The organism is Limosilactobacillus ingluviei str. Autruche 4 (assembly GCF_000312405.1).
Classification (GTDB): Bacteria; Bacillota; Bacilli; order Lactobacillales; family Lactobacillaceae; genus Limosilactobacillus; species Limosilactobacillus ingluviei.
The window spans coordinates 584,197-641,867 of the sequence record NZ_HE997173.1; the positions used below are offsets into that span (position 1 = coordinate 584,197).

General features: G+C 49.6%; 57 protein-coding genes and 1 tRNA gene (2 of these 58 only partly in view). 9 read left to right on the plus strand and 49 right to left on the minus strand.

The genetic code is table 11. The features are described 5' to 3' along the window. The 7 genes from pyrC to BN54_RS02870 all read right to left on the minus strand — a co-directional run. Positions 1-552 carry the 5' end (the start) of a dihydroorotase gene (gene pyrC / locus BN54_RS02840; protein ID WP_019205630.1) on the minus strand. The gene continues 741 nt to the left of window position 1, outside the view, so the window shows 552 of its 1,293 coding nt (coding positions 1-552); its start codon is at positions 550-552; the stop codon falls past the left edge of the window. Further along, positions 552-1,499 carry an aspartate carbamoyltransferase catalytic subunit gene (locus tag BN54_RS02845; protein WP_019205631.1) on the minus strand — a complete coding sequence of 316 codons (948 nt, stop codon included), beginning with the start codon at positions 1,497-1,499 and terminating at the stop codon, positions 552-554. The genes pyrC and BN54_RS02845 overlap by 1 nt, the downstream gene beginning before the upstream one ends. A gap of 373 nt (positions 1,500-1,872) precedes the next feature. Next, positions 1,873-4,323, minus strand: a complete 2,451-nt coding sequence (locus BN54_RS02850; protein WP_019205632.1) for an ATP-binding protein — start codon at positions 4,321-4,323, stop codon at positions 1,873-1,875. Continuing rightward, positions 4,320-5,396 (minus strand): carbamoyl phosphate synthase small subunit, encoded by a 1,077-nt coding sequence (locus BN54_RS02855; RefSeq protein ID WP_019205633.1) that lies wholly within the window; start codon positions 5,394-5,396, stop codon positions 4,320-4,322. Before BN54_RS02855 ends, BN54_RS02850 begins: the two co-directional genes overlap by 4 nt. Before the next feature lie 47 nt (positions 5,397-5,443). Further along, positions 5,444-6,364 carry an RluA family pseudouridine synthase gene (locus tag BN54_RS02860; RefSeq protein WP_019205634.1) on the minus strand — a complete coding sequence of 307 codons (921 nt, stop codon included), beginning with the start codon at positions 6,362-6,364 and terminating at the stop codon, positions 5,444-5,446. Further along, positions 6,365-6,817, minus strand: coding sequence for a signal peptidase II (lspA, locus tag BN54_RS02865; RefSeq protein WP_019205635.1), 453 nt, complete (start codon positions 6,815-6,817; stop codon positions 6,365-6,367). 2 nt (positions 6,818-6,819) lie between these two features. Beyond that, positions 6,820-7,215: an EbsA family protein gene (locus BN54_RS02870; RefSeq protein ID WP_019205636.1), complete on the minus strand. Its 396-nt coding sequence runs from the start codon at positions 7,213-7,215 to the stop codon at positions 6,820-6,822. 43 nt (positions 7,216-7,258) lie between these two features. On the opposite strand from BN54_RS02870, the gene BN54_RS02875 reads away from it, so the two are divergent. Beyond that, positions 7,259-7,657, plus strand: a complete 399-nt coding sequence (locus tag BN54_RS02875; RefSeq protein WP_019205637.1) for a ribonuclease HI family protein — start codon at positions 7,259-7,261, stop codon at positions 7,655-7,657. A gap of 89 nt (positions 7,658-7,746) precedes the next feature. Here BN54_RS02875 and BN54_RS02880 read toward each other — a convergent pair whose 3' ends face one another. From BN54_RS02880 to BN54_RS02910, 7 genes are all read right to left on the minus strand, one after another. After that, positions 7,747-8,349 (minus strand): nitroreductase family protein, encoded by a 603-nt coding sequence (locus tag BN54_RS02880; protein WP_019205638.1) that lies wholly within the window; start codon positions 8,347-8,349, stop codon positions 7,747-7,749. 216 nt (positions 8,350-8,565) lie between these two features. Further along, positions 8,566-12,885 carry a PolC-type DNA polymerase III gene (locus BN54_RS02885; protein WP_019205639.1) on the minus strand — a complete coding sequence of 1,440 codons (4,320 nt, stop codon included), beginning with the start codon at positions 12,883-12,885 and terminating at the stop codon, positions 8,566-8,568. A gap of 98 nt (positions 12,886-12,983) precedes the next feature. Further along, positions 12,984-14,711: a proline--tRNA ligase gene (locus BN54_RS02890; RefSeq protein ID WP_019205640.1), complete on the minus strand. Its 1,728-nt coding sequence runs from the start codon at positions 14,709-14,711 to the stop codon at positions 12,984-12,986. 31 nt (positions 14,712-14,742) lie between these two features. Next, a complete protein-coding gene (gene rseP / locus BN54_RS02895; RefSeq protein ID WP_019205641.1) occupies positions 14,743-16,014 on the minus strand; it encodes an RIP metalloprotease RseP in 1,272 nt (423 codons plus the stop codon). 12 nt (positions 16,015-16,026) lie between these two features. After that, positions 16,027-16,815 carry a phosphatidate cytidylyltransferase gene (locus BN54_RS02900; RefSeq protein WP_019205642.1) on the minus strand — a complete coding sequence of 263 codons (789 nt, stop codon included), beginning with the start codon at positions 16,813-16,815 and terminating at the stop codon, positions 16,027-16,029. 22 nt (positions 16,816-16,837) lie between these two features. Next, complete coding sequence (uppS, locus tag BN54_RS02905; protein ID WP_019205643.1) at positions 16,838-17,605, minus strand: undecaprenyl pyrophosphate synthase; 768 nt, start codon at positions 17,603-17,605, stop codon at positions 16,838-16,840. 141 nt (positions 17,606-17,746) lie between these two features. Next, positions 17,747-19,210: a sucrose-6-phosphate hydrolase gene (locus BN54_RS02910; RefSeq protein ID WP_019205644.1), complete on the minus strand. Its 1,464-nt coding sequence runs from the start codon at positions 19,208-19,210 to the stop codon at positions 17,747-17,749. Positions 19,211-19,450: 240 nt separating this feature from the next. Here BN54_RS02910 and BN54_RS02915 point away from each other — a divergent pair, with 240 nt between their 5' ends. Beyond that, a complete protein-coding gene (locus BN54_RS02915; RefSeq protein ID WP_019205645.1) occupies positions 19,451-21,367 on the plus strand; it encodes a sucrose-specific PTS transporter subunit IIBC in 1,917 nt (638 codons plus the stop codon). Positions 21,368-21,427: 60 nt separating this feature from the next. Here the strand turns inward: BN54_RS02915 and BN54_RS10660 are convergent, their stop codons facing one another. The 10 genes from BN54_RS10660 to BN54_RS02960 all read right to left on the minus strand — a co-directional run bounded on the left by BN54_RS10660 (position 21,428) and on the right by BN54_RS02960 (position 28,363). Continuing rightward, positions 21,428-21,922, minus strand: coding sequence for a linear amide C-N hydrolase (locus BN54_RS10660; RefSeq protein WP_367587262.1), 495 nt, complete (start codon positions 21,920-21,922; stop codon positions 21,428-21,430). Continuing rightward, entirely contained in the window at positions 21,913-22,377 is a 465-nt protein-coding gene (locus BN54_RS10665) for a linear amide C-N hydrolase (RefSeq protein ID WP_367587263.1), read from the minus strand. The genes BN54_RS10660 and BN54_RS10665 overlap by 10 nt, the downstream gene beginning before the upstream one ends. Positions 22,378-22,381: 4 nt before the next feature. Then, positions 22,382-22,756, minus strand: a complete 375-nt coding sequence (locus BN54_RS02925; RefSeq protein ID WP_019205646.1) for an iron chaperone — start codon at positions 22,754-22,756, stop codon at positions 22,382-22,384. 137 nt (positions 22,757-22,893) lie between these two features. Next, the gene (frr, locus tag BN54_RS02930; protein WP_019205647.1) at positions 22,894-23,454 is read right to left on the minus strand and encodes a ribosome recycling factor; all 561 of its coding nucleotides are present in this window, start codon (positions 23,452-23,454) and stop codon (positions 22,894-22,896) included. 1 nt (position 23,455) lies between these two features. Next, complete coding sequence (gene pyrH / locus BN54_RS02935) at positions 23,456-24,181, minus strand: UMP kinase (RefSeq protein WP_019205648.1); 726 nt, start codon at positions 24,179-24,181, stop codon at positions 23,456-23,458. 78 nt (positions 24,182-24,259) lie between these two features. Further along, positions 24,260-25,135 (minus strand): translation elongation factor Ts, encoded by an 876-nt coding sequence (gene tsf, locus BN54_RS02940; RefSeq protein WP_019205649.1) that lies wholly within the window; start codon positions 25,133-25,135, stop codon positions 24,260-24,262. A 98-nt stretch (positions 25,136-25,233) separates the two neighbouring features. Then, positions 25,234-26,013, minus strand: coding sequence for a 30S ribosomal protein S2 (rpsB, locus tag BN54_RS02945; protein ID WP_019205650.1), 780 nt, complete (start codon positions 26,011-26,013; stop codon positions 25,234-25,236). Between the two features lie 172 nt (positions 26,014-26,185). Next, complete coding sequence (locus BN54_RS02950) at positions 26,186-27,184, minus strand: D-2-hydroxyacid dehydrogenase (RefSeq protein ID WP_019205651.1); 999 nt, start codon at positions 27,182-27,184, stop codon at positions 26,186-26,188. A gap of 161 nt (positions 27,185-27,345) precedes the next feature. Beyond that, entirely contained in the window at positions 27,346-27,618 is a 273-nt protein-coding gene (locus BN54_RS02955; protein ID WP_019205652.1) for a GIY-YIG nuclease family protein, read from the minus strand. Further along, positions 27,608-28,363: a tRNA1(Val) (adenine(37)-N6)-methyltransferase gene (locus tag BN54_RS02960; RefSeq protein ID WP_019205653.1), complete on the minus strand. Its 756-nt coding sequence runs from the start codon at positions 28,361-28,363 to the stop codon at positions 27,608-27,610. Before BN54_RS02960 ends, BN54_RS02955 begins: the two co-directional genes overlap by 11 nt. 90 nt (positions 28,364-28,453) lie before the next feature. On the opposite strand from BN54_RS02960, the gene BN54_RS02965 reads away from it, so the two are divergent. Beyond that, positions 28,454-29,092: a lysophospholipid acyltransferase family protein gene (locus BN54_RS02965; protein ID WP_019205654.1), complete on the plus strand. Its 639-nt coding sequence runs from the start codon at positions 28,454-28,456 to the stop codon at positions 29,090-29,092. 35 nt (positions 29,093-29,127) lie between these two features. Here the strand turns inward: BN54_RS02965 and BN54_RS02970 are convergent, their stop codons facing one another. Together BN54_RS02970 and BN54_RS02975 are read right to left on the minus strand one after the other, a co-directional pair. Further along, positions 29,128-29,355: a YneF family protein gene (locus BN54_RS02970; RefSeq protein ID WP_019205655.1), complete on the minus strand. Its 228-nt coding sequence runs from the start codon at positions 29,353-29,355 to the stop codon at positions 29,128-29,130. 73 nt (positions 29,356-29,428) lie between these two features. After that, entirely contained in the window at positions 29,429-29,680 is a 252-nt protein-coding gene (locus tag BN54_RS02975; protein WP_019205656.1) for a DUF896 domain-containing protein, read from the minus strand. A gap of 135 nt (positions 29,681-29,815) precedes the next feature. On the opposite strand from BN54_RS02975, the gene lexA reads away from it, so the two are divergent. After that, complete coding sequence (gene lexA, locus BN54_RS02980) at positions 29,816-30,442, plus strand: transcriptional repressor LexA (RefSeq protein WP_019205657.1); 627 nt, start codon at positions 29,816-29,818, stop codon at positions 30,440-30,442. 127 nt (positions 30,443-30,569) lie between these two features. On the opposite strand, the gene BN54_RS02985 is transcribed toward lexA, so the two are convergent. Beyond that, positions 30,570-31,727 (minus strand): hydroxymethylglutaryl-CoA synthase, encoded by a 1,158-nt coding sequence (locus BN54_RS02985; RefSeq protein WP_019205658.1) that lies wholly within the window; start codon positions 31,725-31,727, stop codon positions 30,570-30,572. 159 nt (positions 31,728-31,886) lie between these two features. Between BN54_RS02985 and BN54_RS02990 the strand changes: the two genes are divergently transcribed. Continuing rightward, complete coding sequence (locus BN54_RS02990; protein WP_019205659.1) at positions 31,887-33,362, plus strand: hypothetical protein; 1,476 nt, start codon at positions 31,887-31,889, stop codon at positions 33,360-33,362. Between the two features lie 118 nt (positions 33,363-33,480). Beyond that, a complete protein-coding gene (locus BN54_RS02995) occupies positions 33,481-34,737 on the plus strand; it encodes a chloride channel protein (protein WP_019205660.1) in 1,257 nt (418 codons plus the stop codon). A 72-nt stretch (positions 34,738-34,809) separates the two neighbouring features. On the opposite strand, the gene lplA is transcribed toward BN54_RS02995, so the two are convergent. The 9 genes from lplA to BN54_RS03040 form a co-directional block, all read right to left on the minus strand. Then, a complete protein-coding gene (gene lplA / locus BN54_RS03000) occupies positions 34,810-35,838 on the minus strand; it encodes a lipoate--protein ligase (protein ID WP_040469880.1) in 1,029 nt (342 codons plus the stop codon). 209 nt (positions 35,839-36,047) lie between these two features. Next, a tRNA-Ser gene (locus tag BN54_RS03005) sits at positions 36,048-36,136 on the minus strand. A gap of 49 nt (positions 36,137-36,185) precedes the next feature. Next, positions 36,186-36,746: an RBBP9/YdeN family alpha/beta hydrolase gene (locus tag BN54_RS03010; protein ID WP_019205662.1), complete on the minus strand. Its 561-nt coding sequence runs from the start codon at positions 36,744-36,746 to the stop codon at positions 36,186-36,188. 3 nt (positions 36,747-36,749) lie between these two features. Beyond that, positions 36,750-37,220, minus strand: a complete 471-nt coding sequence (locus BN54_RS03015; RefSeq protein ID WP_019205663.1) for a GAF domain-containing protein — start codon at positions 37,218-37,220, stop codon at positions 36,750-36,752. A 162-nt stretch (positions 37,221-37,382) separates the two neighbouring features. Continuing rightward, a complete protein-coding gene (locus tag BN54_RS03020; protein WP_019205664.1) occupies positions 37,383-39,023 on the minus strand; it encodes an FAD-dependent oxidoreductase in 1,641 nt (546 codons plus the stop codon). A gap of 14 nt (positions 39,024-39,037) precedes the next feature. Next, positions 39,038-39,601 (minus strand): alkyl hydroperoxide reductase subunit C, encoded by a 564-nt coding sequence (gene ahpC, locus BN54_RS03025; RefSeq protein WP_019205665.1) that lies wholly within the window; start codon positions 39,599-39,601, stop codon positions 39,038-39,040. Between the two features lie 121 nt (positions 39,602-39,722). Further along, positions 39,723-40,241, minus strand: a complete 519-nt coding sequence (locus tag BN54_RS03030) for a hypothetical protein (RefSeq protein ID WP_019205666.1) — start codon at positions 40,239-40,241, stop codon at positions 39,723-39,725. After that, on the minus strand, positions 40,231-41,265 hold the full coding sequence (locus tag BN54_RS03035; protein ID WP_019205667.1) for a hypothetical protein: 1,035 nt from the start codon (positions 41,263-41,265) through the stop codon (positions 40,231-40,233). The genes BN54_RS03030 and BN54_RS03035 overlap by 11 nt, the downstream gene beginning before the upstream one ends. Then, on the minus strand, positions 41,258-42,142 hold the full coding sequence (locus BN54_RS03040; RefSeq protein ID WP_019205668.1) for a hypothetical protein: 885 nt from the start codon (positions 42,140-42,142) through the stop codon (positions 41,258-41,260). The genes BN54_RS03035 and BN54_RS03040 overlap by 8 nt, the downstream gene beginning before the upstream one ends. Before the next feature lie 194 nt (positions 42,143-42,336). Here BN54_RS03040 and BN54_RS10460 point away from each other — a divergent pair, with 194 nt between their 5' ends. Further along, on the plus strand, positions 42,337-42,465 hold the full coding sequence (locus BN54_RS10460; RefSeq protein ID WP_019205669.1) for a hypothetical protein: 129 nt from the start codon (positions 42,337-42,339) through the stop codon (positions 42,463-42,465). Positions 42,466-42,581: 116 nt separating this feature from the next. Here the strand turns inward: BN54_RS10460 and glnA are convergent, their stop codons facing one another. Both glnA and miaA read right to left on the minus strand, forming a co-directional pair. Then, positions 42,582-43,922 carry a type I glutamate--ammonia ligase gene (gene glnA, locus BN54_RS03045; RefSeq protein ID WP_019205670.1) on the minus strand — a complete coding sequence of 447 codons (1,341 nt, stop codon included), beginning with the start codon at positions 43,920-43,922 and terminating at the stop codon, positions 42,582-42,584. Between the two features lie 141 nt (positions 43,923-44,063). After that, entirely contained in the window at positions 44,064-44,987 is a 924-nt protein-coding gene (gene miaA / locus BN54_RS03050) for a tRNA (adenosine(37)-N6)-dimethylallyltransferase MiaA (protein ID WP_019205671.1), read from the minus strand. 92 nt (positions 44,988-45,079) lie between these two features. On the opposite strand from miaA, the gene BN54_RS10000 reads away from it, so the two are divergent. Next, positions 45,080-45,256, plus strand: a complete 177-nt coding sequence (locus tag BN54_RS10000; protein WP_019205672.1) for a DUF3042 family protein — start codon at positions 45,080-45,082, stop codon at positions 45,254-45,256. Positions 45,257-45,395: 139 nt separating this feature from the next. On the opposite strand, the gene BN54_RS03060 is transcribed toward BN54_RS10000, so the two are convergent. The 7 genes from BN54_RS03060 to BN54_RS03085 all read right to left on the minus strand — a co-directional run bounded on the left by BN54_RS03060 (position 45,396) and on the right by BN54_RS03085 (position 50,758). Then, positions 45,396-45,812, minus strand: a complete 417-nt coding sequence (locus tag BN54_RS03060; protein WP_019205673.1) for a rhodanese-like domain-containing protein — start codon at positions 45,810-45,812, stop codon at positions 45,396-45,398. Positions 45,813-45,835: 23 nt separating this feature from the next. Continuing rightward, positions 45,836-46,801, minus strand: a complete 966-nt coding sequence (locus BN54_RS03065) for an ROK family glucokinase (RefSeq protein ID WP_019205674.1) — start codon at positions 46,799-46,801, stop codon at positions 45,836-45,838. 6 nt (positions 46,802-46,807) lie between these two features. Further along, the gene (locus tag BN54_RS03070; RefSeq protein ID WP_019205675.1) at positions 46,808-47,035 is read right to left on the minus strand and encodes a YqgQ family protein; all 228 of its coding nucleotides are present in this window, start codon (positions 47,033-47,035) and stop codon (positions 46,808-46,810) included. A 1-nt stretch (position 47,036) separates the two neighbouring features. Beyond that, the gene (locus tag BN54_RS03075; RefSeq protein ID WP_019205676.1) at positions 47,037-47,681 is read right to left on the minus strand and encodes a rhomboid family intramembrane serine protease; all 645 of its coding nucleotides are present in this window, start codon (positions 47,679-47,681) and stop codon (positions 47,037-47,039) included. Positions 47,682-47,708: 27 nt separating this feature from the next. Beyond that, the gene (locus BN54_RS03080; protein WP_019205677.1) at positions 47,709-48,260 is read right to left on the minus strand and encodes a 5-formyltetrahydrofolate cyclo-ligase; all 552 of its coding nucleotides are present in this window, start codon (positions 48,258-48,260) and stop codon (positions 47,709-47,711) included. A 150-nt stretch (positions 48,261-48,410) separates the two neighbouring features. Beyond that, positions 48,411-48,560 (minus strand): 50S ribosomal protein L33, encoded by a 150-nt coding sequence (gene rpmG, locus BN54_RS10005; protein ID WP_056953498.1) that lies wholly within the window; start codon positions 48,558-48,560, stop codon positions 48,411-48,413. 137 nt (positions 48,561-48,697) lie between these two features. Next, on the minus strand, positions 48,698-50,758 hold the full coding sequence (locus BN54_RS03085) for a peptidoglycan D,D-transpeptidase FtsI family protein (RefSeq protein WP_019205678.1): 2,061 nt from the start codon (positions 50,756-50,758) through the stop codon (positions 48,698-48,700). A gap of 216 nt (positions 50,759-50,974) precedes the next feature. Between BN54_RS03085 and BN54_RS03090 the strand changes: the two genes are divergently transcribed. Then, entirely contained in the window at positions 50,975-53,569 is a 2,595-nt protein-coding gene (locus BN54_RS03090; RefSeq protein ID WP_019205679.1) for a YfhO family protein, read from the plus strand. 54 nt (positions 53,570-53,623) lie between these two features. On the opposite strand, the gene greA is transcribed toward BN54_RS03090, so the two are convergent. The 4 genes from greA to BN54_RS03110 all read right to left on the minus strand — a co-directional run. After that, positions 53,624-54,100: a transcription elongation factor GreA gene (greA, locus tag BN54_RS03095; RefSeq protein ID WP_019205680.1), complete on the minus strand. Its 477-nt coding sequence runs from the start codon at positions 54,098-54,100 to the stop codon at positions 53,624-53,626. A 93-nt stretch (positions 54,101-54,193) separates the two neighbouring features. Next, positions 54,194-54,844: a uridine kinase gene (gene udk, locus BN54_RS03100; RefSeq protein WP_019205681.1), complete on the minus strand. Its 651-nt coding sequence runs from the start codon at positions 54,842-54,844 to the stop codon at positions 54,194-54,196. A 17-nt stretch (positions 54,845-54,861) separates the two neighbouring features. Then, positions 54,862-57,288: a phenylalanine--tRNA ligase subunit beta gene (gene pheT / locus BN54_RS03105; RefSeq protein WP_019205682.1), complete on the minus strand. Its 2,427-nt coding sequence runs from the start codon at positions 57,286-57,288 to the stop codon at positions 54,862-54,864. A gap of 4 nt (positions 57,289-57,292) precedes the next feature. Further along, a protein-coding gene (locus BN54_RS03110; protein WP_019205683.1) for a phenylalanine--tRNA ligase subunit alpha crosses the window boundary here: on the minus strand, positions 57,293-57,671 show its end. 668 nt of this gene lie beyond the right edge of the window; the window shows 379 of its 1,047 coding nt (coding positions 669-1,047); its start codon lies off the right edge, out of view; the stop codon is at positions 57,293-57,295.

Consider the following 57,671-nt stretch of genomic DNA (forward strand, 5'->3'; position numbering starts at 1 on the left):
AAACAACAGCGAATCATCTTCCACGTGGGCGGCAAGGGGCAAACCCGCGGCTTGGGCAGCTTGCATCGCTTGGTACATCGTGCCAGCGGTTTGTACACCAGAGCCATCATTGGTTACGGCAAAGGCCCCGGCTGCTTTGACCCCGGCCATATCAACCAACTGATCGCCGGTCCGCCCCGTTGTAATCGTCGCATACTGAGCCACGTGGACCTTGGCTTGGGCTTGGTTCGCCTGGATTTGCGTGGCCACGCGCGCCGGGGTATCCGGGGCGGGAACCACATTGGGCATTGCCCCAACCGTCGTAAAACCACCGTGGGCGGCCGCCAGCGTACCAGTAGCGATCGTTTCCTTTTGGCTTTCGCCTGGTTCGCGTAAATGCACGTGCACATCGACTAAACCGGGTGTTACTAATTTTCCTTGGGCATCAATTACCACCTCTGCTGCTGGCAAGTTCGTCCCCAGTGCTTGGATTTTGCCCTCCTCAATTAACAACTCTGCGGGTTGCAACTCCCCCGCCAAAAAGACGGTTCCGTTGATAATTTTCGTTGCCATTAGGCCAGGCCCCCTAACTTCCGCCCCCGCAAGACGGCTTCCAGCATTGCCATGCGCATGAAGACCCCATTGGTCATTTGTTCAACAAAGGCCGATTGCGGGGCTTCCACCAGCTCACTGGCCAATTCGACCCCCCGGTTGATCGGGCCCGGGTGCATAATAATGGCTGACTTCTTCATTGCTTGGTAGCGGGCTTGATTAATCCCAAATTGTTGGTGGTATTGAGCGGCGTCAAAGCTGGCTTCATTTGCATCCCCAGCATGCCGTTCATGTTGAACCCGCAACAGCATCAACACATCAACTTGGCCAATCAATTCGTCAACTGGCAAGTACGTCCCGTATTGATCAAAGGCGTGGTCATACCAGTATTCTGGCCCCGAGAAAAAGACTTCGGCCCCCAGTTTATTTAAAATTTCCATGTTGGATTTGGCGACCCGGGAATTGGTAATATCGCCAACAATCGCCACCTTCAACCCAGTGAAATGGCCAAAGTGTTCATGGATCGTCATAATATCCAACATGCATTGGGATGGGTGTTGACCACTGCCGTCACCCCCGTTAATTACCCCAATGGACAGGTGTTCATCGGCTTGCGGGTTAATCAAGGCTTGGTAATACTCATTTTCACTGGCCCGAATAACCGTTAAATCCACGCCTAAAGCGTCCATGGTCAGGCAGGTATCATACAGGGTTTCGCCTTTTTTAATCGATGAATGGCTGGCATCAAAGGGAATCTCCGTCAGGCCCAGCTTTTTTTCGGCCATGGCAAAACTGGTATGGGTCCGGGTTGAATTTTCAAAGAACATGTTCGTCACGTAAACAGGTTCACGCAATTCGGGAGCGGGGGTGCCCGCCTTAAATTCTTCCGCCCGCTTGATCAGCGCCAAGGTTTGATCCACCGTGAGGTTTTCAACGGAAACAAAGTGGGGTAAACGAACTATCGTCATCTTTTTCCTCCTTTACCGGTTCACCGGCATTCACCCGGAGGCCCCATGTTGGCCACGTGCGGCTTTCATCGGGCTCTCACGGGAGCGCGTTAATGAAATCCACCAAGTCCATTAAGAAAACCCGCTTGCCCTGGACGGCAAGCGGGTAGTCGGAAGTTATTTTTAACGATCAGACTGCACCTTACTAGCCTCTCTGGACTAACTTAAAGGACTTTGATTGTCTATTATCATACGTGATCGCCGGAAAATGTCAAGAGCGGTGGGTTAATTTTTTGCTCGCTCATCAAAAACCAAGTGCAAAGCTTAAACCTAAACTACTCAGCCATAAAAAGCACTGGTGCCAAAATCCTTGGCATACCAGTTGCTAATTTTCTTACTCAATTTCCAACCGGGCCCCCATCATCTCACTCAAACGAGTGGACCGGTTTAAATGCAAGGCTGCATACGGAAACAGCGCTTCTAACCGGGTGGCTTGTCGGCGTTGCCCCTGCATGGCGGCCGTTAACAGGCGGCCACTAAATTTTTGCAGAGCTAACCGGACCCACACGGCCGCTAAGTCCAAACCAGTGACCTGGCTCAAAAAGACCAGCATCCAAGGCGCTGGTTGGTGAATCGGCTGGATCGCCAATTGGCCATCAATCAATTGGCCTTCCACTTGATAAAGGCCTGGAGCAAGCTCGGGACTGACCGCCGCTTCTCCCGCTTGAGCCAGCGTCTGACCTAAGCCGGCCGGCAAATCCGGGGCAAACTCGGTTTTTATCCCGGCTGGGGTCAATAGCAACCGGGTAATCCCCAGCGGATAAGTGTAGTGACCATCAAAAAAGACGTTATATTGGTAACGCACTTCGTGGGCCACCGGGGCAGTCAAGCTCGCAGGCGGTAACGCCAAGGCCCGGGTTGTCCCCGCCTTGACCAAGGGAAGTTCCGCAGTAAACGGACAGGCCAAACTAACCAAGTAATCCGGCCGTTCTAGGGCCATAATTGCTGCTACCCGTTCATAGTCGCGGGGTTCCAGGTAGCATTTCGTCGCCACCGCACGGTTGAGTAAAGCACTGTTCGGATTATCCTCAACCACGACGACTGCATAGCCCTGGCGCTTAAATTCCGCGGCCACCCGCGTCAACAGGTAGTCATTGGCCACTCCATTGCCTAAGGTCCGGGGGCCCGCCCCTAACAGCAGCACCCGGGGCTTAGCGACCGGTTGGCTTTCATTTTCCATTTCAAAGGTGGCATAATACGTCCCCGGATGTTGCGCCAACTCACCGGCCGACGGATCAACTTCCTTAAAGGTGCGGTGAATTTGCCACTCTTGGCGCAAAGCACGCAGCTCAGTCACTGAGCACTGCCACAGTTGACCGATTAAGCGATCTGAAAAGCCCCAATACTTAGCTGCCGTCAAGGCCGCCCGATCCTTGGGGGCTTGCAAAAGCCGGTTTTCTAATTCAACCAAGCGTTTAAATTGGTCCAAGTAGTACTGGTCCAGCTTGGTCAATTCACTCAATTCGCTGGTTGAATAGCCACGGCGAATCGCTTCAAACACGGGTAGGAGACGGTTGGGCCGCGGATGGATCAAAAGTTGATCCAATTCTTCATCCCCCAGGTCGGCCAAAGCGTAAAAATCCGGGTGCAATTCACCCAAGGCTTTGAGGAGGGCCTCAAGTAAACTGCGACCCAAGCCTAGCACGCTCCCAACTGATTGCTTTTCCGTTGTTAATTCTTTATTTTGGACCCCCAGTTGATCGTTGGCAAAGACTGGCAAGCGAATCGCCGTCCGATCTAAGACCGGTTCCATCGCCGCAGTATGCTTGGCCAAGCCATGGTCCAAGCGAATATCACGTAATAATTTGCCGGCCACCAAATGCCCATAAACCCGGGCAACCGGATAACCCGTCGCTTGCTCCACAAAGGTCGCCAACCGGTCAAAATACGGGCTGTTTTTAATCACGTAAAACTGCCCCGTAAGTTGATTGAGGGCAAATTGAACATGATTAATCCCCACCACGCGCAACTTCCTGGTAATTTTAAAGGCCACATCCCGCATATCTTGAATTTGGCGATCCAGTAACGTTTGCGTGGGCAAGACCGCCACTGAATCCCCCGCGTGAATCCCAATCGGATCTAGATCTTCGACCATTGCCAATTGCATCATCATCCCCGATTGGTCGCGCGCCACCACCACCTCGATTTCCTTCAAACCCGCTAAGCTTTGTTGAACCATCGCTTGGTGGCTAGGTGAGTGTTGGATCGCAGTACTGACCGCTAATTGGAGCTCATGATAATCGTGGACAATCCGTCGCAAACTCCCGGCTTGCGGAACAACCGACCGCACCACGACCGGAAACCCAATCTCATCAACCAAATCACGGGCATCAGCATAAGTTGTGACCGGGGCAATTTTTTTCGTGGTCGCCCCAATCTGTTTGAGCGTCTGATTTAAGACCGACGGATTGTTCACCTGCCGAATCGTGGCGACCGGCATTCCCATAATTTTAACGCCATACTTGTTTAAAATCCCACTGGTAGCTAAGCGTTCCGTTACTTGTAAAGCGGCCCGGCCGCCCAAAGTTGGCAACAAAGCCGCTGGCTGAAGCTGTTCAATTGCCCGGGTTAAATTCGCTACCGTTGGCGCAGCTACACTATAATGGTCAATTACCGCCGGCAATTCTGGCGCGACATTGAAGGGATTATTGTCAATCAAGTGGGTCTGATAACCACTTTTTTTTAGGGCCTGGGCCACCTTGACCAAAGCGGCATTTAGCTCCCCTTCGTGCTGAAGGTTATCGGCCCCCGCCCCAATAATTAAAACTACTGGTTCCGCCGTCACAGGTGTTCCTCCTTCATCATTTCCATAAATTCATCAAACAAGGCATTCGTTTCATCCGGGCCCGGCGCCCCGTCCGGGAAGAATTGCACGGAAAAGGCCGGATATTGCCGGTGGCGCAAGCCTTGGACTGAATTGTCCAGTAAGTCAACATACGTGACGTACAGGGCCTGCCGATCAACACTATCGCGTTCAACTAAAAAGCCTTCCGCTTGACTAGCGTAGACAATTTGATCCGTAATAATTTCTTTAATCGGGTGATTTTGGCCGTGGTGTTCAACCGGCAAGCGGCGAATTTTGGCGCCGTTGGCCAACGCAAATAATTCATGGCCCAAGCCAATGCCAAAGAGGGGCACCCGCTTTTGTACCGTCTGAATCATCGTCAAGACACTGCTACGGACGTTTTGGGGATTTCCCGGCCCACTTGACAGGACCACCCCATCAGGGTCCAAGCGCAAAATTTCTTCCGCGCTGGCGGAAAAAGGCAACACTGTCACGTTACACTTCCGGCGGGACAGCTCCCGTAAAATCCCGTTTTTCAGACCAAAGTCGATGACCACCACGGTCTGACCGACATCAGGATTCGGGAAGGGCTTGGGAGTTGCCACCTGGGCAACTTGTTGGTTAGTCAAAACGGTGGCGTGCAGTTGGTCAAAGGCATGGTCATCCGCTACGGGCACAATACTGCCCCGCAAGGGCCGCCCGGCCGCATTCAAGCGGTGAATCAAAGCCCGCGTATCAATATTAGTAACGCCCGGAATATTCATTTGCAGAAGGTACTGATCTAAACTGACCTGCCGGGGGCCCTGGCGGTTAAACGCCGCTAAATCACGCACGACCACCCCCTTAATCGGGGGCGTAATCGTTTCATAGATATTCCGATGCAGGGGCAAATTCCCGACATTTGGCTGAGCAAAGACCACAATTTGGTTAAAATAAACGGGATTGGTAATAATTTCTTGGTATCCCGCCATCGCAGTATTAAAGACGACCTCACCAAAAGTTACCGCCGGGGCCCCGAAGCCCTCGCCGCTAAAGACCGTGCCATCCTCTAAGATTAAATAGCGTTCTGCCACAATTCTCACCCCAACTCTGCATATTCAAGTTTTATTCTAACACAATGCTAATCTTGCTTGGGGGCCGTTTTTCGCAACTTCTCAATCATGGCCTGAAAGGCGGCTGGCAAGGGCGCTGTAACCGTAACACGCCGTCCTTGCTTCGGGTGCTGAAAGCCTAACAAGCGGGCATGAAGGTATTGCCCTGCCCCCGGTAACGTTTTGCGGGGGCCGTAAAGTGGATCCCCGGCCAAGGGATGATTAATGTATTTCATATGAACCCGAATTTGGTGGGTCCGGCCCGTTTCCAATCGACACGCTACCAAGGTATAGGCCGCAAACCGTTCCAACACCCGAAAATGGGTAACGGCCGCGCGGCCATCAGCCACCACCGCCTGTTTTTTCCGGTCCTTGGGTGAGCGGGCCAAGGGGGCATTAATTGTTCCCTGCTGTTCTTGGATTACCCCGTGGACTAAGGCCACGTATTCCCGCGTCGTTGTCTTGGCCTTGAGTTGGGCCGCCAAAGACTGGTGCGCAACGTCATTTTTGGCGACCATCAACAGCCCCGAAGTATCCTTATCAATCCGGTGGACAATCCCCGGCCGAAATTCGCCATTAATTGTCGATAATGGACTATGGTATAACAAGCCATTCACCAGGGTATGATTGGGATGGCCGGCGGCTGGGTGGACGACCATCCCCTGGGGTTTATTGACCACCAAGACGTCTTCATCTTCGTAAACGATCTCCAGGGGCATTTTTTCCGGCGCCAGGTCAATCGTCTGCGGCGCCGGTTCATCCACCTGGATCACGTCGCCAACTTTAACCTTAAATTTCGCCTTGACCGCTTGCCCATTCACTAAAACCTGACCGTCATCAATCCATTTTTGTAATTGAGAACGCGAAACCGTTGGCAACAACTGGGCCAATTGTTTGTCCAAGCGGCCACTCTGGCCTGGGGCCACCGTAATTGTCGTTTGTAAGGTCATTTATTCTTCATCCTTCTCTGTTAATACCAAATAAATCATTAACCCGACGCCAAGGGTCAGGCAGATATCAGCCACGTTGAAAACGGGAAAATTGATAAATTGTAGCTCAAACATATCAACAACATAGCCGTGTGCCAGCCGGTCAATCAAGTTCCCCACGGCGCCCGCCAAAATCAAGGTGAGACTCAAGCGTAACCACCCCTGTTGCCAATAACGCCACAGCAAATACCCCAAGAGCACCACGGCCACTAGGGTCAAACCAATAAAGAAAACCTGTTGACCGGCTAAAATTGACCAGGCCGCGCCGTCATTATGCAGGTTGGTCAAGGCCACCACCCCCGGGATGATCGTTTTGACCCGGCCTAAGGGCAGCCAAGTCTGCGTAGCCCATTTGACCAGTTGATCACTCCCAACTAAGCCGATCAATAAAAGCAATTGTCTCAGCCACACCATGATTATGCCTCCTGAGCGGCCCGCAAAAAGGCTTTTAGGGAAGCAAGGGAGCGGCGCGAAAAGGAGAATGTCATTACTTCACCGTGAACCGTAATCGTCATCGTATGGTTAGTAAACACCGGTTGCCGGATATCCTTAATGGGAATCGTCATAAATTGCCCCTGCAAAACCCGCGAAAAGACCAGTTTGGTCGGGGTAACCACCAGCGTCCGCCGAAAAATCGACAGGCCCGCAATGATCAAGAAGACGCCAATAAAGGTTGCCGTCACCCACTGAAAATAGGTATATTCAAAGGCAATAATAATGCCGACCACCAGAATCAGCAAGACCCAGCACCAATTAATAATGGCGGTCGTCATATCCGGTTGATAAAAATATTGTTTTCGTTCTTCTTCCATGTTAGACTCCTGTAAATTATTCTTTTATTAGTGGTGATGAAACATGATTAAACTTTATACCGATGCGGCAACCAAGGGCAATCCAGGGCCAACCGGACTGGGGGCCCTAGTCGTTGCGCACCAGCAGCAATTCCAATTGCACCAAAGCGCCGGGGTATTGTCAAACCACGCCGGTGAATTTGCGGCAGCCCAATTTGGCTTTGCTTATTTATTGGACCACTTTGCGCCCACGGAAGCCGTCTATTTCTATACTGACAGTCGCTTATTGGCCGACGCCTTACAAAAAAACTACGCCAAACATTTTGCCCCGGAACTGGCCGCCTTACAAAGGCAAATGGCGCAATTCAACCTGGTGATTTCCCAATGGATTCCAGAAAAGCAAAATCACGGCGCCCATCATCTCGCAACCCAAGCCCTCCATGAAGCCCTAGCCGTTCACTAATCATGTCAAGAAAAGTATACCAAAAAGGCGGAAGCGACTAAAGCGATCTTTAGTCCTTCCGCCTTTTTCTTACCAAATTTTAGGGTTCCTTAGTCCACAACCTTAAAACGGTCGTCATCGGCCATAAATTCCTTGTCGCCAGCTGGGGCTTCAATCGAGCCAAATGGCATTTCTGCCCGCAGCTTCCAGGAAGCCGGAACGTCAAATTCAGCCGCAATTGCTTCATCAATCAGCGGGTTGTAGTGTTGGAGACTTGCCCCCAGCCCGTTTTCCGCTAAAGCCGTCCAAACCGCAAAGTTCGTATTCCCCATTGCTTGTTCTGACCAGTCGTAGAAGTTGTCAGCGTAAGCTGGGAATTGCTTTTCCAAATTGTGAACCACGTCCATGTCAGTAAAGTAAAGGACCGTCCCGTATGCGGCCTTAAAACTGTCAATCTTAGCGGAAGTTTGGGCAAAGGCATCGTCATCTTTAACGACCTTTCGCAAACTTTCGCGAACGATTTCCCAAACCTTGTCGTGCGCTTGCCCAAAGGCAATCACGGCCCGGGTGGATTGGGAGTTGAAGGCCGTTGGGGCCAACTTAACAGCTTCCTTGATCAAGTCAGCCAATTCCGCGTTTGAGAAATCAACCTGCTTGCCCAAAGCATAGATCGTGCGGCGTTGCTTGGCTAAGTTTAAAAATTCCTGCTTCATAAGTAATTTGCTCCTTTTTGCTAGTCATTTGTTTTGATGGTTTTATTATAGCTTACTAATAGTTAGTGTTCAAGTAGAAAAGTAACTTTTTTTATTACAACTTTTGCAAAGCAAGTAAAAAGTGGTGCCCGCTAAGCGATTGCTTAACTGACACCACTTCCGTACGGCCACCGCAAATCCCCTCGCGGCAGCTGGTTTTTTATTTTGTTAATACCATTAAAAGTCACCAAACAGGTCCAATTGATTGGAATCTGGCAGATCGTCTAAGACGTGGTTAGCCGTCATGAACTCAATTAAGGTCTTAGAAACCTTCCCCCGCTCTGCCAAGTCTTCCTTGGACAAGAAGGGCCGTTCTTCGCGCGCCGCAACAATCTGCTTGGCCACGTTCAGCCCCAACCCCGGGATCGCCCGGAACGGAGCAATCAGGGTGTTGCCGTCAATCAACCAATCGCTGGCGTCGGAACGTTCCAAGTCGACCATTTTGAATTCAAAGCCGCGTTCCAGCATTTCGTTGGCCAATTCGAGGATCGTCATCAGGTTCTTTTCCTTGGCCGAGGCCTCGTTGCCCTTGTCGTTGATTTCCTTAATCGCGGCTTTGACGGCGTTTTTGCCGTGGGCCATGGCAACGACATCGAAATCGTCGGCCCGGACCGAGAAGAAGGCCGCGTAGTAGGTCAGCGGGAAATAAACCTTAAAGTAAGCAATCCGCAACGCCATTAAGACATAGGCCGCGGCGTGGGCCCGCGGGAACATGTACTTAATCTTTAAACATGAATCCAAGTACCATTGGGGCACGCCGACTTCTAACATCTTGGATTGCCACTCATCAGGAATCCCCCGCCCTTTACGCACGTGTTCCATCACTTGGAACGAGGTTTCCGAATCTAACCCGTAGTGAATCAAGTCGGTCATGATGTTGTCCCGGCACCCAATCACGTTGGCAATTGTCGCCGTGCCTTGCTTAATCAGCTCTTGGGCGTTATCCAACCACACCCCGGTCCCGTGGGAAAGCCCCGAAATTTGCAACAATTGGGAATAATTCTTCGGGTGGGTATCTTCTAACATTCCCCGTACAAAGCGGGTCCCGAATTCAGGCAGGCCCAGGGTCCCGGTCTTCGAATTGATCTGTTCTTCGGTTACCCCAAGGGCTTCGGGACTGGAGAACAGACTCATCACCCCTTCATCATCCATTGGTATCGTCGTTGGGTCAATCCCCGACAAATCTTGTAACGCCCGAATCATCGTTGGGTCATCATGCCCCAAAATGTCCATTTTCAAAAGGTTATCGTGAATGGAGTGGAAATCAAAGTGGGTCGTTTCCCACGCCGCCGTTTGGTCATCAGCCGGGTATTGAATCGGGGTAAAGTCATAAATTTCCTTGTCATCAGGGACGATAATAATCCCGGCTGGGTGTTGCCCCGTTGTCCGTTTGACCCCGGTTGCGCCTTTGGCCAACCGGTCCTCTTCCGCCCCGCGGAACTGCTGATCAGTATCGCGTTCATAAGCTTTAACGTACCCATAGGCCGTTTTATCGGCGACCGTCCCGATCGTCCCGGCCCGGAAAACGTTTTTCTCCCCAAACAAGACCTTCATGTAGTTGTGGGCGATTGGTTGGTAGTCCCCAGAGAAATTCAAGTCAATATCCGGGACCTTGTTACCCTTAAACCCTAAGAACGTTTGGAAGGGAATATCGTGACCATCCTTGACCATCAACGTGCCACACTCGGGACACGGCTTATCTGGCAAGTCAAAGCCTGAACTGTATTCCCCCTTCGTGTAGAAGTGGCTGTACTGGCAGTTGGGGCAACGATAGTGCGGCGGCAACGGATTAACTTCCGTAATCCCCGACAATGTCGCCACCACACTGGAGCCCACCGAGCCCCGGGACCCCACTAAATAGCCATCCTTATTAGATTTAGCCACTAACCGTTGCGCGATCAAGTAGTGCACGGCAAACCCGTTCGAAACAATACTGTTCAATTCCAAGTTCACCCGGTCCTTGACCAGTTCCGGCAGTGGATCACCGTACCAAGCTTTGGCCGTGGCCCAGGTCCGATCCTGAATTTCTTGGTCCGCCCCCGCCATGTGCGGCGCATACAGCTTATCTTGGACCGGATGCAAGTCGCCAATTTGATCAGCAATCAAGTGGGTATTGGTAACCACGATTTGCTTGGCCACTTCCGGCCCCAAGAAGGCAAATTCCGCCAACATTTCGTCCGTCGTCCGGAAGTGCACGTCCGGCCGCTCAGTCTTATTTAAGAAGTTCGCGCCCCCCTGGGAGTTAATCAAAATCTTGCGGTAAATCTTATCCTCCGGATTTAAGTAGTGCACATCCCCGGTTGCCACCACGGGCTTGTTTACTTTTTCCCCCAACTTAACCATATTTTTAATGATTGATTCCAAATGGGCTTGGTCTTGGATCACCCCTTGCTCTAGCAAAGGCGCATAATTTGGCTTGGGTTGAACCTCAATAAAATCGTAAAAATCAACCAACCGCTTAGCTTCAGCGTAACCCTTTTGCATCATCGCGGTAAAGACTTCACCACTGGCACAGGCCGTTCCCAGCAGTAACCCTTCCCGGTAATGCGCCAAAACGCTCCGCGGAATCCGCGGGACCCGCGCAAAGTACTTAACGTTACTCAACGAAACCAACTTATACAGGTTCTTCATTCCCGCTTGGGTTTGGGCCAAAATCGTCACGTGGAAGGGCCGGGCATGCCGGTAAGCCCCATTGTCGGTCATATGTTGATTTAAATCATCAACGTATTTGATGGCATAACGTTGCTCAGCCTCTTTCAAGAACAAGTGCAGTAACTTCCCCGTTGCTTCCGAGTCAAAGTTGGCCAGGTGGTGGTGTTCCAAGGCAATTTTAAACTTTTTGCTCAGGGTATTTAACCGGTAACCGCGCAAATTAGGGTACAAGAAGCGCGCCAAGGGCAAAGTATCAATGACCGGTGCTTCAATCGGGGCCTTGCCATGACGTTCGTAACCTGCGTTCATAAAGCCCAAGTCAAAGGAAACATTGTGACCGGCAATAATTGCATCGGCACAAAAATCACGGAACAATTGGAAGACTTCTTCTTCCGACTTGGACCCGCGGACCATATCGTCCGTGATACTGGTTAATTCCGTGGTTTGTTGGGACAACGGGAAGCCCGGATCGATGAATTCGTCAAACCGGTCCAGTACTTCGCCATCTTTCATTTTTACCGCGGACAGCTGAATGACCTTGTCATAAACGGCTGACAGACCCGTGGTTTCTACGTCGAAAATCACGTAAGTTTGTCCTTGCAGAGGCTGGTGATTTTCGTTGTACACCAGTGGCACCCCATCGTCGACTACGTTGGCTTCGACCCCGTACAGCATTTTAATTTTGCCCGCGGCTTTAAAGGCTTCGGGAAAGGCCTGGACATCGGCATGATCCGTAATGGCCAGTGCCGGCATTCCCCACTTAACGGCTTGCTTGGCGTAGTCCGTAATGGAATTAGTAGCATCCATCTGGCTCATTGTCGAGTGAACGTGGAGTTCAATTCGTTTTTCATCCGCGGGCGCTTGATCCTGGCGGGCGGGGTGCGAAATTTGATTGATGTCATACGCATTCAGCGTCAGATCTTTCATGTAATTGTCCTCTTGGACTGACCCCCGAACCCGGATCCAATCGCCTTCATTTAAGCCTTCAAATTGCGCTTCTTCCTCTTGGTTGCGGGAGAATTTTTTAACCACGATCGACGAAGTGTAATCCGTGACTTCCAGCACCATCAGCTGGCGGCCAGAACGCAAGTCACGAATTTCCTTGGAAAAGACATACCCTTCCACGACCACACTGCGCTCTTCTTCCACAATCTCTTGCATCGCGATCACTTCAGCTTGCGGATTGATTGATTTGCCAATTACGACTGGTCCGTCTTGCGGCGCCGCAGCTTGGGCAGCAGCCTGCTTGGCTTGGTTGGCTTGCAGTTGCGCCAACGCTTTTTTCACCAGCGCAGCATCCTGAGCTTCTTGTTTTTGCTTTACTAAATCAATTTGGGCTTGGGATTTGGCTTCGTCAACCACACCGCGGAAAGTAAACGTCGGAAACCCAACCCGTTGGTAGGCCCTTGCTAACGGTCCAAAGAATTTGTTTTCCATGAAAACTTTAATCTGTTCGTTTTCCAGCGGTACTTGAACTTGCTGGCCCACCAACTGGGGTTCCGTCTGTTCAGCTAATTCAACCGCCATTCCAGCTTGGCCAAAGGTTTGTTGCACCAAGGGGCGCCAGTAGGCAACTAACAAGTCCTGCGTTAAGGGCACTTCATCAGCAGTAATTTGTAGGACCACTTGTGCTTGCGCCAATTGATAAAATGAAACCCGTAACGCTTGAAACAATCCCTGGTATACTTCCGCCGGCAAGAGGTGCGGAAAATGCAAGGTTAACTCCCAGACCCGCGATTGTTGGTGCACAATCACTGCCGCGACTTGCCCCTTCATCAGGGCCGGAGCGGAATAATTAATCTGTTCAAGTAATTTGGTAAATTTTTCTTGCGGACTTAATGCCACGTTGTTCCCTCCTTAAACGAAAAGAAAACGACGCCAACAAATCATTTGCGGCCGCCCACCGGCAGCTGCTGGATTTATCAGCGACGTTTCAACTGCAATTAAGCTTGTTGCAAGTTGTTTTGCAACAAAATTTGAATGGTATTGACTAATTCTTCAACCTTGACTTCGATGGTTTCACCAGTCTTGCGAATTTTAACTTCCACAATTCCTTCCGTGGCCTTCTTCCCAACCGTCACCCGAATTGGCAGACCAATCAAGTCGGAATCGGCAAACTTGACCCCCGGCCGTTCCTTGCGGTCATCCAATAAGACTTCCAAGTTGGCCGCTTCCAGTTGCGCCGTCACTTCATCCGCGACCCGCATTTGATCCGCATTCTTAGCGTTAATTGGAATCACATGGACGTCAAACGGGGCAATGCTGTCCGGCCAAACCAACCCGTTTTCATCGGCTTGTTGTTCAGCTACCGCCGACAGCAACCGCGTGATCCCGATCCCGTAGGACCCCATGATCACATCAACCAGGCGACCGTTTTGATCCAGAACTTGGGCGCCCATCTGCTTGGAGTAGTGCGTCCCCAGTTTAAAGATATGGCCAATTTCAATCCCCTTGGTAAACTTTAGTGGCAAACCATCCGGGGCAATTTCGCCTTCTTGGACCAAGCGGAAATCGCCAAATGCATCCACCCGGAAATCCCGGTCTAAATTGGCATTAATGTAGTGGTAGCCGTCGTCATTGGCACCACAGGCCATGTTTACCAAAACCTTGACGTATTCGTCAGCCAAGATCTTAACTTCTTGGCCCACTCCCACCGGTCCTAAAGAACCCGGGTGAGCCCCTAAGTATTGTTCGGTTTCTTCTTCAGTTGCAAGGGTTAATTCCAAACAATCCAGGGCATTCTTCAACTTCGTTTCGTTGACTTCATCGTTGCCCCGCATCAAGACCATCACTGGTTGAACCGTCTCATCAGCCATTTTGGCCATAAACAACATCGACTTCAGAATCTGACTGCTTGGCATCCCCAGGCTTTCACCAGCTTCATCCACTGAGTGTGCCCCGGGGGTGGCCACCTTCGTCAATTCGGCCGGGGTCCCTTCTTGTTGCACCCCGGTAAATTGACTCGTCGCCTTTTCAATGTTGGCCGCATAATCACCATCCGTATAAACGATGATATCTTCACCAACGGCCGCTGGCGCAGAAAATTCCTGTGAATTTTTGCCCCCCATGGTCCCGGAATCCGCCAAGATGACCTTGTAGTCCAAGCCAATCCGGTCAAAAATGTTGCGGTAAGCAACTGCTTGCTTATCGTAGGCGGCATCTAATCCCGCCTGGTCGGCTGAGAAGGAGTACCCGTCTAACATTTCGAATTCCTTCCCGCGCAACACTCCAAACCGCGGCCGGTCTTCATCCCGGTACTTATCTTGCATTTGGTATAAGACCAATGGCAACTTCTTGTACGATTTGATCGAATCCCGCATCAAGGCCGTAAACGTTTCTTCGTGGGTCGGGCCCATGATAAAGTCCCGGTCCCGCCGGTCCTTTAATTTGTATAAGTTGGCCCCATAGCTTTCGTAACGACCAGATTCTTTCCAAAGGTCCGCCGGTAAGAGGCCCGGCATCATCATTTCAACTGCACCGGCATTGGCCATTTCTTCGCGAATAATGTTTTCGATTTTGCGAATCACGCGGTAAGCCAGGGGCAAGTATGACCACACCCCCGCGGAAACCTGGTAAACATACCCCGCCCGCACCATCATCTGATGACTGAGCGCTTCTGCATCGCTTGGCGCTTCCTTTTTAGTTGGAATTAAAATTTGTGATTGTTTCATGCGTAAAGTACTCCTTTGTACCAATTAATTTTTAGTGAATGAAGTAGCGTTGAATATCGTTAAAAGTTACCAGGATCATCAACAACAACAGGAAGAAAAAGCCCGCCATTGAAACAATGGCCTCAGCTTTTTCGGGAATCGGCCGGCGAATGATTGCTTCAATGATATTGAGCAACAACTTTCCCCCATCAAGAGCGGGAATCGGTAATAAGTTTACAATCCCCAGGTTAATTGACAACAGGGCCAAGAAATTCAAGACCCCATTGAACCCCAAGGCCGTGGCTTGTGAAGTTCCTGCATAAATTGCCACGGGACCACCCAAATCGTTTAACGAAAAGCCATGGGTTACCATATGCCCGAGGATCGTAAAAATCAACGTTCCCGCAGCGATAAACTGGTGCCACCCGTAATTTAGCCGTGCGGCAATGGAGTGATCCAGTCGTTCGCTGATGCCAATTTGGCCAACCGTCTGCTTGCCTTGCTGAACCTTTTTAGGCGTTGCCGTAGTTGTTTTAAGCTTGCCTTGATGGCGATATTGCAAGGTCACCTTTTGCCCCGGATGGTTGGCAATTTGCGTTGCCAACGCCTCCCAGTCTTTCGTGGGGTGACCATTCACCGCGACAATCCGATCCCCGGCGACCAGACCCGCACGCGCTGCCGGCGAACCAGCCGCAACTTGCCCTAACTGGTTGCTGTTGGTGGGAATTCCGGCCAGGGTAAACCCGAGCACCACAAAGGCCACCAACGACAATAAAAAGTTATTAAAGGCCCCGGCAAAGTTGGTCATCATCCGCGCAGGCAAAGGCGCAGAATTTACCCAGGTGTCCCGCGGGGCGATTCGGACCGTGGTCCCCCCTTTTTCGACCAATTCGGCATCGTGATCAACCGCATAAGTTTGTTCAGTTGTTTCGTCACCGTTAACATAGCCTTTAATCGTTAAAGTATCCACCAAATCAAAGGCCGTCACTTGCAGCGGCAAACCGGTAAATAAGCCGGGCTGTTGGCTGGTATTAATCTTAACCACTTGACCGGCCTCGTTTAATTCCAAGGTCACCGGCATACCAACCCGCAAGTCTTCTTCATCTTCCTCACTGCCAGCCAGTCGTACGTATCCCCCTAAGGGTAAGCAACGAAGCGTATAGGTCGTGCCATTTACTTGGCGCCACCATAGCTTGGGCCCCATCCCAATTGCAAATTCACGCACCAAAATGCCGGCCCGCTTAGCAAAAAAGTAGTGACCAAATTCATGGACCAACACCAACAACCCAAAAACAATAATGAAGACGATAATTGTTAAAAGCAAAGTGTCACCCCTTTAGATAATCCCCAAAAGGTATAAAGCTGGCATGACTACCAACATGCTGTCAAAGCGATCCAAGATCCCCCCATGACCTGGCAAAATCTTGCCGGAATCCTTAACGCCATAGTAGCGCTTCAACGCCGATTCAATTAAATCACCCAACTGGCCAAACACTGACAAGACAACTGTCACCAGCAACATCAACCAGAAATTAAGGTGTCCGACGGGGAAGAAGTGCAAGTAAACCGCTAAAATAACGGTCGCAGCCACCGTCCCTAAAATGGAACCTTCCCAAGTCTTATTGGGACTTACCTTTGGCGCCAACTTGTGTTTACCAAACTGGCGGCCAAATAAATACGCCCCGGAATCAGTCAGCCACACGATCAGCATCCCATACAGCAAGGTCCAAAAGCCCGCGGCCCGGGCGGTAATAAAGGCATTAAAGCCCATCCCAATGTAGATAATGGCCAGGGTTAACACCCCTGCATCATCAAAACTAAAGCGGGTCTTATGAAAGACCGTGTGCAACAACAATAACATCAATAAAATGTAAACCGTCGTTAACCGGTTTAATTGGCTCGGCAAAAAGGCCAAGTAGCCAGCCGGCACAATCATCAAAATGACCGCCAAATACGACACAATCGCCGCAAACGAGGTCACAAAGATTTTTTTCATAATCAAGACTTCACTGACTGCGACTACCCCTAACACCATTGCCGCAAAGGTCAATGGCAAGTGGCCAATAATAATCAGTGGAATAAAGATTGCCAATGCAATCACCGCGGTTATTACCCGTGTCTTCATTCTTCAAATTCTCCCATCTACGTTATTTATTCACCAAACCCCCGAAACGGCGGTGACGGTGTTGAAATACTTCAATTGCGTGGCGTAAACTAGCGCCATCAAAATCCGGCCAGTGCTCGTCTAAAAAGACAAATTCACTGTAGGCAACCTGCCAAAGCATAAAATTGCTCAACCGCTCTTCACCGCTAGTGCGAATCAAAAGATCCGGTGCGGCCAGCTCACCCAACGGCGCCGTCATCAACGCTTGCTCAAAGTGCGCTTCGTCAATTGCCTCCGCTGCCAGGGCGCCTTGTTCAACCTGCCGGGCTAGCGCTTGGGCCGCCCGAACCAATTCGGCTCGTCCCCCATAATTCAAGGCAAAGTTTAAGACCATCCCCGTACAAGCCGCCGTTTGGGCCATGGCTTTTTTCACCACCGCCTGGGTAGGAGCAGGTAACGCGGCTAAGTCCCCCATGACCATTACCCGAACGTTATTTTCAATCAATTCCGGGACAAAGGTATCAAAGAACTTAATTGGTAATTGCATCAAAAAGTTGACTTCGCTACTGGGCCGCTTCCAATTTTCGGTTGAAAAAGCGTATAGCGTTAAGACCTTCACGCCTAACCGACTCGCCTCAATGGTAACTTTTTTTACCGTCTGCATTCCTTGTTGGTGGCCAGCAACCCGTGGCAAATGGCGAGCCTTGGCCCACCGCCCGTTTCCATCCATAATAATCGCAATGTGGGCGGGAATGTTTGCCAAATCGAGGGCCGGCTGATCAGCCACAGTTTCTTTTGGTTTGGAAAACACGATGTTCCTCCGTTCCTTCCCAAGTGGGAAATTTTGCAACACTTTTCATTTTAGCAGATTTAAGACGCCATAAAAAGAATTTTCATCGAGAAGACACGCAAAAAGCCAGCGCTGCTTGGGGCAACGCTGGCTCACTTGAATTTACAGTTGTAACGACCACCACTTTCCCGTAACTTGGGTTGGCTGCGCAAAGGCAATTTTCCCCCACGATTGATCGTTAAAGTAACGCAAGGTGACCACTTCGGCGCCGTGATTGACAAAAATTTCGGCCAGGGAATGATCCAAGAAAATTCTCAATTGCAAAGGTTGATGTGCCGGCACGGCCACCGACCGCGTCGTGCCATATTCGGGCGCCGGCACTTGCGCCGTTTGCCCCCGGTCAACTTCCAACTGGCCGTTTCGGGTATCAAAGTTTAGCCGCAAGCCATGCGTTAGGGTGTCATCAGCAGCTAAGTAAAGTGTGCCAGTTTGATCCGCCGCAATGGTCAGTTGTAATTCCAATTGCTGTCCCGCGGCCGTGGCAACCGTCGTCACCGAACCAGCAAAGCCATGCTCAGTTTGCCGTAAGGTCTTCATCGCTGCCACTGGCTGTTGATACAAATGCCCAGCGTGAAAATGTAATTCCTTGACTTGACTAAGGCAGTTGGCCCAATTTTCCTGATCGGTTGGGTAAGTCAGCTCTGGCAGCCCCACCCAAGAAATCAGGTAAGCCTTTCCATCTGGGGCATTAAAAGCCTGGCTGGCATAAACATCAAAACCAGCATCCAAATTGTTCAGGGCACTCGGGTGGCGTAATTGGGCCGTTTGGTAATCAAAGGCGGTGCCACTAACGTACATATTGGGATAGATATTTTGATAAGCGGCGACTTGTTTGGGCAGACCTTGGGGGCAAAAGATCATTACCGGAGTGCCATCAACCTCAACCAGGTTGGGGCATTCAACCATGTATCCCAACGCCGGCTCCCCTAGGTCAACGGGGCCAACTGCTTGCCAAGGTCCCACTGCCGCTGGGGCTTGGTAGAGCCAGATCGCCCCATGCTGATCGGACGCCGTTTGTGCCCCAATCAGCGCATAGTAAGTCGAACCAACTTGCAATAATTGCGGATCGCGGAAGTGTTCACTGACCGCGGCGGGCGGTTCAATCAATGGCTTGGCCAGTTTAGTGACCTGGCCTTTTTGATCCAACCACGCTCCCAGTTGATAGGGTTGCCGTTGCCAGGTAGCAGTGCGGTGGTTACCGGTATACATTAAAAACAAGCGGTCACCAACGGCCCTGGCCGAACCAGAATAAGCCCCGTGACTGTCAAACTTGGTATCGGGTTGCAAGGCTAAGCCGTGCTCATACCAATGGACCAAATCAGGCGACGTCAAACGCATCCAAGCCTTCAAGCCATGGGTGGCCCCAAACGGGAACGACTGGTAAAAAACATTCCATTCCCCGTTAAAGTAGGAAAAACCATTCGGATCGTTCAACAACCCTGAACGGGGGCGAATATGATAACGCAATTGGGCGGGCGAATCAGCTGCTTGCTGTTGCAGCGCCAACAGTGTTGCCGCCGAATAGGCAGTATATGGTTGATACCGTTTTGCGCGTGTCCATTCCATTTTCTTTCCTCACCTTCTCAAAAACTCCACCAAGCTAATCACCGTTATTGTGCCCGATCGCCCCCTTTTTGTCAATCGGTTAGTAATCACCTTGAGCAGACAAACCGCTTAGTAGAGCTGATTTGATGAACTAATTTTAAAATCTTATTGACTATCGGTTGACATTGACGGGATTTAGCGTATTATATAACTCGAATAAAGCGTTTTCAACCAAGCGTAACCTAAAGGAGGGTTCAGCTTATGAATCACAAACAAGTGGCCACCGACGTTATTAACGCCGTGGGTCGAGAAAACTTAGTGGCAGCTGCGCACTGCGCAACCCGCCTCCGCCTGGTTTTAAAGGATGATGAAAAAATCAATCAAGCGGCGCTTGACGCGAATGATGGTGTCAAGGGGACCTTTAAAACCAATGGCCAATACCAAATTATTATTGGCCCTGGTGATGTCAACAACGTTTACGATGAATTGATCAAGCAAACCGGCTTACAAGAAGTCTCAACTGACGACCTTAAGCAAATCGCCGCCAAGAACCAAAAGTTCAACCCGGTGATGGCCTTTATCAAGTTGTTATCAGATATCTTCGTGCCATTAATTCCGGCCCTGGTCGCGGGTGGTTTGTTAATGGCTTTAAACAACGTCCTGACCGCAACGGATCTCTTTGGCCCGAAGTCGGTCATTCAAATGTACCCGGCCCTCAAGGGACTGGAACAAATGGTGGCCGTCATGTCAGCGGCTCCATACGTCTTCTTGCCAATTCTCGTCGGAATTTCTGGGGCCAAACGGTTTGGAGCTAACCAATTCTTAGGGGCTGTAGTCGGAATGATGATGACTGCCCCGGCGCTCGCTAATGGTGGGACTTGGCATGCCTTTGGGTTAAGCATCGCCATTCAATCCTACACTGGCCAAGTAATCCCGGCTTTGGCAGCCGTTTACTTACTGTCAATCTTTGAAAAATGGTTACACAAAAAGTTGCCGGCCGCCGTTGACTTTACTTTTACCCCATTAATTTCCGTCCTTTTAACGGGGTTCTTGACCTTTATTGTGGTCGGACCAGTCATGAAGGAATTATCCGATTGGTTGACTAATGGGATCGTTTGGGTATACAGCACCTTGGGCTTTATCGGGACCGGGATTTTCGGGGCCGTCTACTCCCCGATCGTATTAACCGGGTTACACCAAAGCTTCCCGGCCATCGAAACCCAATTGATCACCGCCTTTAAGGATGGTCATGGTGCTGGTGACTTTATCTTTGTCGTTGCTTCCATGGCTAATGTCGCTCAAGGGGCCGCTACTACGGCCGTATACTTCTTGACCAAGGATCAAAAGATGAAGGGCTTATCCAGTTCGGCGGCCATTTCGGCCTTGCTGGGGATTACCGAACCGGCTTTGTTTGGGGTCAACTTAAAGCTCAAGTTCCCATTCTTCTGTGCCTTAATTGGTTCTTGCGTTGCGGCAACCTTAGCGGGACTCTTCCACGTCATTGCGGTTTCCATGGGTTCAGCTGGGTTCATTGGTTTTCTATCCATCGACGCCCACTCCATTCCCCTGTACTTACTGTGTGAAGTAGTCAGCTTTGCCATCGCCTTTGCCGTTACTTTCCTTTATGGTAAGACGCACCACCAGCTGGTTAACCCCGCACCGGCTGCGCCAGCGACTGCCCCTGCGGAACCTGTTACTGCCGCAGCTGCGCCAACTGCAACCACTGCCAGTGAAATTTTGAGTCCCGTTAGTGGAACGGTAGAAGCACTGAGTCAGGTTAACGATGCGGTCTTTTCACAAAAAATGATGGGCGACGGGGCAGCAGTGATCCCAACCGACGGGACCATCCATGCTCCCGTCACGGGAACCATCACCGTTGCCTACGAAACCAAGCATGCCTATGGGTTAACCGCCGACGATGGCACAGAAGTCTTAATCCACGTCGGTTTGGATACCGTAAACTTAAAGGGTCAACACTTTACGACCCAAGTTGCCCAAGGCCAACACGTGAAAGCGGGTGAGATCCTGGGGACCGCCGACTTAGCAGCCATCAAAGCCGCAGGTTATGATCCAACCGTAATGGTCGTCATCACCAACTCCAACCAATACCAAGCCATCGAACCCCTAACAAGCGGTACGGTGAACGCAGGTGATCAGTTGTTGGCGGCCCAAGCCTAAATAACTTAAAAGCGAACGAGAAGCAACTTGTCTTTCTCGTTCGCTTTTATTGTTGATTAGTTAATCATTGCGATACAATTGCGGCGTTGGCTGGGCTGCTAATTCCGGCGTTAGCGTTAGCGCCGTCATCCCCAATTGGGCGTAAGCTTGAAAGTAATAGGTGCAAGTCTCCGCCACGGCAATTGAACGGTAGACTGAAAACGTCGGTCGGTGCCCCTTGCTTTGCGGGACCGTAACCGTATCCAACAGGTGACTGGTCGTGGCGACGCCCATGGTCAGGTCCACCGGTTGATCTGCCAGCTCTTTCATATACGCGGCCCGCATAAAGCGCGCACTCGGCGAGTACGCCCCCGGCGGCGTCTTCTTGCCACTCAACTCCCCGGTCGTCACGTGGTAGGTATTTAAGGGGACGGTCCCCTGTTCAAAAGCGGGACTAAAAGTTACATAATCGTGCAAACGCCGAATTTGGGAATCAAAGTTGGGGTGATTGGTCAATACGCCCAGCGGATTCTCGCGTAAGCGTAACGGGGCTTGACTGGGTTCAATTACGACCATGCGCCCCGTCGCATCCATACCGCATAGTGTTGCTCCGCGTGCCCATATTTAACATCACTATTGGTATCACTCATCAATTCAATCTCAGACAAGTGGGCTTCAATTTCGGCAATCGAGGCAAACCGCCCCAACAAATACAGCGCTAACTCACGGGCTGCCAACTGCACTTTATCCGCATGGCGAGCTTCGGTTAATTGTCCACCATGATCAAACGTCAGCTTTTGGACCATCAGCCCCTTCTCATTGACCCCATCACTCACGTCAACCAACTTAGCATTAGCTAAACCGCCTCCCACCAAAGCATAACGGTTTTGGTAGGTACGATGGTCAAAAACGGTTTGCCATTGATACCCACGCGGCAAAAACAGGGGCCCGACCCGCAAAGTATCCCAATCCATCGTCCGTCCCAACAAATGATAACCATCCTGCGTGACAATTCCAATACTCGTACACATAATCTTACCCCCGCCACCAAAAACTAGTCGTCGTCGCTTTCAAGGTTAAGGTTGCTTGGAGCAACTGCCCCAATAAATCATACGGTACCGGCTGATCGAAGGGAATTTGAAAGGTTTTCTTCCCGTGCTTTAGGCTTTGCGCCTTAATTTGAGGCAGGAATTGATCAAAAATAACTTGTTCGGGTCCAACCGTAAAGTGGTGTTGAGCAGCAAAAAAACCGAGAATAAAAGTACCGTGGGCCGTGAACATCGGTTGATTCCACTTAATAACGCCGGTCAGTTGCGGATCTTGTTGGGCTACCCACTGTAATACAGCGGCAAATTGATCCCGGTGAGTCGGCGAATCAATTTGGGCGAGGTATTGGGCAAAAGTTGTCATTATTGTCGCTCCCATTAACTATTTTCTTTTTAATATACCGGTTTTACTCACCAACCACAAGCGAAGTGCCCCCCACCACCATAACGGTTTAAAAAAAGACTGGTGAGCATTGCTCCCAGCCTTTCTTTGGCCACGACTTAGTTGGCCATTAATTCTTTTTCTTTTTCGGCCGCGATGGCTTCCAGGTTCTTAATCCCTGCATCTGTTTCCTCTTGGACCTTCTTTTCCAAGTCATGGAACTCATCATCGTTAAAGTCGCCAGCCTTGTTCCCCTTCTTCAAAGCGTCCATTGCTTCGCGCCGGACATTGCGCACGGCAACTTTCGCCTTTTCGGTTTCCGCTTTCACGTCCTTGACCAATTCCTTACGCCGTTCTTCCGTCAGTTGCGGAATAATTAAGCGAATGGCAGTCCCATCGTTTTGCGGGGTTAACCCCAAGTTGGATTGGTAAATGGCCCGTTCGATTTCTTCCAATAAAGTCTTATCGTACGGCGTCACCAATAATTGCCGGGCTTCCGGAATTGAAATGGAGGCCACTTGGTTTAACGGCGTCATTGCCCCGTAATATTCGACTTGAACTGGGTTTAACAGGCTGGCGTTGGCCCGCCCAGCCCGAATATCTGCCAAGGTCCGCTTTAAAGCTTCCCCGGATTTCGTCATTTTATCTTTAGCTTCAACTAAAATTTCTTTTCCAGTCATCTTAATCCCCCTCAATCGTTGTGCCGATAGCTTCGCCCTTGACCACCTTCAAAATATTTCCTGGGGTATTCAAGTTAAAGACCACCAGCGGAATATCATTATCCATTGACAAAGAACTTGCCGTCGAATCCATGACGTGTAATTGCTTATTGATAATATCCATGTGGGTCAACCGGTCAAACTTAACCGCGGAAGCATCCTTATTCGGATCCGCTGAGTAAACCCCATCAACCCCATTTTTCGCCATTAAAATGGCATCTGCATTGATTTCAGCGGCCCGCAAAGCAGCTGTGGTATCCGTGGAGAAGTATGGACTACCCGTGCCACCAGCAAAGATAACTACCCGGCCTTTTTCAAAGTGACGAATGGCTTTGCGCCGAATATATGGTTCAGCAATTTGGCGCATTTCGATTGAAGTTTGGACCCGGGTCGGAACCCCTAAGGCTTCCAAGGCATCTTGTAAGGAGAGGGCGTTCATGATGGTGGCCAACATTCCAATGTAATCAGCTTGGGCCCGTTCCATGCCGAGCTTTTCGCCCGTCACACCGCGCCACATGTTGCCACCACCAACAACAATCCCGACTTGCACACCTAAGTCGTGAACTTCTTTTAATTCCTTGGCAACGGTCTTTAATTCGGGCGGATTAATCCCAAAGCCTTGGTCCCCAGCTAATGCTTCTCCGCTTAACTTCAGAATAATTCGTTGGTATTTGACTGCTTCTGTCATCTTCACCCTCCTGATTCTCATTTCAAAAAAGGACGCACCGCCCCAAAAAGTACAGTACGTCCTGAGCTTAATCAGTAATTACTTGTTTAATTGTTCACTGATTTCTTGGGCCAGGTTCGTTTCCTTCTTTTCGATCCCTTCCCCAACTTCGTAACGGATGAAGGACTTCAGCTTACCACCCTTAGAAGCAACGTATTCTGCAACCGTTTGGTCAGAATCCTTAACAAAGGCTTGGTCGGCCAACGTAATTTGCGCCAAGAACTTGTTCAAACGCCCTTCAACAATCTTGCCAACGATCTTTTCTGGCTTCCCTTCGTTCAAGGTTTCTTCCGTAAAGATCTTCTTTTCGTGTTCAAGGCGTTCAGCAGGAACGTCTTCCCGGGTCATAAATTCAGGGTTAACGGCCGCCACGTGCATTGCAACGTCCTTAGCAGTAGTTTCGTCGGCCCCTTCCAAAACAACCAAGGCCGCAATCCGACCACCTTGGTGCAGGTAAGCCCCAAAGGAGTCACCGTCTGCCTTTTCAACTAAAGTAAACCGCCGTAAGGAAACCTTTTCCCCCGTCTTTTGGGTCGTAGCAATCAGGTCATCGTTTAACGTCCCGTTAGCCGTTTCTAAAGCCAAGGCCGCTTCAACGTCAGCCGGCTTCTTTTCTACCAACAGGCTGGCGATGCTCTTCAAAGCATCCTTAAATGGATCGGAAGCAGCCACAAAGTCCGTTTCGGAGTTTAATTCCACGATGGCAGCCGTGTTGCCTTCAACCTTGATGTCCGTCAACCCTTCGGCCGCAATCCGGTCACTCTTCTTTGCCGCCTTAGCAATCCCTTTTTCACGCAAAAAGTCCATTGCCTTGTCCATGTCACCATCACTGGCAACTAAGGCCTTCTTGGCATCCATAATTCCGGCCCCTGACTTCTTCCGTAATTCCATAACTTGCTTTGCGCTAATTGCCATGAGTATCTCTCCTTAATCAAAGTAAATTTTCAAAAAAGGCTGTTTTGCACTCAGGCCTTCCTGGTCTAACTGCAAAACAGCCTAAGCATTAACTATTTTTAGTTGTTGCCTTCAACGCTGTCCTTCAGATCCTTTAAAGCATCTGCCGTAACTTCAGCGTCTTGTTCTGCTTCTTCAGCAACTTGTTGGTCGTCTTGACCTTGCTTTCCTTCGATCACTGCATCAGCCATCGTAGAAGTGATCAGACGAACGGCCCGGATTGCGTCATCGTTAGATGGGATGATCACATCAATGTCATCTGGGTCCGTGTTAGTGTCAACCATTGCAACAATCGGAATGTTCAACTTTTGAGCTTCCTTAACTGCAATTTGTTCCTTGTGTGGGTCAACAATGTACAATACATCTGGGATGCGTGGCATGTCTTCGATCCCACCCAAGAAGCGTTCCAACTTTTCACGTTGCTTCGTCAACACAGCAACTTCCTTCTTTGGCAGCCGGTCAAACGTGCCATCTTCTGCCATCTTCTTGAGTTGCTTCAAGCGGTTGATCCGGGATTGGATCGTCTTCCAGTTGGTCAAGGTCCCACCAAGCCAACGGTGGTTAACAAAGTATTGACCTGCCCGAACGGCTTCTTCTTCAATTGAGTCTTGGGCTTGCTTCTTGGTCCCAACAAACAGAACCACCCCGCCATCAGCGGCAATGTCCTTCACGTAGTTGTAAGCGTGATCGATCATCTTAACCGTCTTTTGCAGGTCAATGATGTAAATCCCGTTCCGTTCCGTGAAGATGAATGGCTTCATCTTTGGGTTCCAACGACGCGTTTGGTGACCAAAGTGGACACCGGCTTCAAGCAATTGCTTCATGCTAACTACAGACATGAATATACCTCCAAAAAAATAGTTTTTTCCTCCCCGCCCCTCACTTGACTGGGGTACGAAAACGCACTTCCTCAGTCATCAAGACGGGTGTGAATTGGGCTTTCTGCACCGTTGACTAGTATACAAAAAACGGACTGAAAAGACAAGTCTTTCAGCCCGAGAAAATTGATTTTTAGTTAAATTTAACTTCGTGGTCAGAAGCACCGGTTTGAATCAGACTCAGGTTAGCGTCCAAACTTTGCTTAACCATGTTTTCAACCGCGACATTGGTGTAGAAGGCGGTGTGTGGGGAAATTAAAACGTTGCCCCGGCTTTCCAAGTTCCAGAATTCTGGGTAATCCATGTTCTTACCAGCCATGTTGTGGTTAAAGACCTTGGTTTCATCAACTAAGACATCCAAGGCAGCCCCGGCAACCTTACCAGAATCAAGGGCATCGATCAAAGCCTTTTCATCAATCAGTGGCCCCCGCGAAGCATTAACGATGAAGACCCCATCGTTCATCTTGTCGAAGGCTTCCTTGTTTAACATGTTTTCTGTTTCAGGGAACAACGGAATGTGCAAAGTAACCACCGTTGCTTGCGCAAACAGTTCGTCTAAACTGTCAACATACAAACCTTCTTTTTCCAATTCAGGGTTGTGGAACTTGTCATAAGCAATTACCTTCGCCCCAAAGCCCTTGTAGATGTCAATGGCAACTTGCCCAATGTGGCCCGTCCCAATGACCCCAACCACTTGTTGGTTTAATTCTTGAGAAATTTCTGGTGCCCACCGGTAATCACGACGGTCAAACTTCCGGAAGTATTCCTTAGTCCGACGCAACAGATTCATTAATTGAGTGACAGAAAATTCAGCGATGGCCGCTGGTGAATAAACTGGAACGTTGGTAATCTTAAAGTCATTTTCCTTTACGGCTACCGGGTTCAAATTATCAACCCCGACATTACGCAAGGACAGGTAGTGAATTCCGTAGCCTGCCAGCGTCTTTAAAACGTTATCCGTGTATGGAGCTTGTTGATAGGCTACCACCCCATCAAACCCTTCAGCTTGATCGACCGTGCTGTCAAGTAATAATTCTTCAACAATCTTGACTTGAACGTCTGGGTGTTGTTCTTGCCATTCAGCAACGTATGGCTTTTCGTCTTCGCGAATCCCGTAAGCAATAATCTTCATTACTTTAGCCTCCAAATCTTTGTCTCTAAGGAAAATAGCGGTTCTACCCAAATGTGAATCGAATCACATTACCTTGTCAGAACCTTTATTTTTCGACAAATTCATTATAGCACAGTTTGTGAAAAAGTGTGCTATTTTTAAGCTAAAATCTTATGAAACCGCTACCATTTCACGCCACGCATGTGAAGAAATTTTTCCTTGGCCTGCCGGGACTGATGCTTAAAGCGGTACTCAGCCGCCAAGGCCGCTGACTTATCCGCAAACGCCTCTTGATAAAGCAACCGTAACGGGTGCCGCGCTTTGACCCGGGTATATTTTGCCCCTTTAAACCGTTGGTGCGTCCGAAATCGCCGTTGCACGTCATCAGTAAAACCACAGTAAAAACTACCGTCAGCACATAACAAAACATACATGTAATACAGCTTAGTGGGCATGCAACATCGCCTGCACTTCCGGTCGGTAATTCCCGGCTTGATCGGCAACCACTAAGGGTGGCACCACTTTTAAGCCCCCCGCTTTACCATCTTTAATGGCCTCGATCAAAACCATATTCGCATCCCGGCCCGCCTTGGGATACACTAAGCGCAAACGCTTAGGGGCCAAGCGGTATTGTGAAAAGGTCGTTAAGATTTCCGCCAAGCGTTCGGGGCGGTGCACCAGATAAGCTTTCCCATTCATTTTTAACAGCCCACTCATTTTCGCTACGATACCAGCTAAATCAATGGCAATTTCGTGCCGGGCCAAAGCCAAGTGGGGATTCGGATTTTTTTCGCTGGTGGGTAAATCCTTAAAGTACGGCGGATTGCATACAACAATGTCCGCTGAATCCTTTGACAGATATTCGTAAATGTCCTTTACATCCGCATTAATGACGGTGTAGCGTTCCGTCAGCTGATTTAAAGCCACGCTGCGTTCGGCCATGTCCGCTAAGCGCGTTTGCAACTCGACTTCTGTAATGTGCCCGCCTAACTTTCGATTTAAAAAGAGGCCAATCGCCCCATTCCCCGCACAAAGATCTACGGTTTGCAGCTTACTTTTGCGATTAGGACGCACAAAATCAGCTAACAACACCGCATCCAGAGAAAAGGCAAACACTTCCGGACTCTGAATAATTCGAATGCCTTGGGCACTTAGCGCATCAATGCGCTCGTTGGCTTTGAGTAATGCTTCCTCGTTCATTTTTCCTCCGCTTGCTTGCATAATCGACTGTGATTCTTCATACTAGACTAAGAATATTCCAAGATAAAAAATTATTGGTGAGGTTTATCAATGCTATACAGTTTTTTAGTTCATTTGGTCCAACCCTTCTTAAATTTGATCAACGGGCGACCAATTATTACCGGTAAGGAGCATTTACCGGCCGGAAATTACATTTTAATTGCTCCCCATCGCTCATGGATGGATCCCGTGCTATTGGCGCTGGCCATTTTTCCTAAAAAATTTGCCTTTATGGCCAAAGAAGAACTTTTCCAAAAGCCGCTGGCTAATTGGTTTTTACGGAAATTAAACGCTTTTCCCGTCAACCGAGCTAACCCTGGTCCGTCGGCCGTTAAAACCCCGGTCCGCATTCTGAAGCAAACCGACTTGGCGACCATTATCTTCCCAACCGGTTCTCGTTATTCCGCGAAGCTAAAGGGCGGGGCGCTTGTAATCGCAAAGTTGGCCGGTGTACCTTTGGTGCCAGCAGTCTATCAAGGGCCGTTGTCATTTAAACAACTCTTTGCGCGTCATCCACGCAAAATTGCGATCGGGGAACCAATCACAATCGACCGCAAAATGAAATTAAATGACGAAAAGCTCGCCGAAATGGAGCAGACGATTCAAGCCGCTTTTGACCAGTTAGACCAACAATTGGACCCGACCTTTAAATACCAGATGCCACCAAAACCATCTGATGATCAATTTTAGTAATAAAAAAGGCGGCGGAAACGCCGCTTTTTTTATTACTTTTTATTAGCTTTCTTAGCTTGGCTCTTCATCGTTTGCATCATTTGGTGCAACTTCTTGTCCGATGGCTTTTGGCCCATTTGCAACATCATCGTCCGCAACATGTCAGCCGAAATTGGCGGATTGTTCCGCAAGTAGTTTTCCATGTAGCGCCGTGCCCCAAAGAAACCAATGGCAATCCCAACCAGTAAAGCCAAAATTACTAAAGCAATTGTCAGACCCACTGTCTTTTCCCCCTTTGTTTAAATCATATCTATGTTACACAATTCGGGAGAATTTTAAAAGCCTAATTTTAATTTAATCATCCCGCAACCCCTTTTTACGTTGAATGGCTTTCACCTTTTCTGGGGTCACCTCTTTACCATTTTTATCAAAGATTTGCATCATTTCGATGTTGGAACGGAACGCCGCCCGAAAATTCTTTAAATACTGATCCCGCAATTTTTTGCGTTCTGCTTTTTCAGCCGGAGTCAAGCCCTCCGTTTTGTTTTTATGGGCCAATTCGTTAATTCGTTTTAATAATTGGTCTTGTTCTTTTGATTCCGTCATGCTCATCAACTCCCTTACGAATCAATTTTAGCATACCCAAAATTACCATTAAATACAAGCAGCCAAACTTGCGAACGCATGTTTTACAAATCAATTCTTATATGGTAAGATAATTAAAAAAAGGAGCGAAGTACTATGCCACGAAATTCCGAACCCAAGCAATTAGAAGTGCTAGCGTTTATCCATCAACAAGTTACCAATCAGGGCTATCCGCCGACCATCCGTGAAATTTGCGATGCAGTTGGTTTGTCATCAACTTCTACGGTTCACGGCCACATTAACCGCTTAATCAAACGGGGCTACTTACAAAAAGACCCGGCTAAACCCCGGGCCTTAGAAATTACCCAAGAAGGCCTTAGCGCCATCGGCATTAAGCCGCACCAACACGAAATTCCTCTTTTAGGGGTCGTAGCGGCCGGCCAGCCGATTTTGGCAATTGAAGATGCCACTGACTACTACCCCGTTCCACCAACGATCCAAGACAATGATGATTTGTTCATGTTGACGATTAAGGGAAACAGTATGATCAACATGGGCATTTTAAACGGCGATAAGGTCATTGTTCGTCAGCAAGAAACTGCCAATAACGGGGATGTAGTCATCGCCATGACCACGGAAAACGAAGTTACTTGCAAGCGGTTCTACAAAGAAGCTCACTACTACCGCTTAGAACCAGAAAACGACCAAATGGACCCGATCATTTTAGACGATGTTCGGATTTTGGGGCGGGTGATTGGTTTATTCCGAGACAGTATTTTTTAGAGAACTAGCTTTTCGGCTAGCGTCTAGAAAGTAACAACAAAGCGCTAGAAATCAACGTTTTCAGGAACGTGATTTCTAGCGCTTTTTGAAATTTTAAGACTTTTTTCCAGCCGCTTTTTCTAGTTTTCTAGCCCCGCCGTTGATATTGACGTTGGTGGTTTTGTTGGCCTGCCAGGACAAACGGGGCTTGGCTGTCTGACAAATCAAAGGTACAATCCTGACTTTGCAAGCCTAAGTGCTGATTGAATAAGGTTTCATATTCTGCAACACTGACTTGCCGCCGTTGATCAAGCATTGCATCGGGCCGTTCCAGGGCCGCCGCAAAGCCATCAACAAGCCGGCCCGTCAAAAATTCTCCTTCAGCACCCGAGCCATAGCTAAACAGGCCCAAACGATTACCCGCTTGCAACTGACCGTGATTAAGCGCCGAAAGCAAGCTTAGGTACAACGACCCCGTGTAAAGATTACCGACCCGGCGGCTATAAACCTGGCTGGCTTGCAACACCGCCCAAAAACGCTGGGCAACTTGATCATCACGATCGCCTAACTCACTAGCCAAGGCCTTCTTGCCCATCTTAGTAAACGGCAAGTGGAATAAGAAGCCAGCAAAATCATCAAGCGTCACCCCAGTCAATTGCCGGTACCGTTGCCAACAAGCTTGGAAGAAATCAATGTAGACTTGGGTCGAATATTTCCCATCAACCAGTGCTTCTGACCGATACAGCGGCCGCCAAAAGTCCATCACATCTTGGGAAAAAGCAACACTGGTCGATTCTAATTCCAACACGCGGGGGTCTTTTGCCACCACCATGGCGACCGCGCCCCCACCTTGTGTAACTTCACCACCAGTTTGCAACCCGTAACGAGCAATATCGCTAGCAATTACCAAGATTTTTTCGGTCGGGTGCAATGCCACCAACCCTTTCGCAAATTGCAAGCCGGCGGTGGCTGAGTAACAAGCTTCCTTTAATTCGATCGTGCGGACAAAATCGCTTAGCCCCAATAGTTGCTTTACGTACAAAGCCGCGGCCTTTGAATTATCGACGCCAGATTCCGTGGCCACAATTACGGTGCTGACCTGCGCTAATTCAGCGGCCGGAATTTTGGCGGCTGCTTGTGCGGCCAAGGTCACCGCATCCTGGGTTGGCGGAATCACGGCCTGTTGGCTTTGGCCAATCCCCATTAAATATTTATCCGGGTCAACGTGGCGTGCCGCCGCTAAGTCGCGTAAATCTAAATACAACTCGGTCGTTGCAAAGGTGAGCCGATCAATCCCAATCTTCAAAATAATCCCTCCGTCTTCAGCATGATGGTTTAATTTTAGCGGTTCCGAGGTTCCTTGTAAAATAATCACTGCTTTTCGCCCGTTGAATTAATTAAAAATGAAAATTAGATGAGAAAAAGGTATAATGATCTTACTTATCACGTTAGGGAGGCGAAATTAATGGCAGATATTTGGTCATTTCTCCAGTCGCAACACTTAGTTCCGCATTTACTAAAGGGCTATTTCGGCTTAGAAAGCGAACAACACCGGCTAACCGCAACCGGCCAGCTAAGTCGGGCCCCGTACCCCTCGACCTTTTCTTCCCGGCAGACGAATCCATATTTAAAAACTGACTTTGCTGACAATATGCTTGAAATGGTTGCACCTCCTAGTCAAGGCAGTCGTTTAGCGGTCCGCAACCTAACCATGATTCAAGAAGTTGAGCTTGCTCACCTTAAGAATCACGACTTTTTATGGCCCCTATCCGTGCCACCCGTTTTTTCAGCGACAGACCTCCACTTTGCAGGTCAATTTAACAGTCGCGCATGGGTGGCCCGATACCATGACTACTTACAAGCAAAATACGGCACCAGCCGGGAATTGCTGACGGGAATTCACATTAATTTTTCGTTTGATCGCCACCTCCTAACCCAATTAAGCGCCCATCTGACTTCAACTACTGAGTCGGCAATCGCTTGGCAAAACCAGCTTTACTTCCAATGTGCCCAAGCCTTCGTGGCCTACCGGTGGTTATTTACCTACTTATTCGGGTCCAGCCCGGTCGCTGGCAATCAACTCAGTGGCGCCCCCGTCTCCTTTTCGGCTCCCGTTCGCAGTTTACGCAACAGTAATTTTGGCTATACCAATTTTGCAGAGGAAACGATCACCTATGCCAGCTTAGCAGCCCAAGTACGCCAATTAAACGCGATGCTAGTCAACCAGCGCTTCTTTTCCCTCCATGAATTTTATGGCCCCGTTCGGCTAAAAGGACGCGCAACGGACCTGGCCGACCTTTTGGCAAACGGCGTCGAGCGGCTTGAATTCCGGGCCTTTGACCTGGATCCTTTTACGGCCAGCGGCATTGCACCAGCAACCCTTGATTTCCTGGAACTTTGCTTGGCTTACTGGCTGGTGACCCGCCCAACGCTGGACCTGACCACCTCTCGCGAACGCAACCATGCCGTTGCCATGCAAGCCCCCACGGAAGTCTTCGCGTGGGTCCAACGCGAAGGCAGCCAGTTGGTGGCACAGTTACACGAGTTTGCCCAAACCATTAAGGCCCCGGCTGCTTACTTTCATGCGCTTGCCACCGTCCAGCAACGGCTTCAAGCCCCTACCAAAACCCCGAGTGGCCGGTTGGTTGAATTTATCACTTCAGATCACCAATTGCTTAACTTCGGCATCACCACAGGGCAACGGCGGTATCAACTTTTCGCCCAAAACCCGGCCCCGGTGCCGGTTTTAGCAGAGACCTATTCCGTCCAAGAACAGCAATTGCTCCAAGCTGCCATTGAACTTGGCCTTTCCATTTCATTTACCCCGGTGTTGCAAATCAGCCACCACCACCAAAGTTTATCCCTCACCCCAACCGAACCGCTCATCCCAAGCAACATCACAGCCCGCCAATTCCTTTGCCGTTATTTTGCCCTGGAGTAAAACTTACTAAAATTTTAAATTGGCGGGTTAAATTCGCAGTGCTACAATGGTGAACGGAATATTTTTAGTAGAAAGTCATTTGGCATTTTAAGCGGCCAAATGAAATGAGGAATTGAGAATGGTTAGGAACACCAGTCGTCGGGAAGATCTGCACCTGGCCGTGCTAACGGTTGGGTTAGGACTAATCGTGGGAAGTTCATCGCTTTTATTAGGGCTCTTATTGGACCACGTTGAACACTTATTTTTGGGCTTCATTGAAAACAACCAGGTCCCCGTTGCGATCCATACCCCACCAGTCCAACGCTTCCTCGCACTAGTGCTTGGTGGAATTATTAGCGCTTTGAGTTGGTACTGGCTACAACGCAATTGGCGCCCCGTCGGCATCAAGGCCGCCATGCAGGGCACCCGGATGCCGGTTGGCCGAACGATCGGGCATGTCGTCACCCAAATCTTTTACGTCAGTACCGGGGGGTCGATCGGGCGTGAATTAGCACCGCGGCAAGCCGGGGCAATGATTGCCGACAATTTAAGTCGGTGGAGCCAGCAACACGGTTGGCAAATCACGCCGGAAGACCGCCGCCTGTTGATTGCAGCGGCAGCCGGGGCTGGGTTTGCCGGCGTTTATATCTCGCCTTTAACGGGAACCATGTTTTGTCTGGAACTGCTATACAAAAAAATCACCCCGCGCTCCGTGGCCGTCAGCGTTACCATGTCGGCCATTGCCACTATGGTGGGCGCATTAACGAAGGGCTTTGTCCCGTACTATCTGACTGGCAACCATCACTATGCTTTGACCATCATCCCGCTCGCGATAATCTTAGGGGTGGTTAACGGTGCCCTCGGCGCGGGGTTTAAGGCAATCATTAACCGAGCCAGTCAGCACCGGGCTTATGGCCGGCAATTGCTGTGGCAGTTCCCACTTGTTGCGGCCTTGACCGGCTTAATTGCCATGTTCTTTCCAGCGGTTTGTGGTAATGGCCGGGGCCTGGCCCAATTAGCCATGAATACCCATCCCGCGACCTTGCTGGCCATCAGCTGGCTTGGCTTCGGTTTCTTGGCGAAAGCCAGCGCAACGCTATTAACCATTAAGGGGGGCGGTTACGGTGGTACTTTAACCCCCTCAATTGCCTTGGGGGCGTGCAGCGGCTTAATGATCGGCGCCTTATACGTTCCCCTGGTCAGTGGTGTAACTCTAAGCCAAACGGCCGTCCTCGGGGCCGCCGGACTGTTGGCCGCATCGCAAAGTGCGCCATTAATGGCCTTATTCATGATTTACGAAGTTTGTCATATGAACCATACGGCCTTGCTGCCTTTGGCCTTAGTGGTTGCGATTGCCACTTGGACCGCGCAACAATTTCAAAAACAAAAAGATTAAACAAAACCGCGCGTTTGTTAGGCTTTACTCCCCAACAAACGCGCGGCTTTCTTTTATAATCAAGGCAACGTTTTACAGCATCCGCATTATCAAAGCGGTTAAGTCATCAACACTGACTGAACTTAAATTACGTTCAATATCGACCGTTGACAATGCCGCCCTGATGGCTTCGGCGTGGTATTCAACTCCCTGTAAGGCCGCTTCAATCACGGCCGGGTTGCCGGTGGTAAAAAAGTCCCCAAACAGCTTAATTTCACTGATGTGGCGGTCAACCACATTGAAATTGAAGGCCACCGTCCCAATCGGAAAATGGTGGGAAACATAGTGTTCATAACCCGGATTTTGCCCAAAGTTCCATTCATCAGTAGCAAACCGGCTGGCTTGCCGAGCGTCAATTACCGCCCAATCTGCTTCCGTAAGGTGATAGGTCGGAATGTCAGCTAATTTTTCAACCCCAAACATGTGACAAAGCAAGTAATTCTTAAAATCCTCGCTGGTCCAAGCTTGGTACTTGGCCGGCAAATGCGGCTTGACGTTCGTAATCCGGGCGTCAACCGATTTAATCCCCTTGGATTCTAATTTACCAATATCGGGCGTCAAAACCGTGCGGGCCACAGTTTCATCCAAATCAAACATAATCGTGCCACCGGCGGCATAGGCATTATTGGCTTTAACCATGGCCATCCCTGAAAATTTTTTACCGTCAATGGCCATATCATTGCGCCCACGTACTTCAGCGCCGGCCACTCCCAAATCGTGCAAGGCCGCCACAATCGGCGCGCCGATTTTTTGAAAATCTCGGAAATCAGTGGTGTCTCCCACCACAATGTTTTCAAAGATAATATTACCCCGGTCATGATAAACCGCCCCGCCACCGCTGGTCCGGCGCACCAACTGGATATCATGCCGTTTTAGATACGGCAGGTTAACTTCGGCATAGGCATTTTGGTGCCGACCGATAATGACCGCCGGATCGTTAATGTAGCAGATCAAGCCATGCCCCTCTAACCGCAAATCGTTAATCAAGTATGCATCTAATGATTGATTGATCATGGCATTGTAAACGGGTTTGCCATGCCGACTGGTGTCAATTAAGAACAAACTGGCCACTTCCTTCCTTTTTTAAAATTCAAAAAAGATCTTCCTTTTACCGAGAACTTAAAGAGCTCCCTTTTATCTTAGTCCTTACATTAGCCCCTGCCAACGAAAAATTGGCAAAGCGACTGACTTTTTCACCGTAACGATAACCTAACAAAAGAACCGCTAAATACTGACTTAACAGCATCTAGCGGTTTTAAAACTTAAAAATAAGGAGAGTACAGGATTTGAACCTGCGCGCCCATTCAACATGGGTTCGCCGGATTTCGAGTCCGGTGCATTACCACTCTGCCAACTCTCCGTGACAACTATTATAGTTTAGCATGGAGAATTAGCTTTGGCAAGGGTATTTAGTTAATTGATAGACCATTTTTTAATAAGAATTCGAGTAATGGCAGTCGATCGCCACCTGTTTGGGTAATAAAGTGGTCGCCAGTTGGCAAAAGAATAAACGGCGCCGCCAAATTAGTAGCCAGTCGTTGGGTAAACTGGTATGGAACAATATGATCATCCCGCGCCGAAATTACGACCGCGGCTTTTAATTTGGCCCGAATCGCAGCATAATCGAGCGATTCAGCGGTAAATGGTGCCAGTTCTGTCAGGCCAGGGACGAGGTCATCAAAACCAGAAACGAGAATTAAGTTGACATTCTGTACATCAGCTTGCGCCAAAAAGCGTAGGGTGGTAATACAACCAAGCGAATGGCCGATTAACGTCACCCCATCGGTCTGCGAGATTTGCGACTGACAAGCCGCCAACCAGTCAGCCAAACGAGGATTATCAGGTTCCGGGAGCGTTACGACGTGAACCGGTCGGTGCAGCTGGGTCGCCCCAAGCTGTTTAAGCCAAGGAAACCAGTTGGCCTCGGGGTTGGCACAATAACCGTGTACAACGTAAATTGGATCAGTCATCAATTAATCCTCCGTTAGTGATGTTGGGGCGGGGAATAATAACGCGACTAAAGCTTCAAGTCCCGCTTGATCAGCCGCAGAAAAACGCGCTAATTCAGGACTATCAATATCTAAAACGCCCCATAGTTGCCCCGCTTTAAAAACCGGAACGACAATTTCAGAATTTGAGGCACTATCGCAAGCAATGTGGCCAGCAAATTGATGGACGTTTGGAACAATGACGGTCGTTTGACGTTGAGCTGCGGTCCCACAGACCCCGTTTCCTAAAGTAATATGCATACAAGCTACTCGCCCTTGAAAGGGACCGAGTAATAGCTCCCCTGCCTTCAAGCGATAGAAGCCAGCAAAATTAACCGCCGGTAAACTATGAAACAGTAATGATGAAAGATTAGCCGTCATAGCGACCCAATCAGTTTCACCAGCTAATAGCGCTGCTGCTTGTTCTTGTAGTAATTGATAATCGGTTTCTGGCATGCTAACACCTCACATTTTCTAATCATTTTATCATAAAAACAAACAGTCGCAAACGGAAACTGGTCCTTATATCTTAACTAAGCTCATTGAGGGCATTTTCATTTAACAGCAAAAATGGTCACCAATGCCGCAAGCAACTGGTGACCATTCTTTATTTGCAATTTAATCGGCTGCTTCTACTGCCGCTACCAAGGCTGCCAAACTTTGACTGCCAAAGATTACCGGCCCACCATTAATCATGGTCGCTGGCACGCTCATAATCTGCCGGGCTTCCCGCAGATCTTTAAATTGGGCCAAATCAATCATGGTAGCCTCAATTCCCGGATTTAACGCCGCCATGTGCTGGCAGGCGGCCACAACATCGGGACAGAAATGACACGTCAACGAAACACCAATTTCCAGCTTCGTTGGTGGCAGCGCTTGGATCCGCTCCTTTAAGGCAGGTTCAAGCGTTTGGCCTGACCCGGCCACATTGTATAAGCCCAACACCAACGAATTCAATTCATGACCGGTCGGCACGCCGGCATAATGCAGGCCCGTATCCTGACCATCACAAACCAAGCGTAATTGCGGCAGTAACGTAGCTTGGGCAGGAGCGGTTTGTTCAGCCATTTCTAAGTGCGCATCCAGGGTAACCAATTCACTGACAAACGACCGCAGTTCCTGACTGACTTGATTGTCAGTCAGCCACAACTGCAAGGTTACCGGCCGGGTAAGTTTGGATAAAACCGGCTGCAATTGGGCTACTAAGTCCGGCGTAAACCACTTGCCCGTGTGCTGACTGGTCGACGCAGTTGGCAGTTTGCTGGTTGGGCCCTGCTTAACCGTTGGCGTCTTATGCAAAGGCAAATGCAACCGTTTCTTTAGGGCGGTAACATAAGCTTCCGCACTGGTTGCCGCCATTGCGCCATCGGCCGCCGCAGTAATAATCTGCCGGAGGGGCTTAGCAACTAGGTCTCCCGCCGCGAAGACACCAGGAACCGCTGTCGCTTGCTGCGCGTCAACTGCTAAATAACCGTGTTTGTCGCGCACTAACGTTGGTGGCAAACCGGCGGTGGCGGGTTGCGTCCCCACGTAGACAAACACCCCAAAGGTCTTGTCCGGTGGTGTCACTTGGTAAGTGCTTTCCACCCCGGTTTGGTTGTTTACCAAGGTCATCCCCGTTAAGAACTGCTCACCATGCACTTCCTTAATCTCCGTGTGATAACGGACTTCGACTTGAGGATTATCAAGGGCCCGGGCCGCCGTTAGCGGTGGACATTGAAATTCGCCTTCCCGCACTAATACGGTCACGCGTTTAGCATAGCGAGTCAAGAAATCTGCCTCTTCGGCCGCCGCGTAACCACCGCCAACCACGAAAACTGGCAACCCGGTAAACAGTTCCCCATCACACGTTGAGCAATAGGCGACCCCCCGGCCCCGAAAAGCATCTTCACCAATAAAGCCTGCCTGACGTGGTTGGGCCCCCATCGCTAAAATCACGCTGCGCGTGCGATAAGTTTGCCCACTGGCTCCCGTGAGGACTTTCACCTCATCGGCCAGTTGGCAAGCTACCACCGCATCCTTTTTGATTTGAACCCCAAAATCCTGGGCCTGACTTTGCATTTGCCGCATTAACTGGGAACCATCAACTGCTGGTGCCGCGGGGTAGTTGTAGACCATGGCCGTGGTCGTAACCTGCCCTCCGACCGTTTCAGCCTCCAACACCAACGTATCCAAAGTTGCGCGGCCCGCGTAAATCGCGGCACTTAATCCAGCTGGCCCCGCACCTACAATAATTAAATCATAGATCCGCTCCGTCATCGACATCGCCTCTTTTATAACTTGCCAACCAGGTCCAGACTTGGCTTGATCGTTTCTTCACCCGGTTGCCAATTAGCCGGGCAAACCCGATCGCCGTGTTCGCGAACAAATTGGGCCGCTTGCAAAGTCCGCAAAATTTCGTCAGCTGACCGCCCGATCCCCATATTATTAATCGTATAGGATTGGATCTTGCCATCTGGGTCAACGATAAAGACGCCCCGGTAAGCCTGACCCGCTTCTTCATCTAACACATCAAACATCCGAGCCAATTTCCCGGCGGGGTCCGCTAGCATCTTGTATTGCAATTTGCCAATCTTTTCGGAAGCTTCCGCCCAGGCCTTGTGCACGAATTCGGTGTCTTCAGAAACCGAGTAAACTTCCGCCCCTGCTTGTTGAAAGGCTTCATAATTAGATTGTAATGCTTCTAATTCCGTTGGACAAACAAAGGAGAAATCCGCTGGGTAAAAGAAGAAAATGCTCCACTTTCCCAGAACATCTGCTTTGGTAACATCAACCGTTTTACCAGCTTGGTAAGCCTTCACCGCAAAGTCACCAATTTCTTGATTCAAAAAATTCATCTTAAGATCCTCCTTATAATGATTCTTATCTACAACCAAAATATAACACTAGTGATATCAAATGTAAAGGCTTATTTTCAAATCAAAAAGGACTAATGCCAATGACACCAGTCCTTCTTCATCAATCTTCAACTGCCGCAAACAAGCCGTCATAGGCTTGCATTAATTCGGTCGGGTTAACTTGGTAATCAACCAAGCCCATTTTTAACAACAAATGCCAAGCATGACGAAAATCAGCTTGCCGGTGGGTATAGTAGCTTTGCAAAAAAAGGTTCTTAATAGCTAACGCTTCCCGATCTAAATCAACCAATTTGGTACAAGGCGTTGCCGTCACTAATTTTTGGTATTCTTCGGGGGTCATTACCACCAAATGCGTCCACTTAAGCCGGGCACTGACCACCAAAAACCAAAATAAAACGTGGGCAAAGTCTTCGGCTTGCTGTTCGGTTGATTTTTTAACTTGGCCCGCACGCAAGGAGTATTTGCTTTGCCCGCCGTACAAAGTCGTCAAAGCCTGATCCGCATTCAAGACCGCATGCTGTAGGTGCGCAGTCGGTCCCAACAAGAGATCCCGCTTTTCAAACAATTGATTATCCAAACTAATCGCCGCTTGCAACAACTTGGTAAAATCAAGCATCATTTTCACCGTCCTCTTCTTCGACCGCGCTCGCCGGGGCTTCTTCTTTAATCGGCTCGGCATCCGTCGCCGGTGAATTGACCACCACATGTTCATCAACAGGCGCATAGGCAAATTGATCATCACGAATGGCCAAAGCGGACCGGTTCGCCAAGTACCAATCCCGGACCAACGGGTAATGTAAGAGCACGTCTAGGAAGGAGAGTTGCGCTTTTGCATCTGTGACCATGAAGAACCATTGCTTGGTATAATCGTCAGGATCAAATGCCAGGCTTAACGCCGTGTCTGATGCCAAAGCTAACTTCGCCCCATTGTTTTGTGGCAAACTCAATAAAACCGTGTCCGTTTCCGCCGTTTGGACAAACAATTTATCAATAACCGTTAACGACAACTCCGGCGCCGCTAACTTGAATTGCGCCGCATTATCCGTGGCCAAGATCCCCAAGTTAATGGTAAAGTCCAATTGCTCAACCAAAAGGTTAGCAAAGGCCACTAGGGGCTTGACCACCCCTTGTAATTCCAAGTCATTATGGTTGGCAATTTCTTTGACAATCAAGAAATCAACCAGGGCCCGGTTATCAAATTGTAAACTGTGGTGCGCCAAGTCCAAGTTAAACAGCGGCTCATGGTCTGTTTGCTCACAGAAAAAGGCCCCCGGACGACTGCGCTTTTGTTCAAAGCAGAAGGTATAGTCATTTTCAAACGTGGTCAGCCGCATGGCCAAACGCCGGTGCATTGGGTCAGGTTTCACCGCAAAGTCGCCAATCCCGGCTAATTCTAACAGCCGTCCCATCAAAAGCAAGTAATAATCTTCAGGTTGATAGTGTTGCGGAAATTTAACGTAGGCATGATTTAAATCAAATTCTACCAATTGACCGGCTGCGTCCAATAATTCTGTCGGGACCGTCGCCGTAGCCAGTTGGTCCAATAACTGCACGTAGCGCTCCCCAAGTTTTAACCCCGTCGTCAGCGAAGCGGTTAAACTGGTCACTTGTTCGGTCGCTGTTGAGATCATTTGCTTAGTCATCAGCTTCCACCTGCTTTCCATCCGCGACCAAACTTTGTAAATAGCTAGCGTAAAGTTTCCGGTTAGCTAATTCGAAATCTTCAAAACTGCCGAAAGTATCCACAATACTCTTCCGTTCATAACTAAGGATCGTATTTTCCTTTGACAATTCCAGGACCTGCTGATTATTGGCCTTAATCTTGCCGGCCGCCGTCCGGGCTTCTTCATCTTGGTTTTCCAATTCGCTCAGTTTAGCCACAATGGCTTCCCTGGTTTCACGGTTCTTGCTTGATTCAAACAAGCCATTGCGCGCACTGGCTTCCTTTAACTCCGCTTGCAATTCTTCTTTTTTCGCGTCCCGTTTATCCGCCGAATCAATCAGCGCTTGTAAGCGATCATTTTCCTTGGATAATTCTTCAATCCGTTGACCATTATAACGTTGCCCAGCTTGCGCCAATTCAAAGGACTTGGCCAACTTGGCGTATTCACTTTGATCAAAGACAAAGCGAATATTTAATACATCTAACTCACCAAATTGCCGGCGATCCCACCAGTTACCAAAGTACATGCGGTAATGGCCTAATTGGTATTCTTCATAGTAAAAAAACGGATAGGCTTGACTTAAGTAATTAATCAACTTGGTACTCAAATAATTACTTAATTGGGCCGTCAAGTCATCAACCAAGGTCATGACCCCGGTATCATTCGCCTTTTCTTCCCGATGCATAATTTCAGCTGCATACCGTTTTTGATCCAGCAAAGCATAGATTGCTTGATCGGCATGGTTGGCCACCGCTTGCTTTAATTCTTGGAGGTAGTTAACTTTTTGTTCAATTGATTGATTAATAATTTGACTGATCGGTTGTGCACCGTTGGTTGTCTCGCTTATCATCAGCATGGTCTCCTTATCATAGTCTAGTTTAATCTTACCGATTTTTTGGCTGGATTTAAAGGGACAATGACGAAACGCCAACTTTTTTTATAAATTAGCGTCTTGCGCATCATCTTCCCTTCACAATTCAGCTGAACGTGCTACAATGAAGGCGTCGAAACAAAAGTTTTGACATTCCAATGCAAAAGAGGCGAGTTAGCATGGCACTCAGCAAGCAAGAACGCAAAGCGATGGCCCGCAAAGCAATGGAAAAGCGCGGCAACAGCACCCCAACCAAGGGCGCTGGATTTGCCAAGCTCGACGCCGATGCAGCTAAATTAAACAAGTAATGGCAGGTTGGGGCTGATGAGAAGTCAATTTCTCATCAGCCCCTTTCGTTTGTGCAAATTAAAACACGCTCCAACAAAGGTCCTGCCTCGTTCGAGCGTGTTAAAAGATTTTTAAACTAGAACTTTTCCATGTACCGGTCCCGTTCCCAATTTGAAACGTTCAGCCGGTAAGCCGCGTATTCCTTGCTCTTGGCCGTCATAAAGCTATCAAACAAGTGGTCCCCCATCGCCGCTTTAATTACTTCATCTTGGGCCAGACTCTTCAAGGCATTGTGCAAAGTGTCGGGCAGGTCTTCAATCCCCTTCGCCCGCCGTTGGGCCAAGGTCATTTGGTAAATGTTTTCGTCTACTGCTGGCATTGGCGTCAACTGTTGCTTTAAACCATCCAGGCCAGCGGCCAAGATCGTCGCAATCGCTAAGTATGGGTTAGCCGATGGGTCGACCGAGCGCAGTTCCAATCGGGTACTCAAGCCCCGGCTCCCGGGAATCCGAACCAACGGTGACCGGTTCGAAGCTGACCAAGCAACATAAACTGGCGCTTCATAGCCCGGCACCAACCGCTTGTAGGAGTTAACCGTTGGGTTGCAGACTGCCGTCAAACTCCGCACGTGAGCCAAGACCCCCGCTAGGAATTGGTAAGCCGTCGTCGAAAGCTGGTTAGCATCAGCGGCGTCGTAAAAGGCATTCCCTTGTTCCGTAAAGAGGGACATGTTCATGTGCATCCCCGACCCGTTGACCCCAGATAATGGCTTTGGCATGAAGGTCGCATGCAAGCCATATTGCTTAGCAATGGTTTTAACCACCATCTTAAAGATTTGAATGTTATCCGCCGCTTCTAAGGCATCAGCATACTTAAAGTCGACTTCGTGTTGGCCTGGTGCAACTTCGTGGTGGGAAGCTTCCACGGAAAACCCAAGCTTTTCTAAGGCCAGGACAATATCACGCCGGCAATCTTCCCCCCGGTCCGCTGGCTCCATATCAAAGTAATTTTCTTGGTCGTTGACTTCCATCGTTGGCTTGCCAGCCTCATCAGTCTTGAATAAGAAGAATTCCGGTTCTGGACCAATGTTAAAGTTGGTAAAACCAGCCGTCTTCATTTCAGCCACGATGCGCTTCAAATTGTTCCGCGGATCACCAGCAAAGGGTTCTCCATCAATCGTGTAGACACTGCAGATTACCTGCGCGACTTTCCCGTGTTCTTGCCCCCACGGGAAGATCAACCAAGTGCTCATGTCCGGATAAAGGTACATATCACTTTCTTCAATCCGTACAAACCCGTCAATCGAAGAACCGTCAAACATCATTTTGTTGTTCAACAATTTGTCCAGCTGACTGATTGGTAGGTCCACACTTTTGCTCATCCCAAATAAATCCGTGAACATCAACCGCAAAAAGCGAACGTCCTCATCCTTAATCAGCTGCCGAACTTCATCCTTCGTGTACAAATGCCTGGTCATATTGTCTAGTTCCTTTCTCGCTAAGCCCACTAGTGATTTGCAATCAAATTTCTAAATTGGTATTAGTTTATCACCATGCCCTCACAAGTCAATTCCCCAGTACAATTCTGGTTGACAATTAGAATGGAACCGCTTAAATCTTTATTTTTTTAACCACCGTTCAAGGTGAGCTTGAATTTCTTCAGTACTGCTTTGCCCTTGGACCAGGTCAAACCAGTGACACTCTTCTTGATTCCGAAACCAGGTTAATTGCCGTTTGGCATAGTGACGCGAATCGAGTTTGATCTTTTCAATTGCCGCGGCCAAGGAAATCTCCCCGGCAAAGTACGCAAAGAGTTCCCGGTAACCAATGCCCTTCCCAGCTGGCAGGGCTTCCCCGCCTTGCTCATACAACCACCGTGCTTCATCCAACAAGCCATTGGCAACCATTTGATCGACCCGCTGGTTAATGCGTTCGTATAACAACTGGCGCTCGGTTGTTAACGCAACCAGGAAATATTCATCGGGACTGGTTTGCTGGGGTTGCAAGGAAAACGGCCGGCCTGTTTTCTCGATCACTTCCAAGGCCCGAATCACCCGGCGTAAATTAGCTACTGGAATCTGCTGCGCTGCTGCTGGATCTTTTTGGGCCAAAACGTTCCAAACAAATTGGTTCCCCGCTTGTTGGGCCACTTGATGCCAGTGGTCACGAATCGCTTGCGATTGCTGATCAAAATGATCATTCCCCAAGACTAAGGCGTGGGTAAGGGCATGAAGATAAAAGCCAGTGCCCCCAACAATCATTGGTTGATGACCTCGCTTGGCAATCGCTTGAATCTGGGCTTGCGTTTGTTGTTTAAAATCAGCCACCGAAAAGCGTTCATGAACATCCAAAATGTCAATCAAGTGGTGCTCAATCCCCGCCATTTCTTGTGGCGTGACCTTGGCTGTTCCGATATCCAAGTGCCGGTAAACTTGCATCGAATCCCCCGAAATAATTTCCCCGTTCAGGGCGTGGGCCAATTTCAAGGAAAGGGCCGTCTTGCCAACTGCAGTTGGTCCAACAATTGCAATCACTTTTGTCATTAAATTCACCGCCAATCTTTGGTTTTGGACTGGCAAAATGCCAGTAAATCTTGCATAATGAACATAGTTAAGCAAGAAGGGAGCAGATTATTATGAAACAATTCTCAAAAGGCTTTTTCTTTGGCACCTTAACTACCCTGGGCGCAATCGCCAGCGGGATGTTGGCTTTTCACAAAGCGGTTGTCAAGCCAATTGAAGAAACCGAAGAAAAATTTGATACCAACCGGCGGGCAGCGGTCCGGAAGGGCCGCTCCGCCCACCAATTCTAAACCTGCTTCACGAAAGGCTGGCAACCAACTAATTTGGTAGCCCAGCCTTTTTATTTTGCTTCTAAACAAAAACGAGCGCCAACCCTTCCTTTGAACAAGGAAGCGGCACCCGTTTTTTGTTATCGATTCAGTCACAACATTAATACTTGGCTTTTTTGGTTTTCCCAGTCCACTTGGCAAACCCGCCATCTAAGATGTAAACCTGTTGGAAGCCTTGCTTTGCCAACCAGGCCGCCGCTTGGGTACTCAGCGTCATCCCCTCATCGTACAGGTAAACTGGCAAATCAGCCCGCAAATCGCCCATTTGCTGCTTCATGTAAGCCAAGGGAATGCTCCGCGCCCCTAAAATGTGACCCCGATCAAAATCTTCTTTGTTGCGCACGTCAATGACTTGCGCCCGGTGGGAACCTTTTTGAAAAGCCGCTTGATCAATCACCGTCGCGTAGCGCTTCCGCCGCCAGCGGTTCAAACCAGCGCTTCCCAGCCAAATCAATAAAATCGCAATAATGACAGCATCAAATAATAATAAGCCGCCTGAAACGGATGCAATCACCATAATCCAACACTCCTCGCCGTCAATTAAGCAAATTGAGTTGCCAATGAAGCCGCCCCAATTACCCCCGCGTCATTTCCTAATTCAGCCAACTTAAGTTGAGTGGAAGTCCGAACCGTGGCAAAGGCAAATTCATTAAAGTTCTTTTGAACCCGCTTCAACAAGAAGTCACCGGCCGCGGAAACCCCGCCACCGATAACCACAAATTCAGGGTTCAAGGTGTTTGAAATGTTGGCACACGCCAAGCCCAGGTAGTAGCAAACCTTATCAACGACTTTGTTGGCTAAGTAGTCCCGCTCCTTAGCTAAGTCAAAGACGATCTTGGAGGTAATTTCATCCCCGTCATCGATCATCTTCTTTAGCCGGGAAGTCCCTTCGTATTCTTCAGCCAAGTCTTGGGCCAAGTGAACGACCCCGGTTGCAGAGGCGTATTGTTCCAAACACCCATGGTTGCCACAAGTACATTGGTAACCGTTTGGTTGCACAATAATGTGGCCGACTTCCCCAGCGGCCCCACCGATCCCGTGAAGCAGTTGACGGTTGGCGATTAAGCCCCCACCAACCCCGGTTCCCAGGGTAATAAAGGCCACGTCGTCACCATCGTTGCCGGCCCCCTTCCAGCGTTCGCCTAAACCGGCACAGTTGGCGTCGTTGTCAATAGCAAACTTCAGGCCCGTCCCGGCTTCGATTTGTTCCTTCACTGGTTGCAAGGTCTTCCAGTTTAAGTTGTACGCCCCAATAACGGTCCCGTTGTCCCGGTCAACCGTCCCAGGGGTCCCCATGCCGATCCCGATGAATTGATCGCGGCTCATCTTGTATAGATCGATGTGGTGGTTAATGGATTCAATGATATCCGGAACAATGTGCGACCCTTCATCCAAAATGTTGGTCCGCAATGACCATTTTTGTTGGATTTCCCCTTCGGCCGTCAAAATTGCAAACTTAATCGTGGTCCCACCAAGGTCAACCCCAATCAACTTCTTGTTCGTCATGATAAATTACCTCTCTTGTTGATATTTCTCTTCTTCACGGTGTTCTTTTTTCAACACCAGCTTAGCCTGCAGATACACATCGCGCTCCAGAACCCGGGCCTGATAAAGGTTATCTAGTTCTAGCGCCATCAATTCAATGTCCCACAAGCGTTTGCCAACGTAAACAAATACATTAAAGCGTTTTAAAAGCTGCTGGACGTCATACAGGGTCCGCAAGTTCGTCGTTCCCGGCATTCTATCGCCCCATTCCATAACACAAAATTGCCAAACCGATTAAAACGGCCCCACTTAAGCCCCGCTTAACCAAATTAACTGGGCCTAAGCGTGGCGCCCCTAACATAGCAGCCGCCAAAAAGCCAACCAACAGTCCGCCTAAATGAGCGACTAACCCCACGTGCGGCAGCAAAAAATCAAAGGCCACATTAATCCCCACCAGGATCAAGAATTGGCGCGCCATTAAACGGACCCCTTCTTGTTGGCGAAACTCGCTGCCTAAAAAGATAAAAGCCCCAAATAGGCCAAAAATCCCGGTGCTGGCACCCACCGCAAGGCTGGTAGGATCAAAGGCGCAACTGGCTAAATTGCCCCCCAAAACACTAAGTAGAAACAAGGCTAGTAACCGCCAGTGTCCAAAAAGCTGCTCAACATAATAGCCAATTAACGCCAAGGTCAAACTGTTCAGTAATAAGTGTTCCCAGCCGAGGTGCAAGAACCCTGCCGTCAGCAAGCGCCAAACTTGGCCAACCGCAACATACGGCGGGTACAGCGCGCCCCACCGCAATAAGTTCGGGACGGTCAGGCCACCGGTGATGATGACCCCTAAATAGACCACGACCATGATGCCTACCAGCCCGGTCGTTACCGGGGCTTTGCGCCACATTTCTTTCAAAACACCCTCCAATCACGCTTAGTCCACTAAGCTAACCACCTGCTGCACGGTGATATCGTGCGTTTCACCTGGCCATTCGTCCGCTTGAGCCACCTGAGTCGTCAGGGCTACCGCGACGGTCGCGCCCGCATAATCAGCCAAGTAGCGATCGTAATAACCACCACCAAAGCCTAACCGTTTCCCCGCCGGGGTAAAGGCCACTCCCGGGACGACCATCAAGTCAATGTCAGCTTTGTCAAACACACGCCCATCCAATGGTTCCAAAACGCCAAAACTTGACTCACCAAAGTGGGTTTCCTCCGTTAGTTCCACAAACTCCATTTGCCGGTGCGGTAAAGTTCGTGGCACTACTACCGTTTGCCCCTTATGCCGGGCGTGTAGGATCAACGGCGCGGTATCCAACTCAAAGGACTGACTTAAGGTCAAAGCAATCACTTGAGCATTAAGCCACGCCGGTTGATCATACAGTTTTTGTGCCAAGGCCCGCTCTTCTTTCAGCTTGATATTGGAATCCAGCTGTTGTAAACGCGCAATATAGGCCTGGCGCATCTCCTTCTTTGTATAGGTCATCAAATCTCTCTCCTTTGATCAAACGTTTACAAAGAATAATTATCACAAATTTTAGCAACCAGGTCAATTTATTATTCTTAAAAAAGTCTGCTTCACTGACAACAAAAAAGACTGGGCATAACCCAGTCTTTTTTGTTGAGTCCCTGACCACTACTTAGTTTCGCGGTGCAAAGTGACCTTGCGTTCCCGTGGGCAGTACTTCTTTAATTCCAGCCGGTCCGGGTTGTTACGACGGTTCTTACTAGTCAAGTAGTTCCGTTCGTGGCATTCAGTGCATTCCATAGTAATGTTTACACGCATCGGTTCTTGCCTCCAAACTATAATTATTTTAACGAGAATACGTTATACGTAACCCTAACTCGTACAACTATATCATCAATTGCTCGATTTGACCAGTCTTTTAGTCGAAGTTGTTAAGGATTTTTCCTTGTCAGGGCCTAGTTGCTGCTCGGCTTGGCCTGAACATACTTCCAGTAAGCCGCAAAGATTTGCTTGGCCATGTTAATGTTGGCCTGGCTGTTATCATTGGAAGCCCCAGGAATCGACAACGCTACCACCACCTGCGGATTATCTGATGGTGCATAGCCCGCAAAACTCAGGGTCACCGTCGAATGACCGTTAGACACCGTTTCGGCCGTCCCCGTCTTCCCGGAAATCGATGGCGTTTCGCTCTTCATTGTCCCTGCCGTCACGTACGGACTCGAACCGTGTGTCACTAAGTACAAGCCCTGGTGAATCAAATCAAAGTACGACTTCGGCGCGTTAATCACCGATTGGACCTCAGGTTGGGTTTCGGATTGGATCTTGCCCAACGTCCCATCTGGATTCGTTTCCCGAATCTGTTTAACAATGTAGGGCCGTAATTTCTTCCCCCCGTTAGCTAAGGTCGACATGTATTGGGCCAGTTGCATGACCGTGTACGCATCGTAGTTCCCGTAGGAAAGGTCCAAGGCACTCCCAATGTGCTTTTGGTCCGCTGCCCCGCGGTAGCCCACGGTTTCGCCTGGCAAATCAACCCCGGTCTTCACGCCCAAGCCAAACATATTAAAGTAATAACGCAACTTGGTAAAGATGCTTGGCGTTAACGTGATTTGGGTATCATAAGAATAGTGCATCCCACCCATCTTCATGGCCAGTTGCATCATATACGAGTTGGAGGAGACTTCTAAGGCCTCCGGAGCCGTCAAGCCAACGTTCGCACCGCCAGACTTATTAAACCAAGACCCTTTGACGGAGGTCCCAGCCACCTTGATCGGTTGGTCGGTTAAAACATTATTGCTTGGCGTGATCACCCCGGTCATTAACCCCGCCATAATCGTGGCCCCCTTGACCACCGACCCTAAAACAATCGGGTGGTTGATGGCCCCAATTTCATCGACGGTTTGTTTCCCGGTCTTTAAATCACGGTCAATTCCCGCCATCGCATAAATGGCCCCGGTATTCGGGTTCATGACCACCGCGTAGGCTCCTGGCGAATCCGCAATCCCGGCCGAGCCGTAGTTGCTTTCCAAAATACTTTGGACCTTCTTTTGAAATTCCGCATTGATGGTCAGGACCAAGTTGTCCCCCTTCTTGCCGGCATACTTAAGTTTTTCGTGCGTTCGCGTGCCTGAAGTCGACACTTCCGTTTGGGACTTTGAACCCGCTAAGGTAGCTTGGAATAACTTTTCTAAATACGAAGCCCCGACGTTGTCATTGCGCGAATAGCCTTGCGCCAACAAAGTATTTTGGGTATCACTTGGCAACCCAGTCGTGGTTACGGTCCCCACGAGGGATTGAATATCCTTGCCTTCTGGGTAATTCCGCGTCCAGGCAGAACCAATCTTCACCCCGGGCATCTCACTCAGGTGTTCCCCGACTTCGGCCAATTCCTTGGCGGTAACGCCGGTTGCTTTGATATAAGTCGTCGACAGTGAGTAAGCCCCGCTCATGGAGCCATAAATCATCGCCTTATTTTTTTCTTGCTTACTGAGTTTAAAGAAGTGCGGATGCTTTTGCAGGTAATCAATAGCCTCGTCATAAGCGTTGGTTGAGCCCGCCTTAATCTTGGCAGCTTTTTCCACCTGCTTTAAATGCGCTTCATCCGCTAAAAAGTAATCCATTTGGTTCCGGGTGGTCAGGCGACTGGTATTGACCGTCAGGTAATTACCCAAGCGGTTCGCGATCCCATACATTTCCCGATCCGTCACCGTGCTGCCCTTGGTATAGGTAATGGCTTGGTGGGCTTGATTACCAACCAAGACCTTTCCGTTGGTATCATAGATCATCCCCCGCTGAACATTATTGGTTTCCGTCATTGTATCGGCCTGCTTAACTAAGGCCTTGTATGACGTCCCGTTCAGCACTTGGAGATAAAACAGGCGCACCCCCAGGGCCAATAAAAGCAAGGCCACGATCCACAGCAACAAATTCAACCGGAAGGGAATCGCCGATTGTGAGGTCTGCCGCTTTTCGTCGCGTTGGTTAAAGATCCCTTTAAAACGTTTTAAAAAATTCACAATTGCTCGCTTCTCCTTAGTTTAAATAGCGCGATCAACTCGCCCCAATTTAACTTCTCATGGTAACCATTCAATCTTACTATCATTTTACTCGAATCAACAGGGTTTTTAAGAAATTTTAATTTACCCCCGGCTCCACCCAAATCGGTATATAATGGGGAGCAATCACGGCAATCGCCACTTGCCAATTACTTTTACGGAAGGACTGTCCATGGTTTGAAAACCTTTGTTACTCGTCACCGCGATTTAATCATTTGTTTTTTCCTCCCGATCTTAATAATGGGGAGTTACTTTGCCAGCCGGGGAATGGCCCCCTTTGGATCCAGTTCCTTATTAACGGTTGACCTCGGGCAACAGTACGTCGATTTTTTTGCCTACCTGCGCACCAGTCTTTTACATCATCCCGCTAGTTTGCTTTATTCATTCAGTAAGGGCTTAGGCGGCGAAATGTGGGGAACCAACGCCTACTACTTATTAAGCCCCCTGAACCTGGTGTTGCTTTTATTCCCCCACCAATGGCTGACCAGTGGGATCATGGTCGTTTTATTGCTCAAATACGGTTTAGCCGCCCTGAGCTTTGGCTGGCTGCTAAAGCACGAACACTTGCAAACCGGCAGTCGCCTGATCATTTTTACGACCGGGTACGCCATGATGGGCTGGATGATTGCCAACCAACTCAACCTGCTCTGGCTGGACGTTTTAGCCCTGTTGCCATTGGTAATCGCCGGGCTTTTAAAAATCAGCCGGCAGGAATCAGCCAACATGTATATTGGTTGGTTGACGTTGTTGATCATTGATAACTACTACATGGGCTGGATGGTTTGCCTCTTCACTTTGCCATTTTTACTTTGGCAACTGAGTCGGCAAAACGCTCCCGCCAGTAAAACGGTTTTTAAAACCTATTTGCTTAGTTCACTAACCAGTGTCGCCCTCAGTGCAGTCGTCCTCTTGCCAACGATCTGGGCCTTAACCACCAGTAAAGGGACCTATACGACAACCAGCATTAAGTGGCGCTTGGAATATAACCCCCTCTATTTATTCGGTAAACTGGTCCCCGGGGCGTTTAACTTCAATCAAATGCCCAGCGGTCAAGCCAACCTTTACCTCGGGATGTTACCCTTGTTTGCTGGTCTTTTATACTTCTTTACGCCCACCGAACGCCAACGCAGCCGGTGGTTAGCGAGCGCCATTACCGGGGGCTTGTTGCTTTCTTGCTGGTGGCCCCCGCTGGATTTGCTTTGGCACTTGGGCCAATTTCCCGTCTGGTACCCAGCGCGCTTCTCCTTTTTAATTTCTTTTTGGTGGCTGTGGCTGGCCGCGGTAGCCTGGCGCCCCCACTGCCCCATCAGTTGGCGCCTGGCCCTCTTGCTGGTGGCAATCGCCGGTAGCGGAGCTGGGATGGTCTGGGGGCTGCGCAAGCAACTCGATTACCTCACCCCCTGGCAAATTGGCATCGGCTTATTGTTAGCTGCGTTGGCCATTGCGATGTTATACCTTGACCAGCGGCGGTTATCGTACTTTGGGGTCGCCTTAGCAGCTTTGACCATCTTTGACCTGAGTTTCAATGCGGTGACCGCGCTCAACAAGATTTCTTACGTCAGCCAAGCTCAATTTGCCAATTACACCAAGGCATTGGTAAAAGTCAGTCAGCAAAACCGCCAAACTGACCACGGGCTCTACCGAATCGCTAAGGACTTCGCCCGGACCAAAGATGATCCCTTTCAAGGCGATTTCTTTACGGGTGACCACTTTGGTTCCACGATGGAGCCAACCGTCAGCAAATTTTTCCAACGAATCGGCCAACCAGCCGGGGATGGCTATGTGACCTACTCTAACGGGACCCCCGTTACCGACTCATTCTTAGGCATGAAGTATTATTGGCAAGCCCAACGTCAGGGGCTTGGGCCGGCAGGCAACGTGATCTTACCCCTCGTCGCCAACCGCCCCGACTGGAAGCAAGCCCCCGTCGTCAGCCAGACTTCCGCCGTCCAGATTCGGCAAAACCGTTGGGCCCTGCCCCTGGCCTTCGCAGCCAACGCCCGAATCTTGCAGTTCAATCCGACCACCCTCGATCCTTTAAGCTACCAATCACAGCTTTACCAAACGTTAGCGGGACAAGCCAAGGAACCCGAACTCTTTACCGTGCAAAACTTTGATCACGTCGAATTTGTCAATTTACCGACTTCGCGGCAAATTACGGGCATTACCGTCCGGCGGCAAAAGCTAATGGCCCCGGCCCAACTGACCCTGACGATTAAGCCGCAAACCAATGACCCCTACTACCTTACCCTCGGGGCAGCACTGAAGGATAACGCGACCATCACTTTGAACGGCCGACCGCTCAAACAGTACCCAACCTATCAAAATACGATCGTCACCACGATTGCCGATCATGCTAAGGGAAAAACCATCACGGTCACCATTGCGCTGAAAAAAGCGTCCCTCTGGCTGCAAAACGTTAGTCTCTACCGTCTGAACCGGGCGCGCTTTGAGCAAAGCGCCCGGCGTTTGCAAACGGCCCCGCTTAAGATCACCAGTTGGCACAGCAACCGCTTTACCGGTACCATTACGGTGACTAAAGCCCGGCAGGTCTTAATGACCTCAATTCCCTACACGCGAGGTTGGCACGTTAAAATCGATGGGCACCCAGTTGCTACGCACAAGGCTGCGCAAACCTTTTTGGCGGTAAAACTGCCAAAGGGGACGCATACCGTCAGCTTTACGTACTGGCCGCCTTATTGGTGGTTTGGGTTAACCATTACCCTTTTAACCGCCCTAGGTTGGGGAACGTGGCAGAAACGAAAAGCTTAGTAAAAATAGCGTCAAGCCGTTTGGCCTGACGCTATTTTTAGGTTCAAACAAATTTTACTTCACGCTTAAAATCTTAACCTTCATCGTCCCGGTTGGGATTTCCACGTCCACTTCATCGCCGACCTTGTGTCCCAACAAACCTTGGGCCATTGGTGATTCGTTAGAAATCTTACCATTCAGCGGGTCGGATTCTGATTCACCGACGATCGTGTACGTTTCGGGTTCTTCATCTGGTAATTCTTGGAAAGTAATTTCACGCCCCATTGAAACTTCGTCCTTGTCAACCGCATCATTATCAATGATGACGGCGTATTGCAACATCGTTTCAATTTGGCTGATCCGCCCTTCCACAAAGGCTTGTTCATCCTTTGCGGATTCGTATTCCGAATTTTCGGATAAGTCCCCGTAGCTACGGGCAATCTTAATCCGGTTGATAACTTCTGGACGCCGCACTAAGCGCAAATCTTCTAATTCTTGTTCCAGCTTCTTTTTCCCATCTTCCGTCATTGGGAAGCTTTTTTCTTCAGCCATATTATTCCATTCCTTTCATTCAAATACTGTGAAAATTTATCACGTTCCCCCGCCGATTTCAAGCGCTATTTTAAGGAAGGTGACGAATTTTTCCTAATCAGCAGTCAAATGGCCCCGCTTAGCCAAGACATCCCGGACTTTCGTCGTCAAAATATCAATGGCAACGTGATTTTCGCCCCCCTCTGGGACGATAATATCAGCATACCGCTTGGTGGGTTCGATAAATTGGTGATACATCGGCTTAACCGTTTTAAGGTACTGGCTAATGATCGATTCTAAACTCCGGCCCCGTTCTTGCATATCACGTTGGATCCGGCGCAAAATCCGAATGTCATCGTCGGCATCCACGTAGACTTTAATATCCATCAGATCCCGCAAGCGTTCATCATCTAAGATTAAAATTCCTTCCAGAATAATCACGTCTTGGGGTTCTACGTGCACCGTAGCTTGGGAACGTGTATATTCCTTGTAATCATAGACCGGCATTTCGACCGCTTGATTATGCCGCAGCGCATCCAGTTGTTCAATCAACAGCGCCGTATCAAAGGCTAAGGGGTGATCATAGTTGACGGCCTTGCGTTCTTCCATGGTCATATCCGCTTGGTCATTGTAATACGTATCTTGGTTGATAATTTGGATCGATTGCCCACGCAAATTTTCATAAATGGCCTTGGAGACTGTCGTCTTGCCACTCCCAGAACCCCCAGTTACCCCAATTACGATTGGTCGTTTATCTTCGTTCATCATAATCCTCACTATTATTATCGAATTTCGGCGCCCAAGGTCGTCGTTAAGTGCGCCACAACTTTTTCAAAGGCTTGGTTGACGTCGCCTTCCTTCAAAGTGGCATCATCGGCCTGATAAGTCAACGTGTAAGCCAAGGACTTCTTATTGGCCGGTAAGTGTTCCCCCCGGTATAAGTCGAATAATTGCACCTGCTTAAGGTAAGCGCCGCCCTTTTGCTTGATTGCCGCCACGATTGCTTGGTTGGTAATTGTTTGGTCAACCAACAAGGCAATATCACGGGTGACTGCCGGGTACTTGCTGATGTGAACATAGTGTTTATCGCGCTTTGGTGCTGCCAAAAGCGCCGCTAAGTTCAGCTCAAAGACGTAGGTTTCAGGAATCTTATATTCTGCCGCGCATGATGGGTGCACTTGGCCTAAGAACCCAACCACTTGGCCGTCCAATAAAATGTTGGCCGTCCGCCCCGGGTGCATTTCTGGGCGGCTGGAATCGGCCACGTAAGTAATCTCACCAGCCACGGCCAGATTTTGCAAGTAGGTTTGCACAATCCCCTTCAAGGCATAGAAATCAACTGGTTGGGCCGCTTGGTGCCAGTTGGCCGGCGTTAAGTGCCCCGTCACCGCCCCTGCAACATGTTCTTCTTCTAACGGCCGTTCACCGCCCTGCGGAATAAAGACGCGCCCTTGTTCATACAAGGCCACATCGGCTACTTTCCGGGCGTGGTTGTACGCCACGTCCAATAACAGCCCGCTAATGATGCTCATCCGCGTTGCCACGTGATCCGAACTCATCGGGTAATCCAATTGCATTGGTTGAGTTTGGTCTGGAGCCACCCGGAATTGTTGGGCCCGCTTAACGGTAGTCAAAGAGTAGGAAATGGCTTGCGTTAAGCCAAGGCCTTCCAATGTGTGGCGACTGGCCCGCAACCGGGCTTGCGTTTCTGTCAACCCACCAGCCGTCTTGGTCATGGCTGGTAAGGTTGATGGTAAATTATCATAGCCGTATAAACGGGCGATTTCTTCGTACAAGTCCGCCGGCAATTCAATATCCCAACGCCGGGCCGGGACTGCCACAACCAATTGGTCATCATCAAGAGAATGTGCCGCAAAGTCTAACCGGACCATCAGCTGTTCAATCATTGCCATGGTCAATTCCGTCCCTAAGACATGGTTGACCCGCCGCACCGAAAGGGTAATTTCGCGGTCGGCAAATTGGGGCCGGGCAGCGACCGCTTTCCCAGCCACAACCTGCCCGCCGGCCAATTCAGCTAACCAGTAAGCCGCTTCATCCAAGGCCTGGTGCAGAGTTTCTGGGTTGATGCCCCGTTCAAAGCGCATTGAGGATTCGGAATGCAAATCTAAGCGCCGGGCTTGCTTGCGGACCATGACCGGATCAAAAATTGCGGCTTCCAGGGCCACACTGGTCGTCTGTTCATCGACCATCGTGCTTTGACCGCCCATCGTCCCGGCTAAGGCCACCGCTTCTTCGCCCGCCGCAATGACAATATCACTGGCCTGCAAACTCCGGGCTTCCCCATCCAACATCGTCAACTGTTCACCAGCTTGGGCATGCCGCACCGTAATTTGGTGACTTGGCAACTTAGCGTAGTCGAAGGCATGCAAGGGTTGCCCGTACTTCAACAGGATGTAGTTAGTAATGTCAACCACGTTATTAATCGGCCGAATCCCGGCGTTCCATAATTTAATTTGCAGCCACATTGGACTGTCCGCCACGTGCAAGTGCTTGATTAAACGCATTTCGTAGGCCGGCGCAATTGCTTCATCCGCCAAGGTCGCTGATAATTGATCAGCCATCGCCTCGTCACTTTCTACGACCGGATGACTCTCAAAGCCGTTTGGCAGATCATAGATCGCCGCCAGGTCATTGACGTTCCCAAAAATACTAAGCATGTCCCCCCGGTTTGGCGTCAGGTCAGTATCAATGATCGTATCGTCCATCCCTAAGTACGGGTAGACGGCGTCCCCGACAACAGCATCATCTGGTAAGAACCAAATCCCGGCTTCATAATCCTTTGGCGCCACTTGCTCGCTGAAGCCAATTTCTTGTAAGGCACACAGCATCCCATTGGACTCAACGCCCCGGATCTTGCCGCGCTTGATCTTAATGTTATCTTTGATGCGGGCTCCCACCAAGGCCACGATGACTTTTTTGCCAACTTGCACGTTCGGAGCCCCACAAACAATCTGCAGGGTTTCCGTTTCGCTGACTTGGACTTGGCAGACGTTTAAGTGATCGGAATCCGGGTGTGGTTCACAGGCCACGACCAACCCAACCACCAACTTTTTTAACCCGTCCATTGGTGAGTAGACGTCATTGATGTCAACCGAAGTCCGGGCTAGTTTTTCGGCTAACGCGGCTGGTTGAATCCCCTTTTCTTCCAGGGGCAAATATTGGTTTAACCATTGGTATGAAACTTTCATGCGGCTATCCTTTCTGGTTGAATTGGTTCAGGAAACGAACATCATTTTGGTAGAAGTCACGAATGTCTTCGACCCCGTACTTAATCATCGCAAAGCGATCAGGCCCCAACCCAAAGGCAAAGCCTCCGTATACTTCTGGATCAACCCCTGACATCTTCAACACGTTCGGGTGAACCATCCCGGCCCCTAAGACTTCCAGCCAACCGGTGTGCTTACAGATTGCACACCCCTGGCCCAGGCAGTTAAAACAAGTAATGTCAGCTTCAACGGATGGTTCAGTAAATGGGAAGTAGCTCGGCCGCAACCGGACGGCTAATTCATCCCCAAACAGGGTTTTGGCGACGACTTCCAAGGTCCCCTTTAAATCGGCCATCGTGACATGT

Coding starts and splice junctions, on each gene's coding strand:
- BN54_RS03035 (WP_019205667.1), bottom strand. CDS start 41,265: ATGACTAAGCAAATGATCTCAACAGCGACCGAACAAGTGACCAGTTTA.
- BN54_RS02995 (WP_019205660.1), top strand. CDS start 33,481: ATGGTTAGGAACACCAGTCGTCGGGAAGATCTGCACCTGGCCGTGCTA.
- rpmG (WP_056953498.1), bottom strand. CDS start 48,560: ATGCGTGTAAACATTACTATGGAATGCACTGAATGCCACGAACGGAAC.
- BN54_RS02860 (WP_019205634.1), bottom strand. CDS start 6,364: ATGACCTTACAAACGACAATTACGGTGGCCCCAGGCCAGAGTGGCCGC.
- tsf (WP_019205649.1), bottom strand. CDS start 25,135: ATGGCAATTAGCGCAAAGCAAGTTATGGAATTACGGAAGAAGTCAGGG.
- BN54_RS02880 (WP_019205638.1), bottom strand. CDS start 8,349: ATGAAGCAGGAATTTTTAAACTTAGCCAAGCAACGCCGCACGATCTAT.
- ahpC (WP_019205665.1), bottom strand. CDS start 39,601: ATGAATTTTTTGAATCAAGAAATTGGTGACTTTGCGGTGAAGGCTTAC.
- BN54_RS02975 (WP_019205656.1), bottom strand. CDS start 29,680: ATGACGGAATCAAAAGAACAAGACCAATTATTAAAACGAATTAACGAA.
- BN54_RS03040 (WP_019205668.1), bottom strand. CDS start 42,142: ATGCTGATGATAAGCGAGACAACCAACGGTGCACAACCGATCAGTCAA.
- BN54_RS03015 (WP_019205663.1), bottom strand. CDS start 37,220: ATGCCAGAAACCGATTATCAATTACTACAAGAACAAGCAGCAGCGCTA.
- BN54_RS10665 (WP_367587263.1), bottom strand. CDS start 22,377: ATGTGTACGAGTATTGGAATTGTCACGCAGGATGGTTATCATTTGTTG.
- BN54_RS02870 (WP_019205636.1), bottom strand. CDS start 7,215: ATGGAAGAAGAACGAAAACAATATTTTTATCAACCGGATATGACGACC.
- BN54_RS02950 (WP_019205651.1), bottom strand. CDS start 27,184: ATGAAGATTATTGCTTACGGGATTCGCGAAGACGAAAAGCCATACGTT.
- BN54_RS02955 (WP_019205652.1), bottom strand. CDS start 27,618: ATGCCCACTAAGCTGTATTACATGTATGTTTTGTTATGTGCTGACGGT.
- BN54_RS02845 (WP_019205631.1), bottom strand. CDS start 1,499: ATGACGATAGTTCGTTTACCCCACTTTGTTTCCGTTGAAAACCTCACG.
- udk (WP_019205681.1), bottom strand. CDS start 54,844: ATGAACGAAGATAAACGACCAATCGTAATTGGGGTAACTGGGGGTTCT.
- BN54_RS03070 (WP_019205675.1), bottom strand. CDS start 47,035: ATGCCGGGAACGACGAACTTGCGGACCCTGTATGACGTCCAGCAGCTT.
- BN54_RS03020 (WP_019205664.1), bottom strand. CDS start 39,023: ATGACGGAGCGGATCTATGATTTAATTATTGTAGGTGCGGGGCCAGCT.
- BN54_RS03060 (WP_019205673.1), bottom strand. CDS start 45,812: ATGGTGATTGCATCCGTTTCAGGCGGCTTATTATTATTTGATGCTGTC.
- BN54_RS10660 (WP_367587262.1), bottom strand. CDS start 21,922: ATGGTCGTAATTGAACCCAGTCAAGCCCCGTTACGCTTACGCGAGAAT.
- BN54_RS10000 (WP_019205672.1), top strand. CDS start 45,080: ATGAAACAATTCTCAAAAGGCTTTTTCTTTGGCACCTTAACTACCCTG.
- BN54_RS02960 (WP_019205653.1), bottom strand. CDS start 28,363: ATGAACGAGGAAGCATTACTCAAAGCCAACGAGCGCATTGATGCGCTA.
- BN54_RS10460 (WP_019205669.1), top strand. CDS start 42,337: ATGGCACTCAGCAAGCAAGAACGCAAAGCGATGGCCCGCAAAGCAATG.
- lexA (WP_019205657.1), top strand. CDS start 29,816: ATGCCACGAAATTCCGAACCCAAGCAATTAGAAGTGCTAGCGTTTATC.
- BN54_RS02875 (WP_019205637.1), top strand. CDS start 7,259: ATGATTAAACTTTATACCGATGCGGCAACCAAGGGCAATCCAGGGCCA.
- glnA (WP_019205670.1), bottom strand. CDS start 43,922: ATGACCAGGCATTTGTACACGAAGGATGAAGTTCGGCAGCTGATTAAG.
- BN54_RS03065 (WP_019205674.1), bottom strand. CDS start 46,801: ATGACGAACAAGAAGTTGATTGGGGTTGACCTTGGTGGGACCACGATT.
- BN54_RS02890 (WP_019205640.1), bottom strand. CDS start 14,711: ATGAAACAATCACAAATTTTAATTCCAACTAAAAAGGAAGCGCCAAGC.
- pheT (WP_019205682.1), bottom strand. CDS start 57,288: ATGAAAGTTTCATACCAATGGTTAAACCAATATTTGCCCCTGGAAGAA.
- pyrH (WP_019205648.1), bottom strand. CDS start 24,181: ATGACAGAAGCAGTCAAATACCAACGAATTATTCTGAAGTTAAGCGGA.
- rpsB (WP_019205650.1), bottom strand. CDS start 26,013: ATGTCTGTAGTTAGCATGAAGCAATTGCTTGAAGCCGGTGTCCACTTT.
- BN54_RS02915 (WP_019205645.1), top strand. CDS start 19,451: ATGAATCACAAACAAGTGGCCACCGACGTTATTAACGCCGTGGGTCGA.
- BN54_RS03075 (WP_019205676.1), bottom strand. CDS start 47,681: ATGTGGCGCAAAGCCCCGGTAACGACCGGGCTGGTAGGCATCATGGTC.
- BN54_RS02965 (WP_019205654.1), top strand. CDS start 28,454: ATGCTATACAGTTTTTTAGTTCATTTGGTCCAACCCTTCTTAAATTTG.
- BN54_RS02925 (WP_019205646.1), bottom strand. CDS start 22,756: ATGACAACTTTTGCCCAATACCTCGCCCAAATTGATTCGCCGACTCAC.
- BN54_RS02900 (WP_019205642.1), bottom strand. CDS start 16,815: ATGAAGACACGGGTAATAACCGCGGTGATTGCATTGGCAATCTTTATT.
- BN54_RS03030 (WP_019205666.1), bottom strand. CDS start 40,241: ATGATGCTTGATTTTACCAAGTTGTTGCAAGCGGCGATTAGTTTGGAT.
- greA (WP_019205680.1), bottom strand. CDS start 54,100: ATGGCTGAAGAAAAAAGCTTCCCAATGACGGAAGATGGGAAAAAGAAG.
- BN54_RS03010 (WP_019205662.1), bottom strand. CDS start 36,746: ATGACTGATCCAATTTACGTTGTACACGGTTATTGTGCCAACCCCGAG.
- frr (WP_019205647.1), bottom strand. CDS start 23,454: ATGACTGGAAAAGAAATTTTAGTTGAAGCTAAAGATAAAATGACGAAA.
- lspA (WP_019205635.1), bottom strand. CDS start 6,817: ATGGTGTGGCTGAGACAATTGCTTTTATTGATCGGCTTAGTTGGGAGT.
- BN54_RS03080 (WP_019205677.1), bottom strand. CDS start 48,260: ATGACCTATACAAAGAAGGAGATGCGCCAGGCCTATATTGCGCGTTTA.
- BN54_RS02910 (WP_019205644.1), bottom strand. CDS start 19,210: ATGGAATGGACACGCGCAAAACGGTATCAACCATATACTGCCTATTCG.
- miaA (WP_019205671.1), bottom strand. CDS start 44,987: ATGACAAAAGTGATTGCAATTGTTGGACCAACTGCAGTTGGCAAGACG.
- BN54_RS02990 (WP_019205659.1), top strand. CDS start 31,887: ATGGCAGATATTTGGTCATTTCTCCAGTCGCAACACTTAGTTCCGCAT.